Annotated in this window: 56 protein-coding genes and 3 pseudogenes (1 of these 59 cut by a window edge); 29 read left to right on the top strand and 30 right to left on the bottom strand. The window is 41.5% G+C overall.

What is annotated here, in order from left to right:
- Together WA1_RS17245 and WA1_RS17250 are read right to left on the bottom strand one after the other, a co-directional pair.
- A protein-coding gene (locus WA1_RS17245) for a DJ-1/PfpI/YhbO family deglycase/protease (protein WP_017748829.1) crosses the window boundary here: on the bottom strand, positions 1-604 show its 5' portion. The gene continues 494 nt to the left of window position 1, outside the view; only the first 604 of its 1,098 coding nucleotides appear in the window; the start codon lies at positions 602-604; its stop codon lies off the left edge, out of view.
- 71 nt (positions 605-675) lie between these two features.
- Positions 676-1,074 (bottom strand): DUF2267 domain-containing protein, encoded by a 399-nt coding sequence (locus tag WA1_RS17250; RefSeq protein WP_017748830.1) that lies wholly within the window; start codon positions 1,072-1,074, stop codon positions 676-678.
- Positions 1,075-1,772: 698 nt separating this feature from the next.
- On the opposite strand from WA1_RS17250, the gene WA1_RS17255 reads away from it, so the two are divergent.
- Positions 1,773-2,171 (top strand): DUF6335 family protein, encoded by a 399-nt coding sequence (locus tag WA1_RS17255; protein WP_017748831.1) that lies wholly within the window; start codon positions 1,773-1,775, stop codon positions 2,169-2,171.
- A gap of 119 nt (positions 2,172-2,290) precedes the next feature.
- On the opposite strand, the gene WA1_RS17260 is transcribed toward WA1_RS17255, so the two are convergent.
- On the bottom strand, positions 2,291-3,166 hold the full coding sequence (locus WA1_RS17260) for an SDR family NAD(P)-dependent oxidoreductase (protein ID WP_017748832.1): 876 nt from the start codon (positions 3,164-3,166) through the stop codon (positions 2,291-2,293).
- A 257-nt stretch (positions 3,167-3,423) separates the two neighbouring features.
- On the opposite strand from WA1_RS17260, the gene WA1_RS17265 reads away from it, so the two are divergent.
- Positions 3,424-3,915, top strand: coding sequence for an orange carotenoid protein N-terminal domain-containing protein (locus WA1_RS17265; RefSeq protein ID WP_026135256.1), 492 nt, complete (start codon positions 3,424-3,426; stop codon positions 3,913-3,915).
- A gap of 472 nt (positions 3,916-4,387) precedes the next feature.
- Positions 4,388-6,463, top strand: coding sequence for a di-heme oxidoredictase family protein (locus tag WA1_RS17275; protein WP_017748835.1), 2,076 nt, complete (start codon positions 4,388-4,390; stop codon positions 6,461-6,463).
- A gap of 15 nt (positions 6,464-6,478) precedes the next feature.
- Here the strand turns inward: WA1_RS17275 and WA1_RS17280 are convergent, their stop codons facing one another.
- Positions 6,479-7,579 carry a hypothetical protein gene (locus WA1_RS17280; protein ID WP_017748836.1) on the bottom strand — a complete coding sequence of 367 codons (1,101 nt, stop codon included), beginning with the start codon at positions 7,577-7,579 and terminating at the stop codon, positions 6,479-6,481.
- Positions 7,580-7,769: 190 nt separating this feature from the next.
- A complete protein-coding gene (locus WA1_RS17285) occupies positions 7,770-8,009 on the bottom strand; it encodes a hypothetical protein (RefSeq protein WP_017748837.1) in 240 nt (79 codons plus the stop codon).
- A gap of 438 nt (positions 8,010-8,447) precedes the next feature.
- Here WA1_RS17285 and WA1_RS17290 point away from each other — a divergent pair, with 438 nt between their 5' ends.
- From WA1_RS17290 to WA1_RS17300, 3 genes are all read left to right on the top strand, one after another.
- Entirely contained in the window at positions 8,448-9,089 is a 642-nt protein-coding gene (locus tag WA1_RS17290) for a (2Fe-2S)-binding protein (RefSeq protein WP_017748838.1), read from the top strand.
- A gap of 65 nt (positions 9,090-9,154) precedes the next feature.
- Positions 9,155-11,653, top strand: coding sequence for a xanthine dehydrogenase family protein molybdopterin-binding subunit (locus tag WA1_RS17295; RefSeq protein WP_017748839.1), 2,499 nt, complete (start codon positions 9,155-9,157; stop codon positions 11,651-11,653).
- On the top strand, positions 11,650-12,699 hold the full coding sequence (locus tag WA1_RS17300; protein ID WP_017748840.1) for an FAD binding domain-containing protein: 1,050 nt from the start codon (positions 11,650-11,652) through the stop codon (positions 12,697-12,699). Before WA1_RS17295 ends, WA1_RS17300 begins: the two co-directional genes overlap by 4 nt.
- 461 nt (positions 12,700-13,160) lie before the next feature.
- Here the strand turns inward: WA1_RS17300 and WA1_RS17305 are convergent, their stop codons facing one another.
- Complete coding sequence (locus WA1_RS17305; RefSeq protein WP_017748841.1) at positions 13,161-13,565, bottom strand: type II toxin-antitoxin system VapC family toxin; 405 nt, start codon at positions 13,563-13,565, stop codon at positions 13,161-13,163.
- A gap of 369 nt (positions 13,566-13,934) precedes the next feature.
- Here WA1_RS17305 and WA1_RS61695 point away from each other — a divergent pair.
- From WA1_RS61695 to WA1_RS17335, 10 genes and pseudogenes are all read left to right on the top strand, one after another.
- Positions 13,935-14,024 (top strand): annotated as a pseudogene (locus tag WA1_RS61695) (DUF4277 domain-containing protein); the annotation flags it as partial.
- A gap of 1,007 nt (positions 14,025-15,031) precedes the next feature.
- The gene (locus WA1_RS17310; RefSeq protein WP_017748843.1) at positions 15,032-16,258 is read left to right on the top strand and encodes an AAA family ATPase; all 1,227 of its coding nucleotides are present in this window, start codon (positions 15,032-15,034) and stop codon (positions 16,256-16,258) included.
- A 17-nt stretch (positions 16,259-16,275) separates the two neighbouring features.
- The gene (locus tag WA1_RS17315; RefSeq protein WP_017748844.1) at positions 16,276-16,887 is read left to right on the top strand and encodes a DUF4276 family protein; all 612 of its coding nucleotides are present in this window, start codon (positions 16,276-16,278) and stop codon (positions 16,885-16,887) included.
- Positions 16,888-16,989: 102 nt separating this feature from the next.
- Complete coding sequence (locus WA1_RS57000; protein WP_158516645.1) at positions 16,990-17,154, top strand: hypothetical protein; 165 nt, start codon at positions 16,990-16,992, stop codon at positions 17,152-17,154.
- A 455-nt stretch (positions 17,155-17,609) separates the two neighbouring features.
- Complete coding sequence (locus WA1_RS17320; protein ID WP_017750193.1) at positions 17,610-19,232, top strand: IS1634 family transposase; 1,623 nt, start codon at positions 17,610-17,612, stop codon at positions 19,230-19,232.
- A 275-nt stretch (positions 19,233-19,507) separates the two neighbouring features.
- On the top strand, positions 19,508-20,302 hold the full coding sequence (locus WA1_RS17325) for an aldo/keto reductase (RefSeq protein ID WP_017746190.1): 795 nt from the start codon (positions 19,508-19,510) through the stop codon (positions 20,300-20,302).
- On the top strand, positions 20,303-20,494 hold the full coding sequence (locus WA1_RS59885; protein ID WP_017746191.1) for a hypothetical protein: 192 nt from the start codon (positions 20,303-20,305) through the stop codon (positions 20,492-20,494).
- A gap of 12 nt (positions 20,495-20,506) precedes the next feature.
- Positions 20,507-20,668, top strand: a complete 162-nt coding sequence (locus WA1_RS57005) for a hypothetical protein (RefSeq protein ID WP_158516646.1) — start codon at positions 20,507-20,509, stop codon at positions 20,666-20,668.
- 11 nt (positions 20,669-20,679) lie between these two features.
- Positions 20,680-21,462, top strand: a complete 783-nt coding sequence (locus WA1_RS17330; RefSeq protein ID WP_017746192.1) for a type 1 glutamine amidotransferase domain-containing protein — start codon at positions 20,680-20,682, stop codon at positions 21,460-21,462.
- A gap of 71 nt (positions 21,463-21,533) precedes the next feature.
- Positions 21,534-22,709: an XdhC family protein gene (locus tag WA1_RS17335; protein WP_017746193.1), complete on the top strand. Its 1,176-nt coding sequence runs from the start codon at positions 21,534-21,536 to the stop codon at positions 22,707-22,709.
- Here WA1_RS17335 and WA1_RS61700 read toward each other — a convergent pair.
- The 3 genes from WA1_RS61700 to WA1_RS17345 all read right to left on the bottom strand — a co-directional run bounded on the left by WA1_RS61700 (position 22,655) and on the right by WA1_RS17345 (position 23,601).
- Positions 22,655-22,804 (bottom strand): winged helix-turn-helix transcriptional regulator, encoded by a 150-nt coding sequence (locus WA1_RS61700; RefSeq protein ID WP_081402899.1) that lies wholly within the window; start codon positions 22,802-22,804, stop codon positions 22,655-22,657. The two genes, WA1_RS17335 and WA1_RS61700, sit on opposite strands and share 55 nt — an antisense overlap.
- Before the next feature lie 87 nt (positions 22,805-22,891).
- A complete protein-coding gene (locus tag WA1_RS17340) occupies positions 22,892-23,344 on the bottom strand; it encodes a type II toxin-antitoxin system VapC family toxin (RefSeq protein WP_017746194.1) in 453 nt (150 codons plus the stop codon).
- On the bottom strand, positions 23,341-23,601 hold the full coding sequence (locus WA1_RS17345; protein ID WP_017746195.1) for a hypothetical protein: 261 nt from the start codon (positions 23,599-23,601) through the stop codon (positions 23,341-23,343). The genes WA1_RS17340 and WA1_RS17345 overlap by 4 nt, the downstream gene beginning before the upstream one ends.
- 509 nt (positions 23,602-24,110) lie before the next feature.
- On the opposite strand from WA1_RS17345, the gene WA1_RS17355 reads away from it, so the two are divergent.
- Positions 24,111-28,556: an nSTAND1 domain-containing NTPase gene (locus tag WA1_RS17355; protein WP_017746197.1), complete on the top strand. Its 4,446-nt coding sequence runs from the start codon at positions 24,111-24,113 to the stop codon at positions 28,554-28,556.
- Between the two features lie 32 nt (positions 28,557-28,588).
- Here the strand turns inward: WA1_RS17355 and WA1_RS52840 are convergent.
- From WA1_RS52840 to ltrA, 7 genes and pseudogenes are all read right to left on the bottom strand, one after another.
- A pseudogene (locus WA1_RS52840) lies at positions 28,589-28,708 on the bottom strand (transposase); the annotation flags it as partial.
- Entirely contained in the window at positions 28,698-29,300 is a 603-nt protein-coding gene (locus WA1_RS17360) for a TetR/AcrR family transcriptional regulator (protein ID WP_017746198.1), read from the bottom strand. The pseudogene WA1_RS52840 and the gene WA1_RS17360, both read right to left, overlap by 11 nt.
- Before the next feature lie 305 nt (positions 29,301-29,605).
- Positions 29,606-29,827, bottom strand: coding sequence for a hypothetical protein (locus WA1_RS17365; protein ID WP_017746199.1), 222 nt, complete (start codon positions 29,825-29,827; stop codon positions 29,606-29,608).
- 748 nt (positions 29,828-30,575) lie between these two features.
- Entirely contained in the window at positions 30,576-31,658 is a 1,083-nt protein-coding gene (gene psbA, locus WA1_RS17370; protein WP_017742609.1) for a photosystem II q(b) protein, read from the bottom strand.
- Between the two features lie 244 nt (positions 31,659-31,902).
- A complete protein-coding gene (locus tag WA1_RS17375) occupies positions 31,903-32,652 on the bottom strand; it encodes a hypothetical protein (protein ID WP_017746201.1) in 750 nt (249 codons plus the stop codon).
- Positions 32,653-32,661: 9 nt separating this feature from the next.
- Positions 32,662-32,961 (bottom strand): annotated as a pseudogene (locus WA1_RS17380) (cytochrome P450); the annotation flags it as partial.
- Between the two features lie 257 nt (positions 32,962-33,218).
- Entirely contained in the window at positions 33,219-35,183 is a 1,965-nt protein-coding gene (gene ltrA, locus WA1_RS17385) for a group II intron reverse transcriptase/maturase (protein WP_272819163.1), read from the bottom strand.
- A gap of 466 nt (positions 35,184-35,649) precedes the next feature.
- Between ltrA and WA1_RS17390 the strand changes: the two genes are divergently transcribed.
- Complete coding sequence (locus tag WA1_RS17390) at positions 35,650-35,886, top strand: hypothetical protein (protein ID WP_017746204.1); 237 nt, start codon at positions 35,650-35,652, stop codon at positions 35,884-35,886.
- 11 nt (positions 35,887-35,897) lie between these two features.
- Here the strand turns inward: WA1_RS17390 and WA1_RS17395 are convergent, their stop codons facing one another.
- Together WA1_RS17395 and WA1_RS17400 are read right to left on the bottom strand one after the other, a co-directional pair.
- Positions 35,898-37,301 carry a hypothetical protein gene (locus tag WA1_RS17395; RefSeq protein WP_017746205.1) on the bottom strand — a complete coding sequence of 468 codons (1,404 nt, stop codon included), beginning with the start codon at positions 37,299-37,301 and terminating at the stop codon, positions 35,898-35,900.
- A gap of 515 nt (positions 37,302-37,816) precedes the next feature.
- Positions 37,817-38,056, bottom strand: coding sequence for a hypothetical protein (locus tag WA1_RS17400; protein WP_017746206.1), 240 nt, complete (start codon positions 38,054-38,056; stop codon positions 37,817-37,819).
- A 303-nt stretch (positions 38,057-38,359) separates the two neighbouring features.
- Here WA1_RS17400 and WA1_RS17405 point away from each other — a divergent pair, with 303 nt between their 5' ends.
- Complete coding sequence (locus tag WA1_RS17405) at positions 38,360-38,962, top strand: hypothetical protein (protein ID WP_148662708.1); 603 nt, start codon at positions 38,360-38,362, stop codon at positions 38,960-38,962.
- 44 nt (positions 38,963-39,006) lie between these two features.
- Here WA1_RS17405 and WA1_RS17410 read toward each other — a convergent pair whose 3' ends face one another.
- The 4 genes from WA1_RS17410 to WA1_RS17425 form a co-directional block, all read right to left on the bottom strand.
- Entirely contained in the window at positions 39,007-39,891 is an 885-nt protein-coding gene (locus WA1_RS17410; protein WP_017746208.1) for an alpha/beta fold hydrolase, read from the bottom strand.
- Between the two features lie 61 nt (positions 39,892-39,952).
- Positions 39,953-40,726 (bottom strand): SDR family oxidoreductase, encoded by a 774-nt coding sequence (locus WA1_RS17415; protein ID WP_017746209.1) that lies wholly within the window; start codon positions 40,724-40,726, stop codon positions 39,953-39,955.
- 84 nt (positions 40,727-40,810) lie between these two features.
- The gene (locus tag WA1_RS17420) at positions 40,811-41,611 is read right to left on the bottom strand and encodes a Cif family virulence factor (RefSeq protein ID WP_017746210.1); all 801 of its coding nucleotides are present in this window, start codon (positions 41,609-41,611) and stop codon (positions 40,811-40,813) included.
- Between the two features lie 172 nt (positions 41,612-41,783).
- Positions 41,784-43,349 carry a zinc ribbon domain-containing protein gene (locus WA1_RS17425; protein ID WP_017746211.1) on the bottom strand — a complete coding sequence of 522 codons (1,566 nt, stop codon included), beginning with the start codon at positions 43,347-43,349 and terminating at the stop codon, positions 41,784-41,786.
- A gap of 60 nt (positions 43,350-43,409) precedes the next feature.
- On the opposite strand from WA1_RS17425, the gene WA1_RS17430 reads away from it, so the two are divergent.
- Positions 43,410-43,589: a hypothetical protein gene (locus tag WA1_RS17430; RefSeq protein ID WP_017746212.1), complete on the top strand. Its 180-nt coding sequence runs from the start codon at positions 43,410-43,412 to the stop codon at positions 43,587-43,589.
- Between the two features lie 94 nt (positions 43,590-43,683).
- On the top strand, positions 43,684-44,760 hold the full coding sequence (murG, locus tag WA1_RS17435) for an undecaprenyldiphospho-muramoylpentapeptide beta-N-acetylglucosaminyltransferase (RefSeq protein WP_017746213.1): 1,077 nt from the start codon (positions 43,684-43,686) through the stop codon (positions 44,758-44,760).
- Positions 44,761-44,959: 199 nt separating this feature from the next.
- Here the strand turns inward: murG and WA1_RS17440 are convergent, their stop codons facing one another.
- A complete protein-coding gene (locus tag WA1_RS17440) occupies positions 44,960-45,190 on the bottom strand; it encodes a hypothetical protein (RefSeq protein WP_017746214.1) in 231 nt (76 codons plus the stop codon).
- A gap of 451 nt (positions 45,191-45,641) precedes the next feature.
- Here WA1_RS17440 and WA1_RS17445 point away from each other — a divergent pair, with 451 nt between their 5' ends.
- Entirely contained in the window at positions 45,642-45,872 is a 231-nt protein-coding gene (locus tag WA1_RS17445) for a DUF6737 family protein (RefSeq protein WP_017746215.1), read from the top strand.
- 100 nt (positions 45,873-45,972) lie between these two features.
- On the opposite strand, the gene WA1_RS17450 is transcribed toward WA1_RS17445, so the two are convergent.
- A complete protein-coding gene (locus WA1_RS17450) occupies positions 45,973-46,449 on the bottom strand; it encodes an Lrp/AsnC family transcriptional regulator (protein WP_017746216.1) in 477 nt (158 codons plus the stop codon).
- Between the two features lie 108 nt (positions 46,450-46,557).
- On the opposite strand from WA1_RS17450, the gene WA1_RS17455 reads away from it, so the two are divergent.
- Complete coding sequence (locus WA1_RS17455) at positions 46,558-47,439, top strand: phytanoyl-CoA dioxygenase family protein (protein ID WP_017746217.1); 882 nt, start codon at positions 46,558-46,560, stop codon at positions 47,437-47,439.
- 488 nt (positions 47,440-47,927) lie between these two features.
- On the opposite strand, the gene WA1_RS17460 is transcribed toward WA1_RS17455, so the two are convergent.
- Positions 47,928-48,518, bottom strand: a complete 591-nt coding sequence (locus WA1_RS17460; RefSeq protein ID WP_017746218.1) for a thioredoxin family protein — start codon at positions 48,516-48,518, stop codon at positions 47,928-47,930.
- Positions 48,519-48,650: 132 nt separating this feature from the next.
- Here WA1_RS17460 and WA1_RS17465 point away from each other — a divergent pair, with 132 nt between their 5' ends.
- Complete coding sequence (locus WA1_RS17465) at positions 48,651-49,055, top strand: NIL domain-containing protein (RefSeq protein WP_026134971.1); 405 nt, start codon at positions 48,651-48,653, stop codon at positions 49,053-49,055.
- On the opposite strand, the gene WA1_RS17470 is transcribed toward WA1_RS17465, so the two are convergent.
- Positions 49,045-50,124 carry a DUF3616 domain-containing protein gene (locus WA1_RS17470; RefSeq protein ID WP_017746220.1) on the bottom strand — a complete coding sequence of 360 codons (1,080 nt, stop codon included), beginning with the start codon at positions 50,122-50,124 and terminating at the stop codon, positions 49,045-49,047. The genes WA1_RS17465 and WA1_RS17470 overlap by 11 nt on opposite strands.
- 531 nt (positions 50,125-50,655) lie before the next feature.
- Here WA1_RS17470 and WA1_RS17475 point away from each other — a divergent pair.
- Complete coding sequence (locus WA1_RS17475; protein ID WP_017746221.1) at positions 50,656-51,627, top strand: CHAD domain-containing protein; 972 nt, start codon at positions 50,656-50,658, stop codon at positions 51,625-51,627.
- A 110-nt stretch (positions 51,628-51,737) separates the two neighbouring features.
- Here WA1_RS17475 and WA1_RS17480 read toward each other — a convergent pair whose 3' ends face one another.
- The 3 genes from WA1_RS17480 to WA1_RS17490 form a co-directional block, all read right to left on the bottom strand.
- On the bottom strand, positions 51,738-52,163 hold the full coding sequence (locus WA1_RS17480) for a type II toxin-antitoxin system VapC family toxin (RefSeq protein ID WP_017746222.1): 426 nt from the start codon (positions 52,161-52,163) through the stop codon (positions 51,738-51,740).
- Positions 52,151-52,372: a hypothetical protein gene (locus tag WA1_RS17485; RefSeq protein ID WP_017746223.1), complete on the bottom strand. Its 222-nt coding sequence runs from the start codon at positions 52,370-52,372 to the stop codon at positions 52,151-52,153. Before WA1_RS17485 ends, WA1_RS17480 begins: the two co-directional genes overlap by 13 nt.
- 101 nt (positions 52,373-52,473) lie before the next feature.
- Entirely contained in the window at positions 52,474-52,968 is a 495-nt protein-coding gene (locus tag WA1_RS17490) for an ureidoglycolate lyase (protein ID WP_017746224.1), read from the bottom strand.
- Positions 52,969-53,042: 74 nt separating this feature from the next.
- Between WA1_RS17490 and WA1_RS17495 the strand changes: the two genes are divergently transcribed.
- Complete coding sequence (locus WA1_RS17495) at positions 53,043-54,086, top strand: BMP family protein (protein ID WP_026134972.1); 1,044 nt, start codon at positions 53,043-53,045, stop codon at positions 54,084-54,086.
- A gap of 80 nt (positions 54,087-54,166) precedes the next feature.
- Here WA1_RS17495 and WA1_RS17500 read toward each other — a convergent pair whose 3' ends face one another.
- The gene (locus WA1_RS17500; RefSeq protein WP_017746226.1) at positions 54,167-54,331 is read right to left on the bottom strand and encodes a hypothetical protein; all 165 of its coding nucleotides are present in this window, start codon (positions 54,329-54,331) and stop codon (positions 54,167-54,169) included.
- Positions 54,332-54,647: 316 nt separating this feature from the next.
- Here WA1_RS17500 and WA1_RS17505 point away from each other — a divergent pair, with 316 nt between their 5' ends.
- From WA1_RS17505 to WA1_RS17515, 3 genes are all read left to right on the top strand, one after another.
- Positions 54,648-55,766, top strand: a complete 1,119-nt coding sequence (locus WA1_RS17505; RefSeq protein WP_017746227.1) for a sulfonate ABC transporter substrate-binding protein — start codon at positions 54,648-54,650, stop codon at positions 55,764-55,766.
- 228 nt (positions 55,767-55,994) lie between these two features.
- Complete coding sequence (locus WA1_RS17510) at positions 55,995-56,816, top strand: NADPH-dependent oxidoreductase (RefSeq protein ID WP_017746228.1); 822 nt, start codon at positions 55,995-55,997, stop codon at positions 56,814-56,816.
- A gap of 245 nt (positions 56,817-57,061) precedes the next feature.
- Complete coding sequence (locus WA1_RS17515) at positions 57,062-57,667, top strand: hypothetical protein (protein ID WP_017746229.1); 606 nt, start codon at positions 57,062-57,064, stop codon at positions 57,665-57,667.
- Positions 57,668-57,671 lie beyond the last annotated feature (4 nt).

The following is a 57,671-nucleotide window of genomic DNA, read 5'->3' on the forward strand; positions in this document are numbered from 1 at the left end:
CATCAGCGAGTTTCCACCACTCAGCTGCTGTGTCTTTTTCGTTTGGTAATGCTGCATCTTTACCGCCATATCCCAATCGGCTCAAAATAGCTGTGGTAAAAATGGCTAAGTCTCCAGGTTGGCGTGATGTAATTAAGTTACCATCAACGACTAAAGGCTCATCTATATAATTAGCACCCGCATTAATCATGTCTTTGCGAATCGCCAAGAAGCCTGTCGCTTGCTTACCTCGAAGCAAATCCCCTTCAATCAAAACTTGTGGACCGTGACAAACAGCAGCTACAATCTTTCCTTGCTGCATAGCTTCTTGCACAAATCTAACAGTGTTGGGATTGCGGCGCATTTTATCAGGAGCCATACCACCAGGAACAATTACAGCATCAAATTCGGATGCGATCGCTTCTGATGTTGTACCATCAGCTTGTTTGGAAAGTTTACCTTGTTTGCCTTTGTAGGTTTCATTCATCCGAGCACCAAGGACAACAATCTCTATTCCTGCTTGTTTTATAGCGTTGTATGGAACTTGAAACTCCGAATCCTCTACATAGTTTTCTATGAGGATAGCTACTCTTTTTTTTCCAGAATGATTGTTATGTTGTACCATGGTATCTCCTTGTAAGTTTATAATAGCTAATGGCTAATTGTAGGTTTTTCAGATTTATTAGCCATTAGCTATTAACAATTAGCCATTGTTGGTGAGACGGGAAATAACTCTGCATAGTCGTCTGAGAAATTAGCCTGAAAATCCTGAAACTCACCTGGTGTGACAGCGTTCCGCAGTACAGCGAAGACAGCACGAGTGTGTGTTGCTGCAGCAACTGGATCTACTCCCTCTTTCTGACTCACTAGGGAAATAAACTCCTGCATTGAAAACGCTTGACCGTTTTCACCTTCACGCCCGTGCAAATACTCACCCAGTTCTTGCGGTAACTGAGATGCTAAGTCTTTTGCCTCATCTCCAACGATGCGCTCCCTGATAGTTTCTAGTGTTGCACGTGTTGCACGTTCTGCATCCTCGTGAGAATTCAATTGAGCAATGCTTTGAACGTGTTTTATAAATTCTCCATATTTCATTTTTTACCTCCAATGCTGACTGTGATACTGGTTTCAAGCAGACTGTAATCTTATAAAAATCAATTATTTTTATCTTTGAAGATTTGATGACTATATGAGTAAATTTAGAAAATAGTTAGGAATCATGAGTTGGGTATGAGTTATATCAGCATATCCCAAGTCATAAATCCTAACTCCCTTATCACTCGACCATGAATTCATGACTCTTATTATTACGTTGAAATTACTAGCTTTTCTTCGTTCTTTGGGGATATATGCTTCTTATCTCTAAAGTGATACATTGATGGTTTTATACTTTCTCTCAATACTGCTGAAGTCAAGACTAATATGCCTGGTCATAAACTCTGTGAACGGTTACCTTCAAACAGATCGTCTCTACATATTTGACAATTGTGCCAACAGAGTATAAACGATGAGTATTGAGTTGCATTTAAGTAAATATACTTTTATTTATTTAAGATAAAGGAAGGAGTTATGAGTTAAAGCCTGGAATCTGCTGAAATATTTTCGTGAATTCCAACTTTTTGTGAAGTGACCATATCATAAATATAAAAAATAGGTGTCACTCCTCAGATTCTCTTCATACTAAAGAAAGATCTTGTTGAGTTTTGATTACCTCATAAGTAGTAAATCTTTTGGGTGACTATTCCAGATAGAGAACGCGTTATCGTGAGAATGCACCAAAAAGTAAAAGAGCTATGGCAGAAGAAAAGTCCAATCAAAACTTTGACACAGATGATTTGCCACAAGTTGTCACTGAATCCTACGGAACTGGTGTCAAAGACTTACCAGGGAATAATATTGGCGATCGCAAAAACAAATATGACGATCCAGGTAACGCAGAAGCCAGTCCAAAGTTAACAGGGGGAGATATAGATGCTCGTTGGGATTTAGAAGCAACAGTAGGGGATGAGGGTGTTGGTGGTACAGTCCCCACTCCCGACCAAGACATTGTAGATGACCTTGGCGCTGCTGTTGGCATGGAAATGAATGATAAAGCCAATCTGCGAACAGTAGATATTTTTGAGCAGCGCGATGACCGCCGTTGGGAATTAGATCCCATGTCCTCGGAAGATTATGAACAAAGGGGACAGTGACCAGTGACCAGTGACCAGTGACCAGTGACCAGTGACCAGTGACCAGTGACCAGTTAACAATGAAGTTTGAAATAATTCGGAATTCGGAATTATGAATTTAAAATTCCGAATTCCGAATTTTAAATGAGGGTTTGTGTTTGCTTATTTTCCAATCCTTCTTTAGAGTGATCGAGGCGCAATTCACCCTTAGGTGCAAACCTCATCCAGAAAGGAGTGTCTGAACCAGCAGACCCTTTTGCAGTAGTCACTCCACCATCAGCTAACCATAACGCACCAGTGACATAACTGGCTTCATCAGAAGCAATGAAAGCGTAAACGTTAGCAATTTCTTCTGGTGTACCGCGTCTTGCTAGTGGTGTGGCATCAATGAGGTTTTTTTCCATCTTCGCATTCATTGGACTATCTTCCTTATGTGTCCAAGCGGTATCAATAGCACCAGGACAAACACAGTTAGCGCGAATGCCATATTTAGCTTGCTCTACTGCAACACCAAGCATAAAAGAGTGCATCCAACCTTTTGTACCGCCATAAACCGTGTTATACGCTAAACCGTTATAACCTGCTTCAGAACCAGCTGAAACAATGTTACCGCGAGTTTTGTGCAGATGGGGGAGTGCGTATTTGGTCATCAAAAATGCCGATCGCAAATTCATGCGAATAGTATCATCGAATACTTCAGCAGGATAGTCTTGAAGTTCTGCTGTAGCTAAAAATACACCAGCATTGTTGATTAAGATATCTAACTTACCATAAGCATTAATTGCCGTCTGAACGCAATTTTGGGCGTGAAATTCTTGAGAAACATCTCCAGCATAGGCTATAGCTTTACCACCGTAGTGTCTGATGGAATTAACAACATCCTCAATTGGGTCATCAGGAAGTCCATTGACAACCACTGATGCACCTTCTTTAGCAAATTTATGGGCAATAGCTTCTCCAATACCAGCACCAGCACCTGTAATAATTGCAACTTTTTCTTTTAAACGTCTATCCACGGTTAAATCTCCTAAAAATAGGGAATGGGGAATGGGGAATAGGAATTTAGGTTAAAAAAGTAACAAACTTAGAAGTTAAAACTTAAAAAGTCCTTTTAACTTCTAATTGTCTTTTCCCCACTCCCTACTCCCTACTCACCACTCCCTACAATTGTTCTTCTCTTTGATTTACATACATCTGTCTTCAGTGGGGTTAAACATCAAATTCAACTTTGATAGCTTGGAGCGTGAAAGTTTTTTTGCAATCGGAGTGGATTATGACATTTACTCAAACTAACGATCCTAATGTTCGAGAACACGTTCAAGCTTTTCAAAGTTTACCTGTAGATGAACAATTGGCTTTGTTCTGGTTTCTTTATAAAGAAATGGGCAAGTCTATAACTCCAGCAGCTCCTGGAGCAAGCACAGTGTCTGATAGTGTTGCTGAAGGTTTATTCAATCAAATTAAAGAACTACCATCAGAAGAACAACTACAGTTTCAGCGCGATTTGATTAATAACACAGATAATCAGTACAGTCGTATGTATGGTTCCATGAGCGATACTACGAAGTTACTATTTTGGTATCGCCTAGCTCAAGGTATGGATAATGCGACTATTATTTCTATGCCTCCTGGTTACAAGCTTTCTTCACAATCTCAAGAATTGCTCAATAAACTTAAGCAAGTTGAATTTGAGCAGCAAATGAATATTTTCCGCGATTACGTCTCTCCAATGGGGACTGAACCAAAGGCGGGTGCTGAAGTTTAGTATCTAGCTGAATAACAACAAAGCTCAAACTAGTTGTGTAATATCTGCAATTTTGCACTGATAACGACTGTTGTAGGGTGGGTGCTGCTCACCCTATATTCGTGTTTGAGTTTCAATATCTAAAGAAGATTTAAGGAAAATTTATGGTAACAAAAACTACTGCGACTAGAATCAATACCATTAAAAGAAAACATCTTGTTTATAGTCTAATTACTGGTTTGATAATTGGATCGATCATAGGTGCGCCTCTTGGTTGGATTACTCATCGATATTACTATCAACAACGTCTAGCTCAGTTCTTACTTTGTCGAGAACAAAATAGGAACCAGCCAGCCGCTTATGTAGATTCTATTTGTGGGCGTTCTTTTTAGAAATTTTGACAATATCGAGTCCCACCAATCGGCTTTCTTCTTGTATTTACCATCTTTCCTTCTGTCCTCTGCCTTTCTTTGGTAAAACTATATTAGGTCTTATGTTATCATCTCAAGAAACTACCGAACACCAAGTCAATCAACCAGAAGCGTCGCGATCTCAACAAATTCCACTTTTTATGCGGCTGCGTGGAATTATTATATTAGTAGCGCTCTTAATTCTTGTTAGTTTCTTTACATACCAAATTGACTTTGCATTTCCAGGAACGCCAAGCCTCAACAATACATACACTCCTCTCAGCCACCCTACAGCACAAGAAATAGGTTCTTACGATGTGTTGGGCAAAGTTGTTAGTAAAGCTGAAGCAGAAAATTTACTAAAAACAGAAGAAGGGAAACAGTTACTTTCAGCAGAGAATGGCGCTGTTGCGATTACAGAAGATTTAATCGCTCTTGGACGAAAAGCTTTTTATAGAGAAACTTTTGGGAACGAAATTTTCTTTACCGATGTCACTGGTATCTTAAATGGTCCGCTAAATCTCATCAACTTGACAAAAGCCATATTATCTCTCAAGGGTCAACCTACAACGAATCTTCAAGTGACCATGGATAGAGATATGAATGTAGGTAATCGCAATTTCAAAAAGGGTGATATTCTGAATACCGGGCTTGACATCCCTGCTAACTCCTTCGTTCCTCTAGGAATGATGACTCATATCAACAAGGGTAAAATCCGAGTTGGTATAACTTGTGCGGCATGTCATGCCACTGTAGATAAAAAGACTGGACGTATTCTTGAAGGCGCACCCAACAACGATCTAGATACAGGCTTAATGCTGGCGTTAGCGAGTAACTCAGCATCATGGTTCCGTCACACAGGCGTTAATCCTTTAACAGTTCGCTCTGGCAAACAGACTTACATAAGATCCGATAACCAAGAAGCTCATTTACCAGACGCCAAAGCTTTAGAAGATGCAGTAGACACCCAATTGCTCAGTTGGACTCCAGGGAACTTTGACTCAACCGGAGACAATCACAACAATCCCTCCCAAAATCCATCTTCCTATACTATCGGTGCCTATCCTTATGGTTGGAGTGGTAACGCTGCTATTGGTTGGTTTCATGGATTAACTTCATTAAATAGCAATGTTCATGGAACAAACTCAGATCAAACATCAACGGCTGATTCTAGCCAAAAACTTCTAGGTATTGATAAAGAAACATACTTGGGTTTCATTCTACAAAACTCAGCTAATCCAAAGTTTAAGTTACCCCAAGGTACTAAACCATCAAAATTTTTCCAGAAAATTGACCCTACTCCCGGTACACCTGCTATGAATGAGGTGATTGCTATGCCGGGATATCCTAAAGGTTCACCTTTTATCCTAGATGGATTGATGGCGAGTTCGCCAGGATTTCCGGTAGCTGCACAACTCAATGGTATGTCAGCGTATCAGAACTCACTAGCACCATCTCCTGTAAAAACGCAAGATTCAGCTTCTGTTCGACAAGGAGCAGTCATTTTTACGAAGGCTGGATGTGTTGAATGCCACAGTGGACGTTACTTCACAAACAATCACGTTATTGCAGAACAAGAAATCAAAGCACAGCCTTCACGGGCAATAGCACAAGCTGCTTTTGCTCGCAACTTCGTATCACCGCAAACCTATCCAAGCAATGTGCCGGTTCCCCTCCCAGAAAATCCACCTGTATTAAATGTTCCTACAGATATTACTGCAAAACGAGACTTTGAACTGGCTTTTGCGATCGCTAATTCTGGAGGTTACAAAGTCCCTAGCTTAATTGGGTTGAACGTTACCGCTCCTTATTTACATGATGGCGGTGCTGCTGCAGGACCAGAAGCGCTAAAAGTAGATAAAAATGGTTATGACATTGTCAACCCAGACCAGTTAGGCATACCGGGAACATTATTAAGCAACATACTACCAGAACCGAGGGCAAGTTTGCGCGTACTTATAGACCGTAACTTACGCAGGCAAACCGTTTTAACCAACCGTGCCAATTCCGACTTGCAAGAGTCCAATGCAGATGGTAGCGGTCACAACTACTGGGTAGACAAACAAGGTGGTTTTTCTACTCAAAATCAAACAGATCTCATAGAGTTTCTTCTGTCATTAGATGACGAGCCTGAACTCATGCCAAAGCAAAAAAATTAATTAACTGGTCACTGTTCACTGTTCACTGTTCACTGTAAAGTGGCTGCGCTGTTCGTAAAACGCTTCCTGCATTCCACTTATGTAAGGCAGTAGAAAAGATCGCTGTTCTGGTTTGACACGTCTGCTAATTTCGTCCAGCAAGAGTTTATTCCATTGTGCCGTTATCTCCCACGGCACTCCGACTCGTTCCATAACCATAACACACAGATTCACCAATTCTTTTTCTACGGGTGCGAAACTCTTCTCCAAAACACACAGCCATAAATAAGCTTGAAACATCTGCAAGTCGCGCAAGCAAGAATGTTCTACACCTGGATGGTCAAATCCACCTCGACGACTGCGATAGTCAGGAAACATTTCTGTCAATTGATGGTAAACAGTTCGTGCAATATCTGAAGCAGCAGGAAACATTTCCTTGACAATAGTAAAAGCTGGAGAGTCTAATTCATGTTTTGCTACAGCTATGCAAACTCGCTGCCAAGGTATGGCAACCTGTTCTTCAATAAACCTAAAGTAGGGATAAATCAAAATTTGCTCTATGGGTGTAAGCTTTTTTAGAAGTAACTGATTGCTAAAGTTGAATTGTGTGGTCAGAAAACCAAGAGTACACCAATCTTTTGAAGCCGTGTATTGTTCTTGGCACTCTAACAACACGCCTTCCAACGCCTTAGCTAAATCTTCAATATCTGGAATACCCCACACTGACAGCAAAGAATGATTTATGGGAGTCATACCTGCTAGAGTCTGTAGCTTTTCTTCTACTGAACTGGTAGCAGAGGATGGCTGTTGATAAAGTTCCAGAAGCTCAATGTACACTTGAACAGTAAAATGTGTGAGTCGTCTTGCCTCACTTAAATCCACAACATTGGGAATATACTCGTATAAAGCTTTAGCTTGTATGCCCGCAAACTGGCATTTAGTGTCAACGATCGCCTCACGTAACTTGGAGACAGTTAAAGCTTTACCTTCAAGTGAAGATGCTTCTAGTAAAGAATTGTAGACAGAGGGGTCTTGCTCACAAAATACGGACGAGAAGTCTAGTGCGTAACGTTCTGCCCAAAGCTGAACAAAACATTCAACAGTAGGAGTACTAGCTGTTTGGGTGCTAATTAACATAATGCTCTAGCTGATTTCTTTAGTACACAAGTATCAATCATTGCGTTTAGAATTTTACTAATGCACGATATAGTCTTTTATAATTTTCTCTGAAAAAGCTATCTCCCACTTCAGGATACACTTAGTATTTTGATTTCTTTTGTAAATTAATTTACTTTCTTCATGAAGAAACGATAAAGATTAAAAGTGATTATTGGTGATATTCGCCGAGTTCTTCCTCAAACAATGCCCACTCATGACGGTTTGCATTATTTTGGTAATGACGCAGATTTTTGGGGTAGTACACGCAATGACCCACATACACCCACCTATCCCAACAGCGATTAATTTCGCACACCTTAACAACTACCCCGTGGTAGATGACATCTTCTCGTGATACCTCTAGCAATTGTCCTCGTCGATATCGAGGTTTTGTCTGAAGTGCAGTCATCTTTTATCTGTACCTCCTGTAGTCGATGCACAATTCCAAACCTGTTTTGACCGTTAGATCTCGGTACAGGTGATGGTTTACAGTGTTTATTCCGTTGAAGAAAAATCCCACCTTTGTAGGTGGGGTTAATTCTTAGGATTCATAATACAAATGTACCATAAACATTTGCAATTGGCATTATGCTTTGCATAGCATTGCTATTCAGAATGAAGTTTGGCTGAGAGAAGGCTAAAGTTATGCTTGGGCGACTCGCTTCTGCTCTTCGTTAGCAAAAAATATGATCGAACGATATTGCGTACTTGAGTCGGGACTTGAATTGTAAATCAACAACTGTCATTTTTTTGTCATATTCATTCCTGATAATTAAAACAGTAAAATCTGGCAACTCGCATTCCTGGGCGTTACACGCACTTAACCATCGAATGGCAGTGGGGAACTATGACAAAACAGGATAATCCTGAAAATGCAAAACCTAGCGGCGTCTCTCGTCGCGGATTTTTCAAAAGGGCAAGTGTCACCGTAGCTAGCGCAGCTATTTTAGATTCTGGTTTGATTGGTACCAAAGAAGCAGCAGCAGCACCTTCCAACTTTGTTGGTCCAAGACGAACACCGATTAAACTCCGTATTAATGGAGCTGAGCGTCGTATGGAACTCGAACCCCGCACTACCCTTGCTGAGGCTTTGCGCTTCGAGTTAGGTTTGACAGGCACGAAAATTGTTTGCGATCGCGGTTCTTGTTCCGCTTGTACAGTTTGGTTGGATTCAACACCTGTGTGCTCGTGTATGATGCTGGCAATGGATGTGGGCGATCGCGCCATCACCACCATCGAAGGACTCGCCAAAGGAGAAGATTTGCATCCAGTACAGGCTGCATTCATTGAATACGATGCCCAGCAATGCGGTTATTGTACGCCAGGGATGGTGATGAGTTGCGCGGCTCTCCTGGCAAAGAATTCAAACCCCACACTTGAAGATATACAAGCAGCTACAAGCGGTAATTTGTGTCGTTGCGGTACTTATCCCAAAGTGTTTGAAGCAACCCTCGCGGCGGCCAAGTCCATTCAAAGTGCGAGGAGTTAAAGGTATGGTATCACTGGTCACTGGTTACTGGTCACTGTTCACTGTTCAAAAAAGGAGTTAAAGCTATGGCTCCCAATCGCAAGCTCAAGAGAAATAGAAAGCGTTATGTCATCTTCATGGCTTCTGCGATCGCTACAACCGTTGCAGACGCAACCGCAAAAAGCCATGCTCAATCGAGTTCATCTACCTCAGGGGGGATGACAAACATTGCCATTGGTATTCCTGGCATCAGTATGAGTCAGGTTCAGCGAGAGATTCCACCGGATGAACCACCACCACTGCCTCCCAACGCCGAACTTTCCGTAATTGGCAAGCGCACTCAGCGTTTGGATGCCCGCCTCAAGGTAACAGGAACGGCGCGTTACACATCAGATGTACAGTTGCCCGGTATGCTTTATGGAAAAATGTTGCGATCGCCTTATCCGCACACCCGCATTCGCTCCATTGATACTAGTGCCGCAGAACGCTATCCTGGAGTGCGTGCCGTGCATATCCTCGACAAGGTCGTAGGCGGTGCAACAGAGCGCGACCCCAAACCCGTTACAACCGGACAACTACCCCTCATTCGCTTTGTCGGTCAGCCCATAGCTGCTGTGGCTGCAACAACACCAGATGCAGCAGAAGAAGCAGTGCGATCGATCCGCGTAGAGTACGAGCAATTGCCCTTTGTTGCCGATATGGATGCAGCACGTCAACCCAACGCACCCTTGGTTTTTGAAGGACCAACAGAACAAGTGGCCACGGGTGGTGGTGGTGGAGCACCTAAGGGGTTACCACAACGCGGCAATGTGCGAGGACCAGTCAAAGAAAACCCATTTGGAGGAGCGCGTGGTGACATTAAACAAGGGTTTGCGGAAGCAGAGGTGACCGTCGAAGGAGAATTTCGCACGCAAGTCCAAACCCACTCTGCACTGGAAACCCACGGTGTTGTTGCTGATTGGAAACCGTCAGGCTTGACAGTTTATATCTCAACGCAAGGCACTGCAGGTGTACGCGACGAGCTTGCAGAATTATTTAAGTTGCCGAAAAGCCAAGTGCGCGTGATTACGGAATTTATGGGCGGTGGCTTTGGTGCCAAATTCGGTGCGGGTAATTACGGTGCAGCCGCGACTTACCTCTCAAAGAAAGCAGGTGCGCCCGTGCGTCTGATGCTTGATCGTAAAGAGGAGCATCTTGCCGTTGGCAATCGTCCCGGTACAATGCAAAAACTGCGTATTGGAGCCAAGCGTGATGGAACGCTAACCGCCATCAGTCTCAGTGCTTACGGAACGGCTGGTGTTGGATTGGGAGCGGGCGTTGGTAACGTGGCTCAAGTCATGTACAAATGTCCAAACTTTGATTCAGAACAGTACGACGTTTTCATCCACGCTGGACCGGGTGCTGCCTTTCGCGCCCCCGGTAATCCCCAAGGTGCTTTTGCCTTGGAGCAACTCATTGATGAACTCGCCGAAAAAATTAAAATTGACCCAGTCGCACTGCGTGACAAAATTGATGAGAGTCCGACACGTCGCGAACAACGCCGTATCGGAGCCGAACGCATCGGTTGGAGTCAGAGACACGCGCCCGGTGCTGACTCTGGAGCGATTAAACGCGGTATCGGTATGGCACAGTCTTTTTGGCCTCGTATCGTTCATACAGATTCATCATGTGAAGTACGAGTTTTGCGTGATGGTTCAGTAGAAGTACGGTCAAGCGTACAAGATATTGGTACTGGTATCCGCACTGTATTGGCACAGGTCGTTGCGGAAGAGTTTGGTTTGCAAGCAACAGACATTACTGTGCGTATCGGTGATACTATGTTTCCTGCTGGTCCACCTTCAGGTGGTAGTAAAACTACTGGCTCAATTACGCCGGCTGCTCGCAATGCTGCTTACAGTGTTCGGCAACAAATGTTACAACAAATTGCACCAGCTTTAGAAGTGAGTGCAGATGCTTTAGCGATGAAAGACGGACGTATCTTTGTTCGTGCTACACCATCGAAAGGGTTGTCGTTTCGTGAGGCTGCCAAGAAGTTGCGAACAGAGCAGATTGCAGTCATAGCAAGCCGCAGTGAAGACTATGGTGGTTTCCAAGTCAAAAACCCGACAGGGAATAGCTTTTCGCATGGTGGGTTAGGTGGCGTGCACTTTGTTGAAGTGTCAGTTGATACGGAAATAGGATTGGTGCGAGTCGATCGCGTCGTAGCCGTCCACGATTGTGGTCGTCCGATTAATCCATTGCAACTAGAAAGCCAAATTAATGGCGGTATTCTTCAAGGCACATCATGGGCGCTTTACGAGAATCGGCATTTGTGCCAAAAATCCGGGGTGATGGTCAACGCAAACTTCGACCAATACAAAATACTTGGTTCTCGCGAAACCCCAAAGATTGAAATTCTTTTGTTGGAGGATTACCAGGGACGTAGTTCTACTGATGCAGGTGGTATTGGAGAACCAGCAATTATTCCAACGGCGGCAGCGATCGCTAATGCCATTTATAACGCCACTGGTGTCCGTTTGCGGGAATTACCAATGACACCGGAGAAAGTACTAGCTGCTCTTAATGTATCGAGGAGAACATCATGAAGCGTTTTGAATGGATGAATGCGTCTACCATTAATGAAGCTGTAGCCCAAGTTAACAGTACGGTTGCTGATGCTACAGTTGCTGCTAGCTCTGTGGCTGCTACCAAGCAAAACCAAACTGCGAATAACACGGCGATTGTTAAAGCAGGGGGTATCGATCTACTAGATTTGTTAAAGGAAGGATTGGTGACACCATCGCGAGTCATCAATATTCGCACACTTCCCAATATGGATCGCATGAGTGCAGATGCCCAAACTGGTTTACGCATCGGACCTCTAGTTACACTTGCCCAATTAAGCACAGATTTGTCAGTACGTCAAGGTTATACTGCCCTTGCTGAAGCAGCAAGTCATATCGCCACCCCACAAATTCGTAATGTTGCGACTATTGGTGGAAATCTCTTACAACGTCCGCGCTGTTGGTATTTCCGTTCCGAGCAGTTTCGCTGTTTGAAGCGGGGAGGTAAGGAATGCTTTGCTATTGAGGGCGAACACAAGTATCATGCTATTTTTAATAATGAGGTTTGTCCTTGCGTGCATGCCTCTACAGCTGCAACAGCACTCGTTGCTCTGGGTGCTCGATTGGTGTTAACGAGTCCAAAAGGAGTAGGAGAAGTTTTACTGGAAGAGTTTTTTGTGACTCCGGAAAAAGACGTTCTGCGGGAAAACTCGCTTCAGCCTAACGAGTTAATAACAGAAATCCGGGTACCTGCACTAGGGGCAAACGTGCGATCGGTTCATCTCAAACAGGGTGAGAAAGAGTCTTATGACTGGGCGATCGCAGATACTGCTGTCATGGTTGAGAAGTCTGGTGGACGTTGTACAAAAGCTTCTATCGTCTTGGGTGCAGCCGCTCCCGTACCGTTGCGTGCTCGGACTGCGGAGGCTGTTTTAATTGGCAAACCGATTAATGAAGAGACGGCGCGTGCCGCAGCAAAAGCAGCAGTGCAAGGCGCAAAGCCGCTTTCACAGAATGCGTACAAAGTGCCTATCTTTGAGGTGTTAGTGCGCCGAGCGATTTTACTTGCCGATACTCGTTCAATGTAGAATATGTTGCATTTGACTAAAGACCTGGAAAAATTTTTCCCTGGGGTTTGAATCAGTTAACCGCAAACCCTAATTACGAATTACTCCCTTCCCGCTAGAAGATTACCTATAATGTAGGAAAAAGTATTACAAGAAGTGACAAGGTGGAATTGTGGATAGATATACAAGAAATCGAACATTCCAACTATGCAATTGCCTCCCGAAAGCTTCGCGATCGCGACCGTCTCACCAGGCTATCAAAAATCTCCTGAAAATGGTAACATTTATCTGGAATAGTATCTTGTCCATTTGTAGCTTTGTATGGATACTATTTCGTGTACAACCGTCCAAATCTGTAGGGTAAATCAAAAATAGTATATGAAACTTATTGCCCGATTTTACCTTGAGCGATCGGACTGTGCGTCAATATGAATCGCCTTCCAGGTTTGGGGGATTGTGTTCTCTATTAATATGGTGGAACACTAGGGAGTTGTAGTGGTAATTAACCTCACATGAGGATAAGCAAGAATATTGCCATCATTAGTCATTAAAGGACAGTCGTAAGTCCTTGCAGTAGCAACGATAATTCTATCAGCAGGATCTTTATGAAATTCTCCTGGTAAGGAGTAAGATTCAATGGCGATCTCAGGGGTAATAGGAATTAAAAGGATTCCTTCTTCAGCCAAGGCTACAGAAAACCATTCGTTCAATGGCTTAGGAAGAACTAAACGACCTTGATTGACTAATCTTGAAATTTCCAGAAGACTAATAGTTGATATTCCTATCCCATCAGGACGAGAGTTTTCAATAGTTTCTTTCTGCAAATTCGTAAGTTGGAGGGAATCTTGGTTCCACCAAACCCAGATATGGGTATCAAGAATAATCATTCCTTTTCCATATCCCATTCATCAGCAGGGAGTCCTGACTCTTCGGGATTTTATGCCGTTAGGTGTAGAAAATACTTAGATGCGCTTTCTGGTAGATGAATGTACCCACCCTTCCGCACCCTAAGTGTCACATACGAAAAACCACCACAAAAATAGTACAAAAGAACTAACTTGAGAAGAGAGTTCAATCAAACAGTTGAGAAGTAATAGCATTAAGCTTTAAGAGTGATAGAGAGATATTCCCATTCTCAAGGGAATTGACTCCACTTGAGAATGGAGTCAGAAAAATAAAAGAAATAGAAAAATTGAAGTTTAGTAGAAGAAATGTAGAAGAATTGAAACAGAATTAATTGGGAGAATTCTGTTGTGATGTTGAATATTGAAGAGATGAAAATACAGAACCTAGACCATTTAGGGATAGTGGCCGGAATAGTGGATGAAATAGGATTAGTAGAAATTAGTGAAGAAGGCAGATGGCAGATGGCAGATGGCAGAAGGGATGCAATATGGTAGGGGCTTCAACCAACTACCAATTGCTCGCCACCAATATCGTTGCATTATGGTGGGGGACTTAAACCCTTGCTCCCTTCGGCCCTTGAGAAGTACAAGGGCATTTCCTTCTGCCCTCTGCCCTCGTACTTCTGCCTTTTGTTAAAGCCATAACAATTTCTCCTCGATCGCAGATATCAATAGTTGTATTATTAAGTTTATCTGTAGGTATTACACATTCATATTTTTTTGATTCCCCTAAAGTTGAAACTAATGATGAAGTAACGGAAATAGCGGAAATGGAAAGTAAGTGGTTTTGCGATCAAGTATTCAGATTTGGCGGAGACGGTTTTCCTGCCGCAACTCAAAGTAGCTGCCGAACTACTGAATATTTTTGTAAAAACGTAAAAATATGGGATAAAAAATATGAATGTAAAAACATGGGATGGGAATAAAAAAAACTTTGGTAAAATCTATGAGCATCGCCTATAACTACCTGAAATACAACCCCAACCTTACTTAGAGCGACTAACGTGAGCCTGTTTTGACACAAGCGTTGAGCCATAAGACACATTGTCAGTTTATACTACAACAAATGCCAGCGCAGAATATAGGCGTTTATGCGATGATATCAAACGTTAAGCAGAAATAACGATGTTAATTTAATTAAAATTAAAATATACTTTATACTCCACCTAACATACAGTCCAGTTAGCTTTTCTTTATTTTTTCCATCAGCATAATTATAATCAATAGGAGATCCCCAATGGTTTGAAAAAATCGCAACACCTTACCTTTATGATAGACTCACAGAGATCGCTGCAATACTTGATGAGCATATTAATAATAAAACAGACTATAGTATTCTTGGCCTGTTTGGCAAAATCACTTATTGTGATGTCATATATATAGCAGCTATAACTCTATTTTAATCCGTCCTTTTTTACCACCTACTCGTACTCATTTGCCATTCTCTAATGCCTAGACAATCTATTCCCCGTATAGAATATCTCAGAGTCAAAAACTATCGAGCGCTGCGTGACCTAGAACTCAAAGGAATTACTCCCCTGACTGTATTCTTAGGTCCAAATGGCAGTGGTAAATCAACCATTTTTGATGTTTTTGCCTTTTTATCAGAATGTTTTACAGTCGGCTTACGTAAAGCTTGGGACAAACGCGGACGCTTTAGAGAACTGCGGACACGGGGCGCTGATGGACCTATTGTAATTGAATTAAAATATCGTGAAAAGCTAGATTTACCTATCATCACTTATCATTTGGCTATCGAAGAAAGACCTAAAGGACCGTTAGTAGTAGAAGAATGGTTGCAGTGGAGAAGAAGTCAGACTGGCAAACCTTTTAAATTTCTCGACTTTCAAGAAGGTGCAGGACGGGTTATTACAGGCGAAAAGCCAGACGAACAAGACGAAAGAGTATTTGAGGAACTAAACTCCTCTGAACTGCTTGCTGTTAATACTTTGGGACAATTTTCTAAACATCCTCGTGTGAGTGCATTACGCAATTTTATTAGTGGCTGGTATCTTTCCTACTTAACAGCCGACAACGCCCGCAGTGTTCCAGAAGCAGGTCCACAGGAAAGATTATCACCCACAGGAGATAATTTACCTAATGTCATTCAATATCTCAAAGAACAACATCCTGAACGGTTACAACATATTCTTAATACTTTATCCTGTCGCGTTCCCCGCTTAGAAAGAGTAGATGCAGAAATGATGCAAGATGGGCGATTATTGCTGCAAATTAAAGATGCCCCTTTTCAGCAACCCATACTTGCTAAATTCGCATCAGATGGCACACTCAAAATGTTAGCATATCTAACCGTATTATATGACCCAGACCCACCTCAACTTATTGGAATTGAAGAACCAGAAAATTACCTACACCCGCGTTTGTTGCCAGAATTAGCAGAAGAATGTCGCGCAGCTTCAGCTAACACTCAATTAATGGTAACAACTCATTCACCCTTCTTTACCGATGCTCTAAAACCAGAAGAACTGTGGGTATTGTACCGAGATGAACAAGGTTATACACAAGCCAAACGCACTGCGGATATGCAGGGAATTAAAGAGTTTATGGAACAGGGAGCTAGTTTAGGTTCATTATGGATGGAAGACTATTTTGAAGTAGGTAATCCCTTAATTAATTCTGGTGGACCAAAGAAGAATATATCTCAAACAAAATAAAGAAGGAGTTAACTAGCTTGCACATTGAGTTTTTAGTTGAAGAGCTATCTATGAAAGAAGCTCTCCAGAATTTAGTACCTAAAATATTGGGAGAAACCAACAGTTTTGATATTCATCCTTACCAAGGTAAATTCGATTTACTATCCAAATTGCCTAAACGTTTAAAAGGTTACAAAGCTTGGTTACCAGATGATTACCGAATTGTAGTTTTGGTTGATGAAGACCGAGAAGATTGTAAAGCTTTGAAGGAAAAATTGGAAGGCATAGCTATTGATGTAGGCTTTAGCACTAAGAAATCTGTCGGTATAGGTCAGCAATTCCAAGTCCTTAATAGAATAGCAATTGAAGAACTAGAAGCGTGGTTTTTTGGAGATATAGATGCTCTCATCAATGCTTATCCTGGAGTGTCATCCAATATAGAAAATCAGGCAAAATACCGCGACCCAGACGCGATTACAGGTGGTACTTGGGAAGCTCTAGAAAAAGTGCTACAAAGAGCAGGATATCATAAAGGAGGTCTAGAAAAGAGAAGAGCAGCACGAGAAATATCGCTACATATGAATCCATCAAATAATCGCTCTAAAAGTTTTCAAATATTCTACGATGGCTTATTAAAAATAATAGCATGAGCAGGTTTAATGCATCCAAATTTATCTGCTATCGCTCTGTAAACTCAATATTAGCGTAAATCCCTTGGGCAATTTGCTGACCCAGATGTAAGGTATTGCGTAGTGATGTTTAACCTTTTGGATAGTATTCATGACACTCACCTCGAAGAAAATAGCAGAGCGATCGCATATATTATCAGTTTAGCCTTAAGTTCCAGACAGTCTTGGAGCAGTGGAGTACCGAGTGCGATCGCTTCTGGAGAAAGATATTGGGTGGTGAAGATTTGAGTCATATTAAGCTTTTAACCCAAGTACGGAATGCACGAGTCGTTGCTATTTCCCCTGCCAGCTAATGTTTTCAAGTAGGATTTTAGTTTCTGCTGGTGTTACGATTGTAACCATAGTGAAAGTCTTTCACCTAAATTGTTATCTTTCTTCTTTTTTTAACCTATAATACATATTATTAATTTATACTACAACAAAGTCTATTAAAAATTTGGCGTAAAATAGTAACCCACATTCCGCACTTCAAAATGTAGTACAGAGAGTCACATAATTCTTCTCAGATGCAGGTAAATAAAAGTACACGAATTTTTTCAGTAGTTCGGCATTGAGTTGGCATGAAGAAATAAAGCAAAAGCAAAGTAGAAAATTGATTTCCAGCTTTTGATAAAACTAAATATACATTGATTAATTTCAAATGGGACAATCAGAAAAACTCAAAAATCTTTGATAGGTAAAAAATGTTCCCAATCTCAGATGCGAAAATTAAGAATATCGACCACTTAGGAATAGTAGCTGGGCTGATTGACGAAATAGGAATAGTTGAAATAATAAATTCTAAATTAGGAATAGACACCCGAGAGAAGATTTCAGCGGGAATATTGGTGAAAGCAATTTTAATCAATGGATTAGGATTTGTATCAAGACCTTTATATTTATTTAGCCAGTTTTTTGAAGATAAAGGAATCGAAATATTATTGGGTTCAGAGGTAAAAAAAGATTATATGAATGACGATAAACTGGGAAGAGTCATGGATAAATTATATAAATATGGATTGAATAATCTGTTTATAGAAATTGGATTATCAGTGATTAAAAAATTTCAGATAAATACAAAATATTCACATCTGGATGCGACATCATTTCATCTACATGGAGAATATAAAAGTGGAGAAAATCAGGAAAAAGAAGAAGTAAGCAGAGAAAGACCAATAATTGTAACCAAAGGATATTCTCGTGACCATAGACCAGATTTGAAACAATGTATTTTAGATTTAATTACGAGTAGTGATGGAGATATACCATTATTAATGAGAGCGGGAGATGGTAATGAAGCGGATAAAGCCGTATTTGGAAAAATTTTAGTAGAGTTTAAAAAGCAAATAGATTTTGAAAGTATTATGGTCTGCGATAGCGCATTATATAGTCAAGAAAATCTCCAATTAATTGAACATCTAAAATGGATAAGTAGAGTACCGATGACAATTAAAAAAGCACAGGGATTAGTGAAGTTTGTAGAAATAGAAGAGATAAGTCCAGAAGAAAGAGATAAAAGAGCAGCCCTAAACTTAGAAGGATATAAATGGAAAGAAGAAATAGTAAATTATGGTGGAATTAAACAAATATGGCTAATAGTAGAAAGTCAAAACAGAAAAATTAGTGATTTAGAAAAGCTAGAGAAAAAGCTAAAAAAAGAAAAAGAAAAAGTTGAAAAGCAGTTGAAAGCATTCAAAAAAGAAGATTTTGAAACACCGGAGCAAGCCAGATACAGACTAAAAGCCATTAATAAGAAATTGAAACTATTTGAAATTAAAGATGTTCAAATTTTTGAAAGTCAATCAAAAGAGAATCAGACTATTTATAAAATATCAGGAGTCATTCATGAAAAAATAGAAGAGATAGAAATCCAAAGAAAAGAAGCAGGAAGGTTTATTTTAGCAACTAATTTAGTAGACGAGAATAAGTTAGAGCCAGAAGAAATTCTGAGAAATTATAAAAATCAACAATCATGTGAACGAGGATTTAGATTTCTGAAAGACCCATTATTTTTTGTTGATAGTTTTTTTGTAGAAAATCCTGAAAGAATAGAGACGATGTTATTTTTAATGTCTCTGTGTTTATTAGTTTATAATCTCGGTCAAAGGCAACTAAGAAACAGCTTAAAAAGAGTCAAGATGGGAATCAAAAATCAATTAGGAAAATTAACTTTTAGTCCTACATTAAGGTGGGTATTTCAATGTTTTCAAGGAATTCATATTTTAATTTTAAACGGTGTTAGTCAAATAGTTAATTTAACAGAAGAGCGTCATTTTATTTTGAATAATCTGCCATCATCTTGTCAAAAATATTATTTGCTTTCTTAATTTAAGCAGTATATGGAGAGTGAATAAAAATTTCTCAGTTTCCGAGGAAATCATAATTATTCCTCCAATTTTTAGTGCTTAAATAACCTGTTTTATCAGTTAAATATTTGATAATTGATAATTTTTCTTTATGCCACGGATTGGTTCAATATTCTTTTCTTAATTATCCTAATTGTTTGACTTTTACGTTGATTGTAGTTTTTTTGTACTTCAATTTGAAGTGCGGAATGTGGGGTGTAACAGCAATGTATCTATCACCTTAGGAGAAATCAGACGTGAAAACACGAAGACTTGGAACACAAGGATTAGAAGTCTCAGATATCGGACTCGGCTGCATGGGTATGAGTTGGGCATATGGTAGTAGAGATGAAGCTGAGTCAATTCAAACAATTCACCGAGCTATTGAGCTAGGCATTAACTTTTTGGACACCGCCGAGGTTTATGGCCCGTTCACTAACGAACAATTAATAGGTCGGGCTATCAAAGACCGTAGAGAGCAAGTTATCATTGCTACTAAGTTTGGCTTTAAGATTGATGAAAGCGGTAATATCACTGGTGTAGACAGCACACCAGAAAATGTTCGGCGCGTCTGTGATGCTTCTTTACAAAGGTTGGGAGTTGACCACATTGACTTGTTCTACCAACACCGGGTGGATAAGACAGTGCCAATTGAAGAAACCGTTGGTGCAATGGCAGAGTTGGTGGAGCAAGGTAAAGTTCGCTACTTAGGACTATCAGAGGCAAGCTCAGAAACTATCCGTCGCGCTCATGCAGTCCACCCTATTAGTGCATTACAATCCGAGTACTCTCTTTGGGAACGGAACCCAGAAAAACAAGTTCTGCCAACTGTAAGAGTCTTGGGAATTGGTTTTGTTCCCTATAGTCCACTCGGACGAGGCTTTCTTACAGGGCAGGTCAAACGGGCGGAAGAGTTTGCTGAAGATGACTATCGGCGGAACGATCCCCGTTTCCAAGGTGAGAATTTTGAAACCAACATGAGAATTGTCGATCGCGTTAACCAGATTGCCCAATCCAAGGAGGCGACACCCGGACAAATTGCATTAGCTTGATTGTTGCACCAAGGCGATGATATTGTACCTATCCCTGGTACGAAACGCAAGGCATACGTTGAGGAGAATGCCGCAGCCGCTGAGATTAGCTTGAGTGCTGAGGAATTGGCACAACTGGATCGAGTTGCGCCTGTGGGAGAAACAGCAGGCGATCGCTACGCTCCACAAATGATGAGCCTTCTTGACCGATAACTACGATTGCTTATGAAAATCCCTACTCCCGTACAGACGCGCCATGGGGCGTCTCTACAACTCCCTACTCCCCATTTTCTTACTGGTGTTGCAGGTGCGATCGCCAATGCCATATATCATGCAACAGGGAAGCGTATCCGCGACTTGCCAATTACCCCAGATAAGCTGCTATAGGAGCAACTCACATGAATGGGTCTACACATGATGCTGTGACAAATGAGGAGCATCGTCGCCTAGTAAGCTACGAAGCACCTGTCAGCGTACCGCGCATAAGCACTCAACTGATTATCTCAGCTGGTGAGCCTGAAAACGAAGCGATGCGGTGCTTGCTGCTTGAGCCTCCCACCGATCCAAGCCAGATGCGTGGGTTGCGGTTCGTTATCTTAGCAACAGATGGCGTCGAAGAACTCGAACTCACCGTGCCTTATAAATTTATTGCAGAACGCGGCGGGACTGTACATCTAGTTTCTCCTCGCTTTGAGATGCCACCTGCAAAGTTTGGCGTACAGTATCCTCAGATGCGGGCTACACACATTATGACAGTGCGCTGGATGGAGAATGCTGGTTGGTTTCCAATTGACCGATTCCTCGACGAAGTCAAGGTTTCTGACTATGATGTGCTGATTATACCGGGTGGTACGTGGAATCCCGACGCCCTACGCTCAACACCTACAGCAGTCAATTTCGTCAAGGACTTCTACCAGAGTGGCAAAGTAACCGCCTCGATCTGTCATGGTCCATGGGTGTTTGTCAGCGCGGGAATTTTGCAGGGTAAGCAGGCGACAGCGAACTGGCCTATTCACGACGATTTAAGGAATGCAGGTGCAATTGTGATTGATGAACCAGTTGTGGTTGATGGTAACTTAATTACCAGTCGCCACCCAATTGACTTGCCACCCTTTATGGAAGCAATTGCTGTGGCGGTAAAAAAAGCTACTGGTGCAGCACAACACAGTTTCACCTCTTGAGCAGGTTCAGATCCCCGATTTCTTCAAGAAGTCGGGGACCTTACAGCCCATATGTATCAACATTAAAGTAAATGAAAGAACTTCAAAATATTATTAAAACCTTCGAGCAATGCAAGCTAACTGGTCAACGTACTGCGATCGCTACTGTTGTTAAAACTAGTGGCTCAGTATATCGCAGACCGGGGGCACGGATGTTGCTTACGGAGGACGGTCAAATGATTGGTGCTATAAGTGGTGGCTGTTTGGAGAGCAATGTCTTTGAACGATCGCAACCGTTAATGTTTTACTCAAGCGAGCCGCTAGTTGTGCAATATGATACTACATCTAGCGAGGATATTGTTTGGGGCTTTGGTCTTGGCTGTAACGGAGTTGTCAATGTATTGATTGAATCTCTGTTTGATGCCTCTGCTAGCAATCAGCTTGAGTTTATCGCTGAGTGTTTTCTTCAAAATCAATCGGGAGCGATGGCAACTATCTTTCATGTTAAGGGAGAAACCCAAGTAAAAGTTGCCTCTCGGCTGTTCTTAAAACAAGATGGTGCTGTAGCTACCAATATTAAAGACCGTGAGTTGACTCAAAAGGTGTTGCAAGATGCTCAACAGGTTCTCAAAAACGGGCGATCGCGTGTAGAATCATATTCACTCGTCAACGGATGCGTTGAAGTCCTTCTAGAATTGATTCAACCACCCCTCCCCTTGCTATTATTTGGAGCGGGTCACGATGCCATTCCGGTTGTTGATTGTGCCAAACAACTTGGTTGGCACGTTACAGTTATTGATAATCGACCAGGTTACACAACTCGCGATCGCTTTCCAAATGCAGATCGTATCATCTTTTGCGATCCAGAAAACCTTGAAGCACACCTGAGTTTCAATTCACGCATGGCTGCTGTAGTGATGACCCATAAATATCTCCAGGATTTAGAATTGTTAAGAACTTTACTGTTGTCTCCCCTACAGTACATTGGTCTGTTAGGACCGAAAACTCGACGCGAACGATTGCTTCAAGACTTACAAGCCTCTGAATTCATTCCTACACCGAACCAATTGCATCGCCTCTATGGTCCAGTTGGTCTCGACATTGGTGCTAATACTCCAGAAGAAATTGCTCTTTCAATTGTGACAGAAATTCAAGCTGTTGTTGCTCATCGGGGTGGTAGTTCACTTAGAGAACGCAACAGACCCATTCATTCTCAGCACGATGAACTTTTGTCTTTAGTGCCGTACCAGCTTACAGCAAGTTCATAAAGGTGATCGAGTGCCTGAGACAACTTTTTGCCACGTTCAGTCAGACTGTAGGTAACTTGTGGTGGAATCGTGGGTTCATAGTGGCGGTGAATCATCTCAATGTTAGGCAGATCGTGTTAGGGAGGCAAAGGTAGTAGTCAAACCTTTACTTGTTCTCGCTAATCAAAATTCACTTTGAAACGCTATATAGCATTAATGTCTTCCAGTAGTAACACTTGCAATTCTGTAATACGTTTGAACACCACATCATTAGTCAGAAATGCCTCACAACTTGCTGCCAAAGCGACAGCGATTTGAAAAGCATCTGGTAATTGTAAGTTGTATTTAGCTCGGATTTGAGCAGCATCTAGAGCTATGCTTGAGTTAATAATTGGCTCAAAGATAATGTTTTCAGTGTTAAAAAATAATTCCATGTATTGTTGTTGTAAATTTATTTGTTCTAAACGGTAGGGACGCACTAAACACTCAGCTAGAGTGACTGGGGACGTAACACCTATCAATAAACCGTTCTCAATGCGCTCAAATATTTCTCTGACAATTGGCAAATATTGTAGATTTTCTTCTACGGCATAAATGACTGGTGCGCTATCTAGAAACAAGCGCTTTACATCCTGTAATCTTTCCTCAGTAGTCACTCTTGCTTCCTAGATTCCATTTCTTCAATTTCTAACTCTGGAAACTCTCCCCGTCTCATACGTGTAATATATTCTTGAGCATCCATACCTCCTAAGTGATTGGGTGCAATTCCAATAAATTCAGTAACTTTGCGACGTGGTTTGCCTGTAATCTCGCACCCTCTAAGTTTTTCTACTAAATGAGAAATTAGATGCAGTTGCTCATCAGGTGTAAGTGCATCTACTAGTCTCATCACCTCAATTAATTCTCCAGACATCTTCAATACTCCCTTGTGGCTGTATTATTTTAACCTTAGAGCAAACTTTTTCTCGTACTATAGTGAATAGCTTTCATTTTTATTATCTCTAGGTCAGAGACATCAATAGACTCAAAAATGGCCTCTCGACCAGCAGCAGCTGGTGGAAAGAGAAAAAATCGAAGTCTTTTTGGTGAATAAAACAAACGTAGTTCACAGATGCCGATCGCCCCATTTTGAAGAAAAGGATAGCTAAGTCTAGTTTCTCCAGGTGCCAATCCATACCACATTTTCAGGTAAATAGACCACACCGTAGGGGCGCAAGGCATTGCGCCCTTACAAACAGTGTCGTTCGTTTAGGTGAAAGCGGCTGTAAGAGCAAGATTGTGAATTTATTTTATAGATATAGTTATATATCCGGAGAAGAGGGCTTTCTCCGTGTAGTTTTACCTATAAAAAAACTAACTAATTTTTAATGGCACGCAAAATATCTTGCAATTCATTTATTTATATTTACCCATTATTTATTTATGACTCAATCTAGATATGATTTTCAACGTAATTTAGCAGTTATTATTGGTATTAATGAATACTCAAGTGGTATCCCGCTCTTAACAACTCCTGTTGCTGATGCCGAAAAACTGGCAAGTGTTCTTCAACAAACCTATAAATATCAAGTTAAAACTCTACTCAATTCACAGGCTACCCTTTCTGGATTAAACTCTCTGCTTGAGGATTTCAAAAACAAGAAATTCCCCGTAGGTGATACGACTGTGGAGGTTCAAGAGAGCGATCGCATACTATTTTACTTCGCCGGACACGGAATCGTGCCTACAGATGGGCTAGAAAACAACAGTCATTGCAGAGGCTATCTCATACCAAGTGATGCAAAAACTGAAAATCTTCTCCAAACACAAAACCTTCTCTTACCCATGCAAGACTTGCATGATGCTCTCATAGAATTGCCATGCCGTCATATGATGGTTATTTTAGACTGTTGTTTTGCAGGAGCATTTCGTTCAAGTACCTACCGCAACGCCATGCCTGCACGGAAAGTCTACAAGCAACGTTATGATCGCTTCATTAGCGAAAGTGCATGGCAAGTCATCACCTCTGCTGCTTACAATCAAAAAGCCCTTGATTTCTTAGGTTTTTTTGGCAAGAGAGAAAGTGACCAGACACAAGAACACTCCCCTTTTGCAAGTGCATTATTTGAAGCATTAGAAGGTCATGCTGACACAACTTTAAAAAGAGGTGATGGTATTATCACTGCAACGGAAATTTATTCCTACGTGCGGGATAAAGTTGAGCAAATCACTGACGACCAAAACCTCCGCCAAACACCAAGTTTATTTCCCCTGCAAAAGCATGACAAAGGTGAATATATTTTCTTGCTACCTCAATTTGATAGGGAGAAGCTCGAAGATGCACCCGTACTCAAGCTAGAAAACAATCCATACCGAGGACTCAAAAGCTATGAAGAAAAACATTCTTCTCTGTTCTTTGGTAGAAATGAACTTGTCAATCGACTGTATACTCATATGAGCGAACGCCGTCACCAGCTAACTGTGGTCTTAGGAGTTTCCGGTTCTGGCAAGTCAAGTTTGGTGAAAGCAGGGCTGATTCCTTGCTTGCGAACTCATCACGAACAAGAATTTTATATCTTACCTACCATTCGACCAACAAAGTCTCCTTTTGGAGCACTTGCAGAAGCAGTTTTGCGAAATGCTTATACAGATGAAGCCGAGAAACAAGAGGAAATTTCTCACTTCAAACAAAAGCTTAAGAAATCACCCAGTCAATTTATTAGCCTCATAGAACAGTATAACCAAGTACCCGCTAACACAAAGTTTTTATTGGTTGTTGACCAATTTGAGGAACTCTTGACAATGTGCAAGACAGAAGAAAAGCGAGAGAGTTTCTTAAATTTTTTGGCACAAGCTTTAGAAACAGAACCTCGCCTTTATATTGTGTTGACTTTGCGGTCTGACTTTGAATCCCGTTTTACAGATTCTCCTCTAAAACCATATTGGAATACAGCACGCTTTGAAGTCAAAGCTATGAAGTCTCATGAATTGCGTCAAGCCATTGAAAGACCTGCGATGGAAAAGATGTTAGACTTCGAGCCAGCAACTCTTGTGGATCGCCTCATTGATGAAGTTGGGCAAATGCCAGGGGCGCTGTCACTGTTATCTTTTACACTCAGCGAACTTTATATAAAATGTATAGCACAAGAAAGGCGAACGTTAACTGAAGAAGATTACAATGCCTTGGGTGGAGTTGTTGGTTCGTTAAGACAGCGAGCAACGGAGGAATACGAAAAGTTTGACTCAGCCCATCAAGCAACATTGCGGCGAGTCATGTTAAGAATGGTAACGATTGAGGATGGACAGTTAGCACGGCGGCGAGTCCCTTTATGGGAACTTAAGTACGTTTCGGTTGCAGAGAACGAACGAGTGGAGACAATTCTCAAGCATTTTGCCCAAGTTCGCCTGATTGTTAAGGGACAAGACATCGGAGGAGAACCTTATGTAGAACCCGTTCATGATGCGCTAGTCAGAGAGTGGGACAAGTTGGAAAAATGGCAGCGACAGGAACACGAAAACTTGATATTGCAACAGCGTTTAACATTTGCTGTTTATGATTGGAACAAGCACGAGCAAGCAATAGGGTATCTTTGGGTGAACGATCCTCGTCTCAATCGCTTAGAGGAATTGCTTGAATCTAAAGATGGTAACTGGCTCAATCAACTAGAAATAGAATTTGTTCAAACTAGCATCAACAGAAGAAAGAAAGAGCGTGAGAAAGAGAAAAAGCAGCGACAAAAGTTCCAGAGATATCAAGTGACAGCAGAACTGCAACAGCAAGCATATCTCGTCCAACAGCTACTCACGCTTAAACAACCCGCGAGCAGTTTGGCTCTAGCAGTCGTAACATTAGGACAGAATTTAGAAGAACTCACAGAGATTCTCAGCCCCGTACAGTCTAGCTTAAGAGCGGCAGTGGAAAATGCCAGAGAACGGGATATTTTGGGGGTCGGGGATATATCTGCTGTGGCTATTAGCTCTAATAAACAGTACATCGCTTATAGTGTATCGGATTCATTAAGTTTGTGGGATTTTCAAGGGAGTTTTATTAAGGAATTTCTAGTTTCCGATAGCGATCGCATCCAAACCATCGTTTTTAGCCCAGACAGTCAGGCGATCGCAACTGTTAGCAATAATTGTAAAATACATTTGTGGAACATTTATGGTGACCTTCTCAGTTACTTTACAGTCCCCGATGGTAATATCAACTCTATAGCTTTTAGCCCCGATAGTCAAACAATGATAACGAGTACTTCTGGGAGTGAGGGAAAAATCCAATTATGGAACATTAATGGTGATTTAATTCGAGTTTTTTCTGTCTGTCAAGAGAGACTAAATTCAGTAGCTTTCAATGGTAAATACATTGTAACCGCTAGTGCTGTAAGTCAGGAAAAAGTTCAGTTATGGAATATTGAGGGTAACTTAATTAAAGATTTTATTGACCTTGAAGAAGAAATCAACTCTGTCGCTTTTAGCCCTAATGGTGAATATATTGTGACTGGTAGTGCGGGTCGTTTAGGAAAAGTCCAGCTATGGAGTTCTCAAGGAGAATTTATCAAAGAATTTCTCTTAGGTGAGGATGAAATTAACATTAAAGAAAATGGGGTTCAATCGGTTGCTTTTACATCAGATAGTCGGAAAATTATTTGTATCAGTCAATGTGAAACAGGCACACCATCAGTCGTGTTGCGATTGTGGAACTTAGAGGGCTATGTCATCCAAAAACTGGCATATTCTGGAAATTACATTGCTGTAAGTGCAGATGGCAAATGTGCTATTACAGGCAGTCGTGGAGACTTTGGCAAGGTCACATTATGGGATTTGCAGGGCGATGAAATAGATGTCTTATCAGAACATCAAACTGCTATTCACTCAGTTGCTGTCAGTGGTGATGGAAAAATTATTGTGAGTGCGAGTGATGATGGCGCTTGGTTGTGGAATTTTAGAGATGCTATTCGTCAACCACTGCCACATAAAGGAACTGTCAAGTTAGCTGCGATCGCTACTGATGGGCAAGCGATCGCAACAGGAACTCACAATGGAATTCTACGTTTGTGGAATTTACAGGGCGATTTATTAAGAGAGTTCCAAGCATATCAAAGTGCGGTCAATGCAATTGCTATTAGTCCCGATGGCAAGAAAATTATCACTTGTGGAAGTGATGACCTGAATCTTGACAAGATACGACTGTGGGATTGCCTGGGCAACTTGCTGGAAGAAAGATTCTTTGAAGGTCAAAAAAGCTTTCACCGGAAAGTTGCTATCAGCGCTGATGGCAAGACAATTGTGAGTATCAGTGATGTTGTTAACATTCAGATGTGGAATGTCCGGGGTCAATTGATTGCGGAAATTTCTGATGGTCACTCGGCTTATATCAATTCAGTGGCTGTGAGTGCTGATGGACAAACGATTGTTACGAGTAGTGATGATGAGACGTTAGGATTGTGGAACAGACAGGGTAAACCTATCCTCGATCGCCCTTTGTTAGATTCAGTTCCTCATTCCGTCGCCGTTAGCGCCGATGGGCAGTATATTATTAGTGGAACTCGCGACAATTGCGTGCGGTTGTGGGATCGGCAAGGTCATCTCATCGATCGCCTCCTCCCCGGACATGCAGATGTTGTGAGTGCTGTTGCTATCAGCCAAGATGGGCTAACAATTGTCAGTGGAAGTTGGGATGGAATGGTGCGGTTGTGGTGGGGCGGTAATTGGAAAAACTGGCTGCAAGTGGCTTGCGATCGCCTGCGCTATCACCCAATCTTAGAAGAGCTTTCAGACGACATTGACAAACAAGCCTGTGAAGTTTGCAGAAAACTTGTTTGGGAACAAAACGATCTATCAGAAACAATATGGGAGAGCGAGAACCCCTCTGTTTTAACCAAGAGATGAAGCTCGACCCATAGGGCTTTAGCCCTGTGTTTCTATTTTCCTTTTTGATTTTCAATATACTTTTTAACTACCTCGGTACTGACTTGACCTGTTGAAGCTACAAAGTAAGTCGGTGTCCACAAAGCAGGTAGTTTTTTTAAGTTAGATTTTTCCTACCGTTAGGGCTACGGTTAGTAATTTAACGACTGCGATCGCTTGTTCTTCGAGTGGCTCATGAGCGGATTCTCGAACGAGCCAGGGATGGTGAAATTTGAGGGTAGCAGCAGTCACTGCTGAGGTTGCCAGGGAGAGATCGGCAATCTGGAATTCACCACTTTCGACTCCACGGGTCAAAATTCCTAGAAGGATGGACGATAAAACCTGCAAGTGATGCTCGATTACCGTGCGATCGGCTTCCACAATGGCGAGATAAGCGTCAAAAAGTTCTGGATCGGCGGCAAGTTTGTCCCGTTTGAGCCGATAAAGTCCTAATATGTAGGCTTGCAGGCACTCCTCAGCAGAGACCGATTTTTGAGTCATCTCTTGCAGAGCTTGTTCAATGCCGCTAAACCAACGTCCTACAACGGCATCCATCACATCCGCTTTAGTTTTAAAGAAGCGGTAAACATTGGCATGCGACATTTTACAAGCACGAGCAATTTCACTAACTGTAGTGCGGGCGTAGCCATACCGCCGGAGATGGGCTTCAGCTGTTGCCAAAATGAGTTCTTGTGTCTCTTGAGCAGTCCGTTCTGTTTGCGCCATCCCAGTTATCAATTGCTACTTTCTCACTAACACATTTTGCCACTTGTCTGGCGCATTAGACGACTAATATAGCGTTTCCTAGTCGTTGAGGTACAAATTTATCAGCGTCCATCCGCGTTCATCTGCGGTTAATTCATTATTCTGTACCTCACGAAAGTGGGAATTGCTATAATATCTAAAATAATATAAAAAATTAGACTTTATTACTAAAAGATCAAAAAATAGATTTTTGCCTGTATTTTCTATTAAAGTTACAGAACAAATTTTTTGTTACATGACTTTGCTAAGAATTAATGCGAATTTCATTAATTTTCCCACTTTAATTGACGACTACTGCCACTTTCCCGATTGGTAGGAATTCCACGATTGGGGGGTATACGGGCTTCTAGTTGCTCTTGTTTAAGAATTTTGACGATTCCACCAGGAGTTTTCAGAGAATGTAACAAATAATATACTTGTACGTAGTTAGCAGAGACAGCTATTATTCCTAGCGTTATCAATGGAGCTATAATATATTGCAGTTTCATTATCTGTACCTCAGAAAAAACACTTGTAATACAACTTCACTAGTGTCTGTGTGTTTTTCTGATACAACATGGAACTCTACTGTTCTAGATGAGTAAAGATTTGGTAAATGCCAGGGGCTTCCCTCCTTTCATCTCGTTGAGGCAGTGGACTGAATTTCAAACGCCAAAATTTTGGGAATAAGTCCAAGTCAAGCAACATAACATTGTTACAGAAAAATTGCACTTGATTATATAAAGATTATTGTCAAGAGAAATTCCTTCATCGTTACCAGTGTTAATTTAGTGGTTGAAGCTAATATAGCTATCGTATTTGATTTTTGAACTACACGTAGGGTGGGCAATGCCCACCGCAAGCTTTAGTTGGTGGGCATTGCCCACCCTACAGTACTTAAAGTTTTTCACAAATCATTTATGATTTCTATAGTTTTCTTAGCTAAGTAAATTAGCTTAGATCTTGTCGTCTTTTCAGGCCGGCTTTTCCTTTATTTAGCAAGGAAAAGAAAGCGCTAGATTGTATTGGGGATGATAGCTATGATTGGAATAGTTATATTTTTAGGTTTTTGCTTTCTTTGGCTGATTGGCTTAACACTTCTAGCAGAAATCTGGTTTTTTGAAGAAGAACAGCAGTTTTAAGGAAAATTCTCATAGAGGTTTTAGATAACAAAAAAGCGCTCCTTTTTAGGGAGCGCCTGGATTAGTTACACTTTGTTTAGCATTACTAACAAGTTAACTGTGTGTTACCTAAACCTTAACCGTTGATAGCAGGAGCGCTGATAGCAACAGGCGCAACTTCAGCAGATGCTAAGTCGAGAGGGAAGTTGTGAGCGTTGCGCTCGTGCATCACTTCCATACCGAGGTTAGCGCGGTTGAGGATGTCTGCCCAAGTACCGATCGCACGACCTTGTGAGTCAATCACGGACTGGTTGAAGTTGAATCCGTTGAGGTTGAACGCCATGGTGCTGATGCCCAGTGCGGTGAACCAGATGCCGACTACTGGCCATGCTGCCAAGAAGAAGTGCAAGCTCCGACTGTTGTTGAATGATGCGTATTGGAAGATCAAGCGACCGAAGTAGCCGTGTGCGGCGACGATGTTGTAGGTCTCTTCTTCTTGTCCGAACTTGTAACCGTAGTTCTGAGATTCGGTTTCGGTTGTTTCACGAACCAAGGAAGAGGTCACTAGAGAACCGTGCATTGCACTGAATAAGCTACCACCGAATACACCTGCTACACCTAACTGATGGAAGGGGTGCATGAGGATGTTGTGCTCAGCCTGGAACACCAACATGAAGTTGAAGGTTCCAGAGATTCCCAAAGGCATACCGTCAGAGAAAGAACCTTGACCGATGGGGTAGATCAAGAAGACTGCGGTTGCAGCAGCAACGGGTGCGCTGAACGCTACGCAAATCCAAGGACGCATACCCAAGCGGTAGGACAATTCCCACTCACGACCCAAGTAGCAGAAGACGCCAATCAGGAAGTGGAAAACCACCAACTGGTATGGACCACCGTTGTACAACCACTCATCTAAGGAAGCCGCTTCCCAGATGGGGTAGAAGTGAAGACCGATGGCGTTAGAAGAAGGAACAACTGCACCGGAGATGATGTTGTTACCGTAGAGTAAAGAACCTGCAACAGGTTCGCGGATACCATCGATGTCTACTGGAGGAGCAGCGATGAAAGCAATGATGAAGCAGATGGCTGCGGAGAGGAGTGTAGGGATCATGATGACACCGAACCAGCCTACATAAAGGCGGTTTTCGGTAGAAGTGATCCAGTTACAAAACTGCTCCCACACGCTTGCGCTTTCGCGGCGTTGTAAGGTTGCTGTCATGGTTTTATGATTGCGATGAATTTTGGCGAATGTGTATAGGCTTTTTTGCCTATGAACTTAATCTACATCTGTTTACTTAACTTTACAATAGAATTAAGTTTAGTAAAACTCATCAAAAACATAAGTGGAACTTATGAAAATACCATTTAGAGATCGGCTCTAGTGCTGCATATTTTAAGTAGGTTGAATTAACTGGTCACTGGTCACTGGTCACTGGTCACTGGTCACTGGTCACTGGTCACTGTTAATTTCCAATCGGGCAGAAAGATGGTAAAAACACCTCTCCCGTTTCTATCGAAAGAAAGCCCCGATTTATTCCTGCTCCATACAGTCCAGTGAGATTGTCTTCAATCCAACAGGCAGTTTCAGGATAACCTAAGTCAATTGCCCGTTGCAAAGTTGCCACCCAACTGACTAGTCTAGTAGGATCGTCAGTATGAATAGCGTAGAGTCCTATCCATACACTTTGCGGTACTGAAACGGGACTGGTGGCGAAAGCTAACTTATCTTCAGCGTCTTGTGGCTGCACGATTCGATTATTTATCACCACAATTTGTCCGCGATCTGATGGGGTTTCTCCTGAATACGTGACAGTTCCATTCAGTTGATAGTCCCAGCCAACAAAGAAATGAACAATTAGGTATTGCAACCACTCAACGTAGCGATAAAACTTCTCGTGACCGTTCCACTCCACACCACGTCCATCAGAAGTGGGTTGCCATTGGCAGTAAAGTCCAGGTTGTCCTTTGGGAGGACGGTTTTCGTCAATAACTGAGGCGGCTGCTTGTGGATGCAACTCGTTGATGAAATAGCCGCCTTCTTCGCCCAATGGCAGACCAACTGCGTCTCGACCGGGATCGGGAATTGTGGTTAAGATGGAGTGCGATCGCTTGACTCGTCGGGTACGAGCAAAGTCTAAAAGGTACAGTGCTTGAGAGTCGAACAAGGGACGGTCAAGCTGGAATTTGCCTGCGAATTCAGTTGTGTATCCCATAAGTTTTAACTAACAAGTTCGTTTATAAGAGCTAGGTTTTACCACCATCCGCATTCCTGCTGGTGCTGCCATAGTCATACCACGGCGTACAGGATGCTGGGGACGCTTGTTCATTGGGGATAGATGAAAGCGCAACAGAACTGTTGCCAAGACAAGTTTCATTTCATACTGGGCAAATGCCAGACCAATACAGCGACGATTTCCACCCCCAAAAGGCAAATACTCGTATGGGGAAAATTGCTTCTCCAAAAAGCGTTCTGGTCTAAATTGCTTTGGTTGTGGGTAAACTTCTTCCCGATGTTGAGCCACACCACGAGCTAGAAGCTCGTGGATTCTGGCTAGGAATTGGAATTAACTTTTCGCCCGGACTCCGCAGAGACGGCTATCTGGTCAATTTTTCCTACCTTGTTGGAGAACTGCTCTAGGGCAATCAACCCACTTTCGGACGAGCCTACTGGTTCGCAGTTTAAAGACTCCCGCGGTAGGGTCGAGGCGTGCATTACTGCATCACCCCTCCCATCCGAAACCGTGCGTGCGATTTTCACCGCACACGGCTACTCAGTGTGTTATCCTTTTGTCACGTCAGACTTCCTAACCTTTTGCCTGATGAAATTTGGAATATCATTCATCCAATTCCATTCAAATTTCTCCCAGAATTGAGATAGTTTTTTCAGGAATTTTAATTGATTTCTCTTCCGAATTTCTTTTAGGTCAAGTGCGGTTTTTTCGTCATGGCAATGCCGATGTAATAACTGAAGATTTTTGTATTCATCCTTACCGCCTAGAGCTTTGGGGATTTTGTGGTCTTCTTCGATTACATCCCAACTAAGTAAGCTTAATCCACACCAGGGACATATACCCTTTTGCTGCTTTAGCAGCTTAGCCTTACGATTAGGCATTTCAGGATGTATTCCTAGTCTTGAACTCCAATAAACTGTGTCGCCATCGTAAGGGCTTTTATCGCCTTTAACTTTTACATAGTCAGTGCTACTACAGCTTACATCACTATGGTTAAGTAACCGAAGGGGGTTCGCTTTTCCTTCTCTGGTTGCGAATACCCAGTTATCGCCGTCCATGGAAATCCAATATTTGATGTGACCATCATTTATATTCCCACAGCGTCGTTTTGCCCATCGTCGAAGTTTCAGGTATATGAGGTAGTCTTGTTTTGACAGTTCTCCAACGGTTTGTGCGTCAGAGTTTGAGTAAAAAGAAGACCATCCCCTGATGACAGGATTTAGGTCTTTTATTAGTCCTGACTGAGACTTAGACCTATGTTTCTTGATGATTCTTCCGACTTCCTCTTGGTGAGCCTTACTCGCCTTCGCGGATGGGGTGATGAGGGTTTTGAAACCTAGTTTATTGCCGTGAGTATCTTTGTTACTGCGATATTTTCCGGCTGGATGTTGCTGAATATGATGACCTAGGAAGTCAAATCCTGCTTTACCATCTTCACTTAATTCATATTTAAGTGTGTGGGTTAATCGGGTTTTTTCAGGTTTCAATTCAAGTCCTATGTTAGCCAACCATTCCGAGATAATCTCTCGACATCTTTGGACAACGGTTTTATTTTCGTGGAATACCACAAAATCGTCCGCATATCGGATAATATTGGGACTTAGGAAATGAGTTCCTTTTTTGTGGAACCAGGTTTCTCTTCCTTTGTGACCCATTTCAGGAAACTCTTGTTTTATCCGTGTTTCCATACCGTGGAGGGCTATATTCGCAAGTAAGGGTGAGATGACCCCACCCTGTGGCGTACCCTCAGATGTAACAGTAAATGCTCCAGAATCAATTACCCCAGATTTGAGCCAAGCTTTTATTTGTTGCCTGACAATTCCTTTGATGTTAATCTTTTGGAGCAGTGCTTCATGGTTGATGCGGTCAAAACATTTTGCAATATCCGCGTCTAACACGAATTTTGCTTTGCTTTGAATGCAGTTTTTTATCTGCTTTATCGCATCGTGGCATGACCTTCCTGGTCTAAAACCATAGGAATTTGGTTCAAAGACCGCTTCCCATTCTGGTTCGAGTGCAGCTTTTACTACAGCTTGTAATGCGCGGTCATACATAGTGGGAATTCCTAGTGGGCGCTTTTCGTCTTTTCCTGGCTTGGGAATCCAAACCCGGCGAGTGGGTTTGGATTTGCCAGTGATTCTTAGTTGCCCTACCAGTTCAAGACGTTCTACTGGGGATAGTGATTTTATACCATCCACACCTGCCGTCTTTTTTCCTTGGTTATCTTGTGTGACCCGACGTATCGCTAACACTTTATTAGACCAAGACCTCATCAGCGTCTTCTGGAGTTTGCGGACTCGCTTGACATCACCACGGCGGGAAGCAGCATAGATGCGTTTTTGCAACTTAAACACACGTTTTTCCGCTTTGCGCCAGTTTATATCTTTCCAATTGGAAATTTCAAAACCTTTACAAACGGGTATATCGTTGTCCCATACCAACCTGAACTGTTGTTCGGCTTTAGTCATATCAATTGCTACTGTTACCTCTAGCTTTCCCACACTGCGGTTCACGTCTGCTTATCCTGGTAATTACACCATCCCTTTTCAGGCATTACCCGTTATTTTGGGTTAGGCATTTTGCTTCTTGAACCATCCCACCCCATTGTTGCTTATGGCTTGACTGCCTACTTGTTACCTACTTCAAGAGCATCCCATTGGGGTTATTTCGTTCCTACTATCCTTTGTTTGAGTTGTTAGGGCGTGTCTGTCCACCGGGGGTCTAAGAAGTGCGCTATCTCGGTGCATGAAACCTGATAGTCTTTTTACCCTTGTTGGCTATTTCCAACCCAAGAGGTAGGATGATTCCTACAAGCTTATATCCCTTGGCTATCGGTAACGATGGTTAAACGACACTTCGTTTGTTCTACCCATAAACTCTTGCTTGCAGTAGGTGCTTTCAGCTATTACCACCTATTCCTGCTTTCACCCCCGCTTTATACCTTTGATGGTCAGTCTCAGATATAGGGGCTACCCGTTTATGGTAGTTTGTGTGCTTTCAATTCCGCACTGGAACGGTAGGGCTTGGTGTATTTGGGATTGGGTTATAATTAGAGTTGGTACTTTAACTTTCCCCGATTTTCCTCTAGCTGTCTATGCAATTGCTCGGCTAGATGTCCTCACCTACAAGGATAGTAAGTTGTCATTGGTTGAGGATGAAAGTGCGAACTCTACCCAGTGTTGGGTTACTCAACCAAAGCCAGTTTTTCTTAAGTAATTATACTTATTTCAACTGAACGAATCGCACCATGCCTCCAATAGGAGCGACTCCGCCCCACGATACCCTGAACAGGCATCTTGCAATGACAGTATATCGTCTTGATTAACATATCTACTCAAGTAGGCACTCATGAGATCGCGATGCATTTTAATACCCGTTGCATCATGATGAACTCGTTCAGACAGAGATTTCTTGGTACGACTACCGTCCAAATGAGTTTGAGATAACGCTGTTTTTTGAGTAGAAAAAGTGATGAATTGACCGCCAGCACTTTCAGCCTTGCGTTGCAATTCAGATTGTACAAATCCTGGAGACTTGGCAGCTATGGCTTTACCGTAACGTCGCGCCCAGCCTTTGACGGATACTTTTTCAGTCTTAATTACGTTACCATGTCGCAAGATTTCATTAACTATCTTGCGGTTTTGGCTTTTGGCATATGCTGCTTTTTTTCGTTGTAGTTCTCGTTTCTTTTGAGCCGCTTTTTTATAATTTTTAGAACGCTGCCATGGACGCTTACCTTTTTTGACCTGACCTTTTTTCTTAACAGTACGATGCCCTTTCTTAATTTCAAAATCAGTCTCGAAGTTGTCTGGATTATTGAACCGTTGAGAACGCTGCATCTTTCTTTGCAGTGCAGTAATCTCTTTCTCGTAAGTTGGGACTTTTTCTGCAAATGGTAATAATCCTGCTTTCTTGTCTCCAACGAAGGCAATGTTGGATATGTTTAGATCAAGTCCAATCAACCCATTTAACACATAATTCTTTTCTTTTTGGTAAGGCAATCCTTCATTGATAAGTTGTGCGTACCAACGACGTTTACCGTTTAATTCCCTCCATAATATCCGAACATACTTCACTGAAGATTGCAGCCCGTGCATAATTACAGGGTTGTTTTCATCAATAATTGGGCGTAGTTTAAGACTACCCCAAACTAATTGCTCCCGACTCCAGCGTAGTCCTTGTTTATTGGTTTTCCCTTCGACAGAATGGAAACGACTTGATACTTTGAATCGAACTTTTTTTGCTCGTCCAAATATAACTCGTTCAGACGCTTTAAATGCTCTTTTAGCAATCGTCTGTTGAGTATTAGAATCAATTTTGTCAGCAATCCATTGAGATGAATTGGCGACAATTGTTGCATAAGCTTGAAGATCGTAATCAGAATATCTGTAAGCAGAGCGTGCTGCACTAAACGCTTCAGTTCTTTCTTTTTTTTGAGATTTGGGAATTTTTTTAGCCGTCTTAAATGCCTCAGAATTACGCACTAACTCCATCCTGACCATCGCTTCATTCAGACAAGCATTGTATAGTTGTCTGGATGCTTCAAATTTAGACAACAACTCTTTTTCTTGAGCACTGTCTACTATTAATGGAATCTCTGTAATGAAAGATGGAGTCTTTTTCCGAGCCATTTACAATCACCCCCTTGTTTGGTTATCTCCTACAATGCTAACATAAATGTGAAACCAATGGAGGACATAGATGAAAAATAAAAGATTAAATTGCAGAATAACTGATAAAAGGTACTATAAATTAATCTTATTGTCTACAGAACTAGATAGAACCATAAGTAGCATGGTTGATGAATGGATAGATTCATTGCCAGAACCAAAAACAAAATATCACGCCTAATAAATTAGGTCGTGTCAGCATTCCGCCCCGATATAAATAACGCATGAGTATCAATTCATTTAATTTCTTGATACTCATGCTTCGGGGGTGGAATTAGGCAAGAAAAATGAGGCAGCCTTCATAGGTCGTACAATCCCTAATGCAGATGGAAAAGTTGTTTTCAAGGCTGCCCCATTTTTTGTAGCTTGGTCTCCCGGCTACCTGCTTCCCGTGCTATTAAGGTGTCGGTTTCCGGCCCGCCTGCATTGGCGAACCCGAAGGGCTTCCTCCCACACCGTCCATGACAATTGAGTTTCTACGCCACACTCCGATCGCCGTGTAGGGGAGGAGTTAAAAGTTGGCGTTGGCGCTGATGCCGTTCTCCATCTAGTAAGAGTAAGGAGTTGGTTCCAAACAAAAAAGTTAAACCCCTGTTTGTTCTACCTGCATCCAAACAACTAGCATCTGCTGTAAAAATCTGTTGCAGTGCTTGAGGGTGGGTGAAATATACGTTCTTGAGTGCCTTTTTTGCCCCAAACTGTGATGCTATCACCATAGTTTTTCGTTAATCCTTCTACATATTCCAGTGGCTGAAAGATAAATTGCATTAACCTCACAAACAGAGGCATTTTCGGTCCATCTGGCAAATTGTATATTTCTTGCATAGGTACATTGTGGAATCGAGCGCTTCTTAATTCTACCTTTTGTATGAAAAAAGGGTTGGCAGCAGCAGTGTAAAGTAAAAATAATCGCCACACTAACAATAACAGGTTAGGATTTAAGAATGGTGGATAAGCCTCCATTGGGTTCAGAATTCCGCTATGCAGCTTAGAAATTTAAAGGGTTATAGGGTAAATTAATGATGCAGGAAAGTATTTCTGATTTACAACAAGAAGCACAAAAATTTTCACCTCTAGAAGGTACGCCTACTATTGAAATTACTGCAACTACGGTTAATGCAAACTCCGAACAATCCCTAGTTCCTTTGGAATCTCCTGTAGATAAAAAATCTTTACAGTTGGAAGCTACAGTCAAAGAGTTAAGGGAAGCCTTAGATAAAGCAAGGCAAAATGAAGTCAGTTTTCAAGAAAAAATTATTGATTTGCAATCCGCTTTACTAAAACAGAAAGAATTATCGGAACACCTGAAATCGGAAGTCGAAGAAGCTAAAAATGCAGCGATTCATCTGGCACAAGCTAATTCTAAGCTAACTGAAGAAATCAGTGTTTTAAAACAAGAAAAGCCACCTGTTCAAGCATCAGCACAACCAGCAGCACGAGGAACTATCCAACAATCGGTAAAATCAGAACAAGGCACTATTCAACCATCGCCAAAACCGGATAAAGGAATTATCCAACCATCAATTAAATATAGAAAATCATATACAATTCCAAAATTGCCCGATCGGCCAAAAGATGAGTCTGTTGAAAATACTAATTCTCAAATGTGGTTGCTGGACTAGTACTTCATGGGTCAGATCCCTGACTTCTTAAAAAAGTCGGGGATCTAGCGAAATTCTAGAATATTTTGAGCTACGATCTGCGGTTGTTCTACATGAGGAACATGACCGCAATCTTCGATCCAGATCAGTTTGCTGTTGGGAATTGCTAGCTTAAATCTTTTAGCATCTCTAGTCCCTAAAATTTTGTCGGAATCTCCCCACAAAATGAGAGTTGGTTGCGCGATTTGTGATAGGGTTTTAAATCTAAATGCACTGTATCCACCACTTTTAGTAAAAGCAATCAAAGCTTTGTTCCAATCAGAGCATTCTAGGTGAAGTGATGCACATAGTTGGGAATCTAATGTTGCTAACTTTTTATTTTTGTAGGCAGTACGAGTTATACTTTGTCTCACTTTTGGATTGCGTAAAAACTCTGTTGCTAAATAGTCTAATGGTGGAAACATCAATTTGCCGATCGGCGGACTACCTACCAAACCCGTACTATCGATTAACACGAGCTTTTGAACCGCTTCGGGGTAGCTGAGGGTGAAATCAATGGCTGCTGCGCCCCCCATGGAAGCACCTACTAAGATAACAGGTTGGTTAATGAGGGTTTTCCAGAAATAATAGAGATGGGTTTTAATAGCACTAGGACTAAACTTTATTCCTGCGGGTCTGTTTGTAAACCCAAATCCCAACAAATCTACTGCCCATGTCTCATTTTGCCATGCCAGTAGGGGGATGAGATGGCGGAATTCAAATACGGAACCATCAAAGCCGTGAATCAAGAGCAAAGGTATCCCTCCACTACCTTGCTGTACGTAGGTAGTGGCTATTGGTTGTGTGGTTAAGGGAGTTGCGATCGCAATCTGCTTGATGCTTTGAGCTAGAGCAATTGACGCAGGTTCTGTCAGTTGGCTAACGGTTGTAGGTAGAAAATTGGGAAACATAAATTTTATTTTACCATACACATACTTAGGCTGAAAATGGTCACTGGTCACTGGTCACTGGTCACTGTTTTCGGTCGATCAATGTTGCGCTAGCTTGGTCAACTGGCATCAAAATGACTTCATTAATATTGACATGGGCTGGTCGAGTCACGCAGAAAAGTATGACATCAGCAACATCATCTGGAGTTAGGGGAGTGACTCCTTGGTAAACCTTTTTGGCGCGTTCGGTGTCGCCGTGAAATCGGACTTCGCTAAATTCTGTTTCTACCATCCCAGGATCGACAGAAGTTACACGGATAGATGTACCCAACAGATCTTGTTTTAAACCTTCAGTAATTGCTTTAACAGCAGCTTTCGTTCCACAGTAGACATTTCCGTTGGGATAGGTTTGATGTCCGGCGATAGAACCAATGTTGACCACATGACCGCGATCGCGACTCACCATTCCGGGAACAACAAAACGAGTTAAGTAGAGCAATCCTTTAATATTGGTATCAATCATTTCCTCCCAATCCTGAATATTGGCTTCATGGAACTTCTCTAAACCACGGCTCAGACCGGCATTATTGATTAATATATCGATATCAGACCACGGTGGAGGTAATTCGGAAATAACAGACTCTACTACCGCGAGATCGCGTACATCTAATTGTAAAGAATATATTTCAGTAGCAAAGTTTTTGTTGAGTTCTTCTACTAACTGCTGCAAGCGATCGAACCTTCGTGCAGCTAAAATAAGTTTTGCACCTGCACCTGCAAAGAATTTGGCGCAAGCAGCCCCTATGCCACTGCTTGCACCAGTAATTAAAACGATCTGATTTTCAAGAGAAAGCATTTTTATTTATTCGTTATTGGTCACTGGTCACTGGTCACTTGTTTAAGATAACCAATGACCAAGGACAAATGACCAATGACACAACTATTGTTTCACGACTTGAAGCCGTTGAGTAATCATTGTCGTTCCTTCTCCGCGCATGACAACAGCAGAAATCCATTGGCTACCAGGAACTGTTGGTGCGCGTCCAATTTTAAAAATTCCGCCAGAAGAAAGTAATTCCAAGTCTACTTGTGTAGGAGTTAGGTACTTCTCTGGCTTGATGGATTCTTCTAGCGCCGCCCCTAAAAGATAATCATCGCCAAGAGGTTCTTGAACAATTGCGTCTAGGTTATACTGCTGACCAACTTTGACTTGTTGGGGTAGCTTCAACTCAACTTGAGGTGGTTTGGCTCCAGAGGTTAGCAAAGTGCGCTCAGATAAGATGTCCTGACGCATAATTTTGCCACCTGTAATGCGCTGGCGCGATCTAATTGTAGCTTTGAGAGCCATGTTATTACTGCTAGCGGAGGGAATTCCAGTAATATTGGTTACTGTTTCAGCAACGATCGCATTGCCCTCTGGTTTCCACGATTGCAGCTGAGTGGTATATTTCAATTTTGGGTATCGCTGCCAAAGGCTCGTAAGAGCTTTTTCCATGCTTGGACGGGTTAAGCCATCACTGTGAGTGAAATTAGGGCTGTAGAACTGAACAACTCCTTTGACATCACCTCGGCTGGCTGCAGTATCGACTTGTGTCAGTAAGCTTTGGAGTTCGGCTGGTGCATTTTGGACTGTACTGGCTTGAGCGCATTTCAAACTGGTGAGTAAACCCAATGCCAGTAGGGAAATAGCTAGCAGGCGGCTGGGTTGGCGGTTGAGTAGAAAGGGAATCGGGTTACGCATTGGTGATAGGTTCGACAATTTATCTACAGTAGGGGTAAACTAAATCTACTTAAAGCTATGCAATACGTAGAAATGTCATTAATTGCTGGTATCATCCAAACTGGTTACTGCCATGAGAGCGTTGTCGTTTAATTGGTTTAAACTTCCAGCCATTGGAGAGTGACCTAACTCGCTACCCCTGAGAGTGATACTTTTCCTCAAGTTTGAGTGCTTTCGCTTTAAATTTAGGTTTAAGCCACCCAAGATTTAATGCATCAGTCACTGACTTCCCAATAGAAGCTAAGTATCCCACAGTCCGAGTTAATAACTCAGATTCAACATGACTCGATTTCATATATCTAGTGATGTTGTTGTCTGTGGCTCGAACGCACAAATTTAATGCCGCGTTCAAATCGGCTTGGATTACATCCCCCGTAAAACGAGTAAAACGATCCCCTGAACGTGAACCTAATAGCGTTCCAGTCACAGAATCTGTTTGCGATGTATAAGCAGGATTCACTACCGATATTGTCGATCCTGTCTCCACAGAGATTTTCTCCAATGAAGCCTGTAATTCCCCTTTCATCCAAGAGTTCAGCTTGCGATTGATGTGTTTTGCTTGGGCTTTCCCTTTGATTGGTTGGGTGAGATCCTCGCAAATGATATCGACGGGCGTTGTGATATTTCGTCGTAAATCAGAGCGAATAAAATTTTTAATGGTTTCTTTCTCGCGTTTTAATTTCCGAGACTTTACTTTGTAACCTAAATTATTTTTGAGAATACGGTCAGCTTTTTGTGGAGCGTGTGATGCAATGCTTTCCCCAAAAGCTCTAATTCGATAACGATTGCGATTGGTCTTGGCAATGCGCTCGGTCTTTTCGGTCATCAATTTACCAAGACCTGGTGCAATCGTTTTGCCCAATGATGTATAAAATCCTTCTGTGTAACCTTTGTCAATTCCCAATTTTTGAGTAGGTTTGCCGGAAGGTAGAATTAGCCAGAGCGATCTGGTACAATGTACCTCAAGTAATCGAAATTCATTACGAATGACTCGAATCTGACCCTTAATAATGTGACGGCATCTTAGTTTTAAGATTATTCTTTTACCACGCTCCAGTCCTTGGATTTGCAACTCAACGGCATGACGATTAATCCGGTGACAGCTATAACCTAGATTTTGATACACTATTTGATTCCTGACGAATGTGTGTCCTCGTTGATATTGAGCGCGGAATTTACGATGAAGCCAATTGTCTTGAGTTGGATCTGTGTTTAATAACTCAAATAATCTATTTCGATCTATTTCAACTGAACAAGGTGGAAATAATTCCAAGGCTTTCTGCTTGAGTGCTTTCAGTTCATCTCCCTTTTTCTTATCTTTATTCTCTTCTACCCACTTCAATCGTTGTCGAGTATTGCTAGTTATGGGGTATTTGCGCCATATTTCCCGTATCAGAAAAACTTTAGCTGCTGACTGTTGTGCAGAAATTGCTTTCATGGTGTCATTAACTGACCATTCCCATAATTTACTGGGTAGATTAACCTGTTCTGGTTTAATTATTGTTCTGATAATAGAATCTGCTTTTTTCCAATCCAATCCCCATCCTTGTAAGGAACCGAGTTTGTTATAAGTCAGGGATCTAGGGATGCCACACAAATGCATAATTCGGTCTACTTGTAATTCGTCAGAGCAAAAAACGACAGGAACGACCTGAGTATAAGTGTATTCAGTTTGTCGTTGTTTTTTGCTCAAAGCCATTTGACATTTCCCTTTGATGACTGCTATGTGTTACTATATTAACATATACAATTAACGTCAATGCCTTTCCAGAAAAATAACAAACAAGGTTTTGTGTCAAATGCCCCACTTGACCGCTCTGCATTGCAAATTAACCTCAAGCCGGGACTCAGAGAAAGAATCATGGCAATTCCCGATTGGAGGATTAAGCTACGAGAAGAATTAGAAATCTGGTTATCCAAATGGGAAAGCCAAGATTAACCAGATTTGCAGAGATTTAAGGCTTACTGTTCAACCGCAAGGAAATTGTTTAATCTTAAGTTAATCTAGGTGCTTTTGGGGTAAAAAGGGTTAGATGGCACATACTCCTGTACGTTTATTAATAGCTGCTAGTGGAACTGGCGGACACTTGTTTCCCGCAATTGCCCTTGCCGAACACTTGAGCGATTATCAAATAGAATGGCTTGGTGTTCCGAATCGGTTAGAAACACAGTTAGTTCCCAAACAGTATCCCTTGAATACTATTTCAGTAGAAGGATTTCAGCAAGGTTTTGGGCTTGCCTCACTCAAGGTATTAGGCAAACTTATCGGTTCGGTTTTACAAGTTAGGAAAATCTTAAAACAGGGGAACTTTCAGGGAGTTTTGACGACAGGCGGTTACATTGCCGGACCGGCTGCGATCGCTGCACGTTCTTTAGGTTTGCCTGTTATTTTTCATGAGTCCAACGCCTTACCTGGTAAAGTGACTCGCTTTTTTGGACCTTGGTGTAATGCGGTAGCAGTGGGGTTTGAAGTGGCGAGTCAGTACTTATCTCGCGCTAAAACTGTTTATACGGGAACTCCCGTGCGCTCCGAATTTTTAGATAAAACAACTGCTGCGTCGCTGGATTTATCGATTCCAGAAGGAGTCCCTTTAATTGTTGTTTTTGGTGGTAGCCAGGGTGCTGTCGCTATTAATAAACTGGTGCGCCAGTCAGCCAATGCTTGGTTTGATGCAGGTGCTTGGATTGTCCATTTAACTGGTGACAAAGATCCAGAAGCAGAAAGTTTAAAGCATCCGCAGTATATTTGTTTACCATTTTATAATAATATGGCTGCGTTGTTGCGAAGGGCAAGCTTAGCAATCACTCGCTCTGGTGCTGGAAGTCTGACAGAAATGGCAGTTTGCGGTACACCTGCGATTTTGATTCCTTATCCTTTTGCAGCAGAAGACCATCAAACGTATAATGCGGAAGTTTTTACCTCAGTTGGTGCAGCAATTATGTTTAAACAGTCAGATTTAACGGCTGAGGGTTTGCGTTCCAAAGTTTTAGATCTGTTGCAGAATCCAGAAGAATTACAAAAGATGGGGGAAGCCGCAAAAGCGATCGCTGTTCCCGATAGTGCGGACAGGTTGGCTCAGTTAGTTCGTGATGTTGTGGAAAAGAAGTGAAAACAAGCTATTAGGTGGAGTTTATGACTACACTTATGTCTTGAAATATTTTCATCCTCCGTCAATATCTTGTAAAAAATTGCCCAAATAAATCCCGCTCTCGTAAAGAAAAGCGGGGTATAAATCGTTTAATTATCCGAAATACCAACCTTACTTTGATTTGTAAAAATTTGAGTGAACAGTACTTATGCACCCAAGCTTAAGCTAAGCTTAATTTTCTTGCAAGATCCTCAGTCACATATTTCTCAAGATCAAAAACTGTCTTACTCGCAGTATCCAATACAAAACCAGTAGAACCGAAACTAACGCCGAAAACATCTAAGGGAAGACCAGCGATTCCACCCTTTGTTGTATCAATCTCAGCATTTGTCAACTCTTGGATAGAACCAGTATCAACAGTATGCAATTGAGAAATTGTAATCTTAGCCATGTTAAATGTACTCCAAGTTTTGATGATGTATCTGGGATTTCATTTTTGTTTGCTCCCATTGCTCTAAACTGTTAATGACTTTCTGATTCCGGAGCTTTCAACATTACATAATAGAAAAAAGTTCTGTAGTTATCCCCTAGAGAATAAGACATAAGTAGGTGGGCGGGAAAAACCTAACTATGTTAACATAAGTGATTACGAGAATAAATCCACTTAAGTAACAAATGATATGGGTGCTCGTTGAAGGATATTCCTAACGCGTGAGCAAGACCGAACCCTGTTACCTAAGAACTGCGGATGTACCACAGAAAGTCAAAGACCGAGCAGAGGTAATCAGATTAAACGCATGGTTAGTACGCCCTTGAAAATAGCTGCTCACTTTGCTATCTAAGACTGAGAAGGGAGTAGTATTATAAAATTGAAAGCCTTGGTCTTAAGTTAGATTGTTACGATGTCTCAGAAAAACTCTATCAATCCTTGGAAATACAAACCTTGGTGGTGTCAACCATGGTCTATTCTTCTGACAGGTGTGACTGTAATTGGTGGGATTTGGGTATTATTTAGAACTATCTGGTTCACTCTTCTTGTCAGTATACCCATCATTGTATGGATGGGATTTTTTTTGCTGATTTGGCCTCAATTAATGATTCGTAGCGGGATTTTGGAGTCACACCAAGAATAGCTGCGATCAGAATCTTGAACTATTGCCATGATTGATAAGTTGAGATTGAGAGGTTGTTCGCGGCGGTGAAGCGGAACGTTATGCGGCTAAATTGCTGTCACTACAGATCATCTTCGAGATAATTAGGTAATTCAAAACAGCGGGCATAGTTAAAGATTAAAGCTGTTTCGATGCGGGTCACTTCTGGTCTATTTGTAAACGTATCAAGAGCTAGATCTCTGAGATGTTGCGTGTCTCGAACAGCAACGTGCACTAGAAAATCGTATCGTCCAGCAATCAGATAAATTGCAATCACCTCTGGAATCTGCAAAACTTCAGCCTGAAAAGTTTCAACTACCTCTCGTCGGTGTTTGGTTAATTCAATAAAATAGATCGCTTGCAACCCAATACCTAATGCTTGAGTTTCCACATCTGCATGGATCCCCTTGATAACCCCATCTTGAGAGAGCCGTCGCATTCGCTCAAGACAAGTAGATGGAGCTAACTCCACCTGTGTTGCTAGTTCTTTGTTGGAAAGCCGTCCATTATTCTGTAACAACTGCAATAATTTGCGATCAATTCGGTCTAAGTTGCTCATATCTCTAAAGTTCCAAATATAATTCGGTTTTGTGAGTTTTAGAAAAAATAATGTTATCTAAATAATAGACTTTTAAAAAGTATAGAGGATTTTGAGAGGGATAAAACGATGCTACTTCGACAAGATAGGTTATCCATTCTTGGTAATGTTGAGTTGAGCAGCTTTCAAGATTCTGGATTCCTCGTGATTGAAAACTTGTTGGAATCCACTATGGTAAAAGCACTCCGCGATCGCTTCGAGCCATTGTTTCGTGGAGAATTTGAAACAGGAGTTTATCCAGATGAATGGTATTGGCGAGAGGGAATGAGCTTACCAGATATTACTCGACACATGGCGAACGCTTGGAAAAGCGACCTCACAATCGCAAAATTAGTACTTTCAGCAGATATTGCTCGTGCAGCCGCTTTACTCATGAGTTGGAACGGAGCTAGGTTGGGACAAGACACGATTTGGATGAAGCCTCCACAAACAAAAGCGATAGCAATGCATCAAGATAGCTCCTACATGGATTTTCTTGTTCCTTCAGAAACAATTACCTGTTGGATTACGTTGGATGACACTCAGGCAAACGCAGGCACAATTGAATATGTTCCAGGCTCACATAATTGGAAACTAACTGCAAGACCACTAGACTTTCATACGCCAAAGGGTGGTTACCAAGCCAAGATGCTTGCTGCAGCTGCTTTGGCAGGTATTGAAAATCCTCAAATAATTCCTATCGAAGTGCCAGCAGGTAGTTGTGTATTTCATCATGGTCATATTTGGCACGGCTCTGGTGCCAACACAACAGAACATATCATCCGCCGCAGTATTGGTATTCATCTTCTACGATCTGATGTCCGTTTCCATACTTCTGGTGGAGGTTATATATATGGTCGCTATCAACGAGTAGGAGACACTTCGCTAGATGAGAGTTTTTTTCCAGTACTGTGGGTACGAAATGGCTATCGCACACCGTACCTTGACCATTATTGTCGCTTGGGGTTATAAACTGTAAATTGAAACCGATACACCTTTACCCAAAGCTTGACTTTTTAGGGATATTGAGGTATTATTTTCAGGCGCTTGATTAGTGCGGGATGCAAAAGCTTACTTGGCGTGAGAACCTTGAAACACTTAGCACAAACTAATTGTTAAAAACTGAATACATTTTTAAGTCTCGTACTGAATTAATTTCAGTATCTCTAACTGGGGATTAGTGGTCAAGGAACCTAAGCCATGGGGCAAGGGAACCAAGCCAAATGGCACTTCTAGTTGAGCGAACTTATACCGTAGAGTTGGGTTTGTACAGATTTATCTACTTGTGGGTAGCTTTGTCCAAACTTTTAGAAGCGGTTTAAATTCTAAATCGCGGATACAGTAGTTAAAATGGGACAAAAAACCCAGTTTCTCTCTGTTGGAAAGCTGAATATCTCGTATACGAGACTTGAAGAAACCGGGTTGTTCGGATTAATGAACTGGTGCTTTAGTAGATCGCATTAATTCACAACTTGACTCCCATGACTGCGGGGATCGTCTTGAGTGTTTGTTGGTGCGACTGGTGTGGAAAATTGGGAAACTTTGCCACTGGCTTGAGCGTATGGCAGAGGAGCACCCGCAACTAGAGCTTCTAGATTACTAGCCATAACGGTACGAGGTTGATCGCCAATAGCCTGTGTAATAGGTTCCCCATCTTTACTCAGATACACAAAGTGGGGGATACCGTCCACACGATACTTCAACATTTCTGGCAGCCACTTGGTATTATCTACATTCAGCATGACAAAATTAACTTTACCGACATACTGTTGTTCTAGTTGTGCAATGTCTGGTGCCATTTTTTGGCAGACAGTACACCAGTTCGCATAAAACTCTACGAATGAGGGCTTGTCGTTGGTTAACGCGACTTCCAATGGTGTAGATTGCTCGTCTAACTGAGTTAGGGAAGCAGAGGTTGTCTCTGTCCTCAGCCCCAAAACTAGAGCAACGCTAAGAGCGATCGCGACTATTGCAACTAAGAAGTTTCGCAAGCGTGGTCCGACAGGGAATTCGGATTTTTCTTTTGAGTTAGCAGGTGACTCCGTACTCATAACAGAATTATTAAAACTTATTAAGTGCTGGTATCTTCAGTTTAACTTGTTGTTTAGACGTTTAGTTTGTAAAAAGGCACCTCTAGAATAGAGTAAGTGCCATTATGTGTGGAAAAATTACTAGAAAAAAACGTGAAAAAACGAGTTACCCTGTCTTTTCCCAGACGTGTTGTTCAAATGCCAGTTACTTACCGATTGGCGCGAGACTTTAACGTAGCAGCAAATATCATCCGCGCTCAAGTGGCTCCAAATCAGATTGGTAAATTGGTGGTAGAACTGTCAGGCGATATTGATGAATTGGATGCAGCAATAGAGTGGATGCGATCGCAAAATATCAACGTTTCTCAGGCTCTAGGAGAAATCATTATTGATGAAGACTTGTGCGTTCATTGCGGTTTGTGTACGGGAGTCTGTCCGACAGAAGCCCTCAATCTAGATCCCCAAAGTTACAAGCTGACATTCACGCGATCGCGCTGTATTGTTTGCGAACAGTGTATTCCCACTTGTCCCGTACAGGCAATATCTACTAACCTGTAGTTTCTAACTTAAATACATCTGCCATCACACCCGTATCGCCCACCAGCCTTTTGTTACTAGGAGAGTCATAAACCACCAATAATGAAGGAACCCCGGTTATATCTTGATATGGAGTTATTCCTTCTGCATGGTCATCTTTGTTGCCATAAGGAATATCGAGTACAAGTTTTGGATAATGCAAGATATTTCCTTGTAAATTCCCATCATTTTTCAAACTATACACTTGTACGGGACCATCTAAATCCATAGTAGGTCCTGCTAAGAAGAGAAACTCTTGACCGTTGAAAAATACATCTCTTATTCCCAAACCATTTAAAGCAAGAAAATACTTTTTATACCTCTGACCTTCTTCTCCAATTTTTCCTAATTTCATCAGTCCGGGGCTGGAATCTTCTAATGCTATTTCTAGCATCATTGCCCAGCCCCGCAGTACAGGACCGCGTAAACCTAGAAAAATTCTGTTTTGATGAATGGTAATTCCTTCAATATCAAAGCCATTGTCTTTGCCTGGAATTTCCGCTTGCACAAAACATCCCAAATGGGGGTCATTTGCTAATGCCTCCATTAGCAAGTTACCTTTGTCAGTGACCTCTAACTTCGCTGCGGACAAAACTATATCAGAATTTGTAGGATGAGGACAAGATGAAAATAATTCTCCATTTATCAAGGGAATACGTCCTATGAAATACCTATTTGGTTCTGATTCAACTTTTGCCAGTCTTTTAATATTTTTTTCATCTGATTTATCAGGCTTGGAGTTCTTCCGTTTATAGCTGTGAGAACCAACAATCCATAAGTAATGCTCGTTGTGAGCAAGCCCTTCTATATCGATCTCTTCTTCTTCTGGTGCTGGTAGATTAATAAAATTTGCTACATGAAACTGCTTGTGTTCGGCAAATTGATGATTCTCGCTCAAAGAGAGACGCTCAATCGTTGAGGTTTCATCCGATCCCAGCCACAGATGTTTTTCTGTCGTAAATAGTACTGCGGAAAGATCGTCTCTGTGTGTTGTAAAGTTATCGGCAAATTTGAGTAAAACCTGATGTATTAAAGAAGATGTATTTGGCATTTTACATTAACTGAGTCAAAAATTAATTGCGATTGTCTGTTAGTTATATTACTATAATATCAGTATTTACCGTTAAATAGTTATTAAACCATAAATCACGTAAATGTGTAAATAATCTTAAGAATCTTTCATATGGTTGAGTACAACTTACAGACAAGGAGACTAAGCTAATATGACAATTTAAAATAATACAAAAAATCTCAAAGCAATATGTACATTTTTAACTAAATGATATTATTCAATAATTTCATATAAACAGATATTGCTATTGTAAGAGAATGATGTCTGAAAAGTTGTGGGCGAACATAATTCGCTACTATACAAACAAAGTCTGCCTGCCCGGACTCTGGAAAAATAAAGAGTTTCAAACCCACGCAGGTGGGTTTTGCCTGTGTAGACGCGAATTTTATTCGCCAGATCGGTAAGAAATCAGACTATATTACAAAATGTAAATCTATCTAAAACCCTTACCAATGACCAATGACTAATGACAATCCTGACTAGTTAACTTTAAATTGTGCTGACTTACTTATGACATTAGCTTCAAAACCTAAACTAAAAAACACTCTAGGAAATTGTGCTCACTCAGCCCTTCAAAAACACTTGAAGAAAACCGTAAAGTGGGAAGCAGCAGTGAAAAAAGATAAAGACCCCGAAGCACTGCATCAAATGAGAGTGGGAATGCGGCGTTTGCGTACTGCCGTCACTAGATTTGCTCCGGCTTTAGATTTGCCAAAGGCAGCTAGCGATAAAAATATTGGAAAAATAGCACGTTCTTTGGGCAATCTTAGAGATTTAGACGTGCTGAAAGAAACTTTGGAAAATCTTTACCGATCGCGTTTACCCCGTAAAGAACAGGAACGATTACAAACTGCTTTAGGTGTTTTGGGCGAACAACGTGAAGGTGCTCTCTCAGATGTGAAAGTAACCTTAAAGGATGAACGTTACAAGTCTCTCAAAGAGAAATTGCAAGAGTGGTTAGAAGAACCAACCTATCAACCACTGGCAAGTATGGCAATTGAGCAAGTTTTACCAGACTTACTTTTGCCTGAGATTGGTGAATTTTTGTTGCATCCGGGATGGCTGATTGGAACTCAGTTACAGGAAACAGAAATTGTTATTTCCAAAGACTTGAAAGCAGCAAAAGTAGAGCAACAATTGGCAGAAAATGGGGAAACTCTTCATAGCTTGCGAAAACAAGCCAAACGCCTGCGCTACCAGATGGAGCTATTTACTGACATATATGATGAGCCTTATACAGCATATATGGAAGAAATCAAAAGCATCCAAGAAATTTTGGGAGGAATGCAGGATAGTGTTGTTTTGGCAGAATGGCTTGCTCATGCTTTGAAATCAGATGTTCAAAGTCAGTTTCCTACGCTTGCAACTTTGTTAGCAGAGAATCGCTATCAATTATGGCAGCAATGGCAACCTTTACAAGAACGTTATCTGAAAGCTGAGACAAGGCAAAGATTTCATTCCATGGTGTTACAAGTTATTTGATGGTATGATTGAATGACTTCTGAGGTTTGCAGTTTTTACAAATCAAATAGGATTGCTATATGTGTTAGGAGATAAGTGGAAAATGTCAAGTATCAAGCTGTTAGTTGGTTTCACAATAACACTGATAACTTAGGTAGAGAAGGTAAACGCGTATCATTAGTTAAGAAAAAGGAAGCGCCTGCACTAACAGCGGTAGCTAATTGAATAGCATCGGGGGTTCTCAAGGTGTAATCTGCCCTTAGTTGTGCAGCTATTTCAGCAATATCTGGATCAATTTGAAGCGGAGAAAAACCTTGAGAATCAAACATAATATCACGGTACTGTTGAGCCAGTATTGTATTCCCTTGTCGTAAAGGATAGACCAAAACTTCCGTTAGAGTCACTATAGATGTGACAACCCTAAACTCACCCTGATTTAACGCTCGAAAGAAAAGCCGCATCTTTTCTAAATAAGTGGGGTTACGTTCAATAAAATAAATTAAAGGTGCAGTATCCAAGCCAACAATTTGCCCTTGTAATTGGGCTAACCATTCCATGAGTCGCGTTCCTGATTAACATATTCTTGGGCATCAATACCATTCCATACTTCTTTACCCAATCCTTCCAATTCCAAAATGCTACGCTTGGGCTTAGGTGTTATCGTTACTCGTCTACGGATTAATACTGATAATTCTTCAATCAAGCGCATTTGCTCATCAGGAGTGAGGTCTTCAGCTAAACGTCGAACTTCGTGATAATTGGACATATCTTGTCTCCCTAATATATTCCCATATCATAATAATTCAGTAGTTGAGGGAAGTGATTCTCAAAACTGGAGTTAAGCATTATTTTACTACGTATTAAAGGTTACACCATCTCAAACTCCAAATTATGATTTTTGAGAAAATCGTAAGTGAAATGGTCTACAACATTGGTATCGCTCAATTCTAAATTGTAAAAATCCACAACCTCGTGTTCAAAGTAAGGTCCAGCATGCCAAGTTCCCACTTCTAACTTGATAAAGCAATTTCCTGGGATACGAAAAGCTGCTATATCCTCTAATACTGGTTCATTTACGCCATTTTTAGGAGGACAAACTGCCATTAACCAATCTTTTCCTTCCAAAGAACCCAAACACTGAGTGCATTGAACATGGCGGGTAATTTTGTGAAATTTCCGCCCTCTACTTTGCAGTTTCATGATATAAAAGCGGGGGATGCCTCGATCTAATATCAATTGAGCATCTTCTTCATCAAAGTATTTTCCGTCTTGGCTGGGAAAAATCACTTGTCCGTATCGGCGAAAGTTCTCAGGGGTTATCCATTTAGCCTGTAACTGCTGAACTGTCTTTGATGTCGTCATAAACATTATATTAGATAGAAGATTCTTACTTTATCCTTTATTCTTTATACTTTATACCTTTTAAGGGTTTATCTATGACAGCCAACTTTAGCAGACGTCAGTTCCTTTTATATAGTTCAGCTACCTTGAGTACTAGTTTACTATTGAAAGCTTGCAGTAATAATTCAGCAACGACAGGAGATAGGGGAGGATTTAAGATAGCGATCGCACTTCCTGGAGCGATCGCAGATAAAGCTTGGAATCAATCTGGTTACGAAGGCGTACAGCTAGCAAAACAAAAACTGGGTGCAGAAACCTCTTATGTTGAACAAGTTGCACAAGCAGATCAAACGGAAGCGCTTTCAGATTTTGCACGTCGGGGGTATAACCTGATTGTTGCTCATGGGGGGCAATTTGATGCAGCAATTCAACAGGTTGCACCCAAGTTTCCCAAAACCTTTTTTGTTGGTGTCAATGGAGCAGTCAGTGGTACCAACATAGCTTCTTTGAGGATAGATCACCTGCAAACAAGCTACTTATGCGGTATTATTGGTGCATCAATGACAAAGTCTAATAAGTTAGCATATATTGCAGGACAAGAATTTGAAGCAACTCAACAAGAATTGCGTGGTTTTGAATTGGGGGCAAAATCCGTCAAACCAGATATCAAAATTAGCTCTACCTTCACGGGTGATTGGAATGATGTTGCTGAAGCAAAAGAAGCAACTGTTGCCATCATTTCTTCCGGTGCTGACGTTATCTATCAGTGGTTAGATAACGCCTCACCTGCTGTCTTGCAAACAGCCAGTGAAAAAGGAGTGTATGCCTTTGGTAATACTCTAGATCAGCTAGAAATTGCACCTAAAGCAGTTTTAACGAGTGCTGTTAAACGGCTTGATTTAGCAATAGCTTTTTTAGCAGAACTAGCAAAACAAAATCAAATCAAAGGACAAATTTATACAATAGGTTTAGAAAACCCAGAGATATTAAACTTAGGAAAATTTGGGACGATGGTTTCCAAGCCACTTCAAGAGAAAGCATTGAATACAATACAAGAAATTGTTGCTAAAAAAATTACTTTTGACAAATGTCAGGAAGGCGGAAAAAATACCCGATGTGTGAAAAAAGTAGGAGCATAACAACATGATTTGAAAATAGGGCCTTGTTTCCTGTTAGACTTCTACATCCCACTGTATTATTTCGTAGTTTTGTTCAAAAATCACACAGGAGTCCTATAAACTATTACCTGTTGTGGTAATTGACTAACAGGGGCGGGTTTCATTTCACCGCGAAAGTCTAGCAGTTGGACAAGGATGAGGTAGGCAATTGCTAAAATGATAGAAATCGCACCCGTAATAATTGCAATTATTTTTCCACGGTTCATAAGTTTTCTCTAACCAAATCTATTTGCTGTATCTATACTTTACTCTGACATAAAGATTTTGTTAAAGCTTTGGTTCGCCCTTGTGTTTCAGCACGGGGCAGCACCAGGTACATTTGTATTGTAGGCTATCCAGACAACACTTATCGAGGTAGAAGCCAATCAATATGATGCCAATGACCCAATTTGGGTGGGTGTTCTTCTTACCAGTTTTGCTTTTTAGCAAAAGTTTATGTTGCAAATTTGTTTTTTTTCTTAAAATACTACGGTGAGTCAATCAATATAACGTAATTAGTAATTTTTGTAGGAGCGAAGTTAGGTGCTTGACCAAATTCTTCAAATTTTACTCAGTCAATGGAAAGCATTGACAAAACTCCGATTTCAGAGGTATGACAAAAACAAGAGACTGTTCTCTGTCTTTCCCATGCCAATTTTTGGAGCTTTTCTTGCTGGGTTATGTCTGAGCTTGTTATTTGCTGCATGTTCAGCTAATAATTCTGCTGACACTTCTAACCCTACAGTGACATCTGTTGCTAACAGTGGTTCAACCAAGGCATCAGTCATTAGATTTGGCTATCAAAAATCAGCAATATTAATTAAATCCAAGGGGGTTTTAGAAAAACGCTTGCAACCTGAAGGCGTATCAGTAGAGTGGATTGAATTTCCTGCAGGTCCGCAACTTCTAGAAGCTTTAAATGTTGGCAGTATTGATTTTGGCCATACAGGCGAATCACCACCAATTTTTGCCCAAGCTGCAGGTGCCGCACTGACCTACATTGCGGGAATAGCCGCTAGCCCTCAAGGTTCGGCAATTCTTATTCCTCAAAATTCCCCCATCAAAACACTAGCTGACCTAAAAGGCAAAAAAATTGCTTTTCAAAAAGGTTCTAGCGCTCACTATATGTTGTTGCAACTTCTAGAACAAGCGAAATTGCAATACAGTGACATTCAACCCGTGTATTTACCACCGGCTGATGCTCGCGCCGCCTTTGTCAAAGGTAGTATAGATGCTTGGTCTATTTGGGACCCCTTTTATGCATCTGCTGAAAAAAACGCCAATGCTCGTGTTTTGATAGATGGTACGAATATCAACAAACAAGGCGGATATTATCTAGCTAGCCGCAAGTTTGCTAATGAGAACCAAGAAACGATCAAGGCGGTATTAGAAGAAATTCAAAAATTAGAGGCATGGTCTGATAAAAATCGGGAGGCTGTAGCGGAAACTCTTTCACCCGTATTGGGAATTGATTTGGACACTCTGAAAAAAGCAACTAATCGAAAACGTTTTGGGGTTGTACCCATCACTGACGATCTAATTGCTACACAACAGCAAGTTGCTGATACATTCTACAACTTGAAGTTGATACCGAAGAAGATTGATGTCAAAGAAGCTATGTTAAAACCAGAAGAATACGCTTCATTGTCTCCCAAAATATAATTTGGTTAGTGGTTAGTGGTTATTGGTTATTGGTGGTAGCCCTACCTACACTTGCCCGTCCTTTATTTATAAGCGGGCAAGATGCCCGCACCACAAGAGATTTTGGCCCGCACCACAAGAGATTTTGGCCCGCACCACAAGAGATTTTGTATTTGGAAACCACTCACAACTAACCACTAACCACCAACAGCTAACAACCAAGAACTAACAACTAACAACCAGAAACTTATGACAAATCCAACAGAGTTGTTACATCACCGCTATGGTGTTGATACCATCAATACAGATACTCCTTGGAACAATACTTTAGCAAATTTGCTTTCTCACCGTTCGATTCGTGCTTATCTTTCCGATCCTTTACCGTCCGGTACTCTAGAAACTTTGGTTGCTGCTGCTCAATCTGCATCTACCTCCTCTAATCTTCAAACATGGAGTGTAGTGGCTGTAGAGGATGCACAACGCAAAGAAAAATTGTCACAACTGGCTAGAAATCAAGCTCATATTCGGCAATGTCCTCTATTTCTTGTATGGCTGGCTGATTTAGCCCGTCTGGCTTACATTGCTGAGAATCGCGGTTTGCCTCATGAGGGTTTGGATTATTTGGAAATGTTCTTGATGGCAGCTATAGATGCAGCATTGGCAGCGCAAAATGCAACTGTAGCGGCTGAATCTCTTGGCTTGGGAACGGTTTATATTGGTGCATTGCGTAATCATCCTGAGGAAGTCGCTGAAGTTCTTAATTTGCCCCCACACGTCTTTGCTGTGTTTGGATTGTGCGTGGGCTATCCAAATCCCGCTCAACCTGCTGCTATTAAACCACGTTTGTCCCAGTCGGCTGTATTGCATCGGGAAACTTACAAGCTGGCAGAACAAGATGAGGCAATCGCACAGTATAATGAGGTCATGAAAGCTTTTTACACCTCGCAAAAGATGAACATTCCAGGCGACTGGTCGGAGCATTCTGTGAAGCGAGTTATTTCGGCTGAGTCTTTATCGGGACGCGATCGCTTGCGTGAAGCGTTGAAAACTTTAGGCTTTGATCTGCGATAATAATGGTTGATTGTCATAGATAATACCATTTCTCTTCTGCAAATCGGCTCTTCCGTACTTAGTGGGCTAATTTCATCTAAAACTTTCTTGAAAGCTTTGTGTACTCAGCTTTTCAAGCGTTATCTCAGCTAGATTTGTCCATAAAGCACTTAGTCAGCGCCTTGAAATCCCATATAATCAGGTTCAGATACGAAGCTTATTGATAATTTGGCCCACTAAGTACGGAAGAGCCAGAAATTCGGGTGATGCTTGAGTCTCTCAGAGATGATGCATCGCATCAAAGCCGCACTCTTGAAGAGTTACGCGACATTCAGAAAGAAGCTAATAAGGTACTAACTGAGTTTGAGCCACCTATCCAACAAGTAATCAAGACAAAGCCAGTTGAAGTTCTTCCTGAATTACTCAACCTGAATAAGCCAAAAGAGATCGAGTTACTTGAACAAGCACTGGTTATGATAGCTTGCTCAACAACTGGTGAAAAGAAGTCATTTTGCGATTGGTTAAACAAGCACAAACCCCTTAGTCATCCAGCAGATTTTGTCAACGAGACTCACGAATTTCTAAAAAACCAGCTTATCAAGCTCGTTATGGATGAAGATCCTCACACAGACTTCCATAACCTTATTAAAAGAGCAAGGGATGAAAATGTAATTTTTTATAAAGACGAATCCGATCCAACTATCAGACCCATATCAATTCTTTTCAATCTGAATGATATCCGAAATCGCTTTGCACATCCTCCTATTATTTTCAGCCAACGGGAAAAATGGAGCAAATCAATCCTCTACCTAATGAACCTTGCTCTTGTTTGGTCAAAAGTTGTTATGGAAGCGGAGGAAGGTGATGAATAATCGT

This window comes from Scytonema hofmannii PCC 7110 (genome assembly GCF_000346485.2).
GTDB lineage: Bacteria > Cyanobacteriota > Cyanobacteriia > Cyanobacteriales > Nostocaceae > Scytonema > Scytonema hofmannii.

Coding starts and splice junctions, on each gene's coding strand:
- WA1_RS17360 (WP_017746198.1), bottom strand. CDS start 29,300: ATGGCGCAAACAGAACGGACTGCTCAAGAGACACAAGAACTCATTTTG.
- WA1_RS17335 (WP_017746193.1), top strand. CDS start 21,534: ATGAAAGAACTTCAAAATATTATTAAAACCTTCGAGCAATGCAAGCTA.
- WA1_RS17480 (WP_017746222.1), bottom strand. CDS start 52,163: ATGGAATGGTTAGCCCAATTACAAGGGCAAATTGTTGGCTTGGATACT.
- WA1_RS17290 (WP_017748838.1), top strand. CDS start 8,448: ATGACAAAACAGGATAATCCTGAAAATGCAAAACCTAGCGGCGTCTCT.
- WA1_RS17275 (WP_017748835.1), top strand. CDS start 4,388: ATGTTATCATCTCAAGAAACTACCGAACACCAAGTCAATCAACCAGAA.
- WA1_RS17420 (WP_017746210.1), bottom strand. CDS start 41,611: ATGCGTAACCCGATTCCCTTTCTACTCAACCGCCAACCCAGCCGCCTG.
- WA1_RS17330 (WP_017746192.1), top strand. CDS start 20,680: ATGAATGGGTCTACACATGATGCTGTGACAAATGAGGAGCATCGTCGC.
- WA1_RS17375 (WP_017746201.1), bottom strand. CDS start 32,652: ATGGGATACACAACTGAATTCGCAGGCAAATTCCAGCTTGACCGTCCC.
- WA1_RS17510 (WP_017746228.1), top strand. CDS start 55,995: ATGACAAATCCAACAGAGTTGTTACATCACCGCTATGGTGTTGATACC.
- WA1_RS17310 (WP_017748843.1), top strand. CDS start 15,032: ATGCCTAGACAATCTATTCCCCGTATAGAATATCTCAGAGTCAAAAAC.
- WA1_RS17460 (WP_017746218.1), bottom strand. CDS start 48,518: ATGAGTACGGAGTCACCTGCTAACTCAAAAGAAAAATCCGAATTCCCT.
- WA1_RS17425 (WP_017746211.1), bottom strand. CDS start 43,349: ATGGCTTTGAGCAAAAAACAACGACAAACTGAATACACTTATACTCAG.
- WA1_RS17500 (WP_017746226.1), bottom strand. CDS start 54,331: ATGAACCGTGGAAAAATAATTGCAATTATTACGGGTGCGATTTCTATC.
- WA1_RS17255 (WP_017748831.1), top strand. CDS start 1,773: ATGGCAGAAGAAAAGTCCAATCAAAACTTTGACACAGATGATTTGCCA.
- WA1_RS17395 (WP_017746205.1), bottom strand. CDS start 37,301: ATGGCTCGGAAAAAGACTCCATCTTTCATTACAGAGATTCCATTAATA.
- WA1_RS17515 (WP_017746229.1), top strand. CDS start 57,062: ATGCTTGAGTCTCTCAGAGATGATGCATCGCATCAAAGCCGCACTCTT.
- WA1_RS17445 (WP_017746215.1), top strand. CDS start 45,642: ATGTCTCAGAAAAACTCTATCAATCCTTGGAAATACAAACCTTGGTGG.
- WA1_RS17410 (WP_017746208.1), bottom strand. CDS start 39,891: ATGTTTCCCAATTTTCTACCTACAACCGTTAGCCAACTGACAGAACCT.
- WA1_RS17285 (WP_017748837.1), bottom strand. CDS start 8,009: ATGACTGCACTTCAGACAAAACCTCGATATCGACGAGGACAATTGCTA.
- WA1_RS17280 (WP_017748836.1), bottom strand. CDS start 7,579: ATGTTAATTAGCACCCAAACAGCTAGTACTCCTACTGTTGAATGTTTT.
- WA1_RS17450 (WP_017746216.1), bottom strand. CDS start 46,449: ATGAGCAACTTAGACCGAATTGATCGCAAATTATTGCAGTTGTTACAG.
- WA1_RS17430 (WP_017746212.1), top strand. CDS start 43,410: ATGCCTTTCCAGAAAAATAACAAACAAGGTTTTGTGTCAAATGCCCCA.
- WA1_RS17470 (WP_017746220.1), bottom strand. CDS start 50,124: ATGCCAAATACATCTTCTTTAATACATCAGGTTTTACTCAAATTTGCC.
- WA1_RS17295 (WP_017748839.1), top strand. CDS start 9,155: ATGGCTCCCAATCGCAAGCTCAAGAGAAATAGAAAGCGTTATGTCATC.
- WA1_RS17250 (WP_017748830.1), bottom strand. CDS start 1,074: ATGAAATATGGAGAATTTATAAAACACGTTCAAAGCATTGCTCAATTG.
- WA1_RS17320 (WP_017750193.1), top strand. CDS start 17,610: ATGTTCCCAATCTCAGATGCGAAAATTAAGAATATCGACCACTTAGGA.
- WA1_RS57005 (WP_158516646.1), top strand. CDS start 20,507: ATGAAAATCCCTACTCCCGTACAGACGCGCCATGGGGCGTCTCTACAA.
- WA1_RS17400 (WP_017746206.1), bottom strand. CDS start 38,056: ATGGTGATAGCATCACAGTTTGGGGCAAAAAAGGCACTCAAGAACGTA.
- WA1_RS17365 (WP_017746199.1), bottom strand. CDS start 29,827: ATGAAACTGCAATATATTATAGCTCCATTGATAACGCTAGGAATAATA.
- WA1_RS17355 (WP_017746197.1), top strand. CDS start 24,111: ATGACTCAATCTAGATATGATTTTCAACGTAATTTAGCAGTTATTATT.
- WA1_RS61700 (WP_081402899.1), bottom strand. CDS start 22,804: ATGATTCACCGCCACTATGAACCCACGATTCCACCACAAGTTACCTAC.
- WA1_RS17490 (WP_017746224.1), bottom strand. CDS start 52,968: ATGACGACATCAAAGACAGTTCAGCAGTTACAGGCTAAATGGATAACC.
- murG (WP_017746213.1), top strand. CDS start 43,684: ATGGCACATACTCCTGTACGTTTATTAATAGCTGCTAGTGGAACTGGC.
- psbA (WP_017742609.1), bottom strand. CDS start 31,658: ATGACAGCAACCTTACAACGCCGCGAAAGCGCAAGCGTGTGGGAGCAG.
- WA1_RS17415 (WP_017746209.1), bottom strand. CDS start 40,726: ATGCTTTCTCTTGAAAATCAGATCGTTTTAATTACTGGTGCAAGCAGT.
- WA1_RS17495 (WP_026134972.1), top strand. CDS start 53,043: ATGACAGCCAACTTTAGCAGACGTCAGTTCCTTTTATATAGTTCAGCT.
- WA1_RS17305 (WP_017748841.1), bottom strand. CDS start 13,565: ATGATTATTCTTGATACCCATATCTGGGTTTGGTGGAACCAAGATTCC.
- WA1_RS17475 (WP_017746221.1), top strand. CDS start 50,656: ATGACATTAGCTTCAAAACCTAAACTAAAAAACACTCTAGGAAATTGT.
- WA1_RS17390 (WP_017746204.1), top strand. CDS start 35,650: ATGGTAGTTTGTGTGCTTTCAATTCCGCACTGGAACGGTAGGGCTTGG.
- WA1_RS17405 (WP_148662708.1), top strand. CDS start 38,360: ATGATGCAGGAAAGTATTTCTGATTTACAACAAGAAGCACAAAAATTT.
- WA1_RS17440 (WP_017746214.1), bottom strand. CDS start 45,190: ATGGCTAAGATTACAATTTCTCAATTGCATACTGTTGATACTGGTTCT.
- WA1_RS17455 (WP_017746217.1), top strand. CDS start 46,558: ATGCTACTTCGACAAGATAGGTTATCCATTCTTGGTAATGTTGAGTTG.
- WA1_RS17300 (WP_017748840.1), top strand. CDS start 11,650: ATGAAGCGTTTTGAATGGATGAATGCGTCTACCATTAATGAAGCTGTA.
- WA1_RS17485 (WP_017746223.1), bottom strand. CDS start 52,372: ATGTCCAATTATCACGAAGTTCGACGTTTAGCTGAAGACCTCACTCCT.
- WA1_RS17265 (WP_026135256.1), top strand. CDS start 3,424: ATGACATTTACTCAAACTAACGATCCTAATGTTCGAGAACACGTTCAA.
- WA1_RS17345 (WP_017746195.1), bottom strand. CDS start 23,601: ATGTCTGGAGAATTAATTGAGGTGATGAGACTAGTAGATGCACTTACA.